The sequence below is a fragment of the Cryobacterium sp. N19 genome, from assembly GCF_002929595.1.
GTDB lineage: Bacteria > Actinomycetota > Actinomycetes > Actinomycetales > Microbacteriaceae > Cryobacterium > Cryobacterium flavum.
This window is the reverse complement of the sequence record NZ_PJJR01000052.1, coordinates 287,203-343,144: the sequence shown is the minus strand read 5'-3', so window position 1 is coordinate 343,144 and position 55,942 is coordinate 287,203. Positions and strand designations below refer to the sequence as shown.

Sequence of the window (55,942 nt, the reverse complement as noted above, 5' to 3'; positions counted from 1 at the left end):
GGCTGAAAGGGCAGCACGGCCATGACCGCGTCGCCGGCCGAACCGATGTCGGAGAAGCCGAGCACGACCATCCGCTTGTGAGCGGCGTCGGCGACCAGGCTGACGCCGGCTTCCAAGACGATCGCCAGGCTGCCCTCACTGCCGACCAGCGCGCGCCGCAGATCGAAATCGCGCTCGGGCAGCAGATGTTCGAGGGCATAGCCGGAGACCTGGCGGCCGAAACGGCCCAGTTCGGTGCGGATGGTGCCGAGCTCACCGCGCACGAGTTCGCGGAGGGCGTCGGTTTGGGGCGAGGCGGGGGTGCCGTCGCCCCCGAGAAAGAGCCGTTCGCCGGTTCCGGTCAGCACGTCAAGGTGGGTCACGTTGTCGGCGGTTCGGCCGTAGGCCAGGGTGCGCGAACCGCAGGCATTGTTGCCGATCATGCCGCCAATGGTGCAGCGGGTGTGCGTCGACGGGTCGGGGCCGAAGCGCAGACCGAGCTTGAGCGCCGCCTGCTGCAGGGTGGCGTGCACCGTTCCCGGCTGCACCACCGCCGTGCGGGCCTCGGCGTCAATCGACACGACCTGGTTCAGGTACCGGCTGAAATCCAGGATGACGCCGGCACCGATGGCGTTTCCGGCCACCGACGTGCCGGCGCCGCGCGAGGTGAGGGGAATGCCCCGGTCTAGGCAGAGCGCCAACGTCGTGGCCACGTCATCGACGTCGCGCGGCAGCACGACGGCCGACGGAACGACGCGGTAGAGCGAAGCGTCCGAGGAATACGCCGCCCTCGTCGTGTCGTCGTCGCGCACATGCCGCACCCCCCGGGAGCGCAGAGCGGTGGCCAGAGATTGCGGCTGTGCGACGACGGTGTGCATGGGTAGCAATGCTACCGGCGTCGTATTGTGCACAATGCGCTCCGAAAGTTCTTAGGCCCGAGTCTTTGACTCCCGCCTCAAATTGGATACAGTATCCAAATGAGTCTTTGCAACGATGCAATCCAACCGACACTCGCTCCGGCGCACGTTCCGGCACCCTGTGGCCGGAGCACGCGATGACCGGCACGACGAATGACTGGCTCGGCCTCGCCACCCAGCGCGTTCTCGTGGCGGGTGCCGGGGGAATCGGCACCGCCTGCGCTCTCGCATTTCTGGAGGTTGGTGCCCAGGTTGTCGTGGCCGATCTCAGCCCAGAGCGTCTCGCCGAGCTGGATCCCCGTATCATCGGCGTACAGGCAGACCTGACGACCACGGCCGGATGCGAGAGTGTGGTCGCCACGGTGGTGGAACGCCTCGGCGGCCTCGATGTGCTCGTGCACGCCGTGGGGATCAACCATCGGGTTCCCGTGCTCGACCTGAACGACGACGACTGGCAACGCATCCTCGACGTCAACCTCTCCAGCGCATTCCGTCTCGGCAAGGCTGCCGGCCGAATCATGATCGATGCCGGCTACGGGCGTCAGGTATTCTGCTCCTCGGTTTCGAGCACCCTCGCCCACGCCGACCACGCGCCGTACGCGGCGAGCAAGGGCGGCCTCAACCAACTCGTGCGGGTGATGGCGCGCGAATGGGCCGCCTCCGGCGTCACGGTCAACGCCATCGCGCCGGGTTACACCGAGACCGAGCTGACCCGCGCACACCTGGACCGGCCCGGAATGCGGGACCACTACACCGAGCTGGTGCCGGCCGGCCGGCTCGGCACCGTGGATGACCTCACCGGTTCCATGCTCTTTCTGGCCTCACGCCAGGCGGCCTTCGTCACCGGTCAGGTGCTGTTCATCGACGGCGGGCGGACCCTTGTCTGATCGGGCCGTGATCGAACACGCACAGGGCGGGCGTCTTCCGCTGCTGTCCCCGTCCGACCTCGACCCCGCCGGGCGACGCCTCTACGACGAGATCATCGCTCCCCCGCGCGGCGACGGGCCGTTCCTCGTGGTCGACGATGACGGGCTGCTGGCCGGCCCGTTCAACGCGCTGCTGTACTCCCCCGCCCTGGGTCAGGCCGTTTCGGCCCTCGGTGCCTCGCTGCGTTTTGCCGGCACGCTCGAGAACCGCACCCGCGAACTGCTGGTGTGCTTGATCGCCGCCGTATATGGCTGTGAGTACGAGTGGTACGCCCACAGCCGAGTGGCGGCCACGGTCGGAATCACGCCGCTTGAATTGCGGGCGCTTGCCCAGGGGGTGACGCCCGAGACGGCCACCGAGGCGGAGGCATCCGCTCTCGCCTTCGCGCTGGCGCTCGTGCGAGACCGCGCCGTCGATGCGGCCACCCACGCTCGGGCGGAACAGCATCACGGCCACGCCGGCCTGGTCGAGATCACCATCTTGGCCGGGTATTACCAGCTGCTGGCCGGTCTATTGATCGCGTTCGACGTTCCCGCTCCGTCTGGCGTCACGGAGGTCTCCTCATGATCGACACCGATACCGGGTCGCCGCTCGGCGGCATCAAGGTCGCCGATTTCTCCCGGGTATTGGCCGGTCCGTTCGCCTCCATGATGCTCGCCGACTTTGGAGCCGACGTCATCAAGATCGAGCACCCGGCCGGGGACGACACCCGGGCCTGGGTTCCGCCGGTCGACGCGAACGGCATGGGCTCCTACTTTGCCAGCGTGAACCGCAACAAGAGATCCGTCGTTTGCGACCTGCGCACCGAAGCCGGGTTGGCCGAAGCCCGCAGCATCGCCCTCGCCGCCGACGTGGTGATCGAGAATTTTCGTCCGGGCGTGATGGAAAAGTACGGACTTGACGATGCTTCGCTCCGACTGGAGCGACCGGATCTGGTCTACTGTTCGATCACCGGTTTCGGTACGGATGCCGGGGCTCACCTTCCCGGGTATGACCTGCTGGTGCAGGCCGTCGGTGGTCTCATGAGTGTGACCGGATCCCCCGATTCCGAGCCCAGCAAGGTGGGCGTCGCGCTCGTCGATGTGATCACCGGCCAAAACGCCGTCGTGGGAATCCTCGCCTCACTGCGGGTGCGCGATCGCACCGGGCAGGGGCAACGCGTGGAGGTGAACCTGCTCTCCTCGCTGCTGGCCGGCATGGTCAACCAGTCGTCGAGCACGCTCGCCACCGGAACGGCGCCGCGCCGAATGGGAAACGCACACCCGAGCATTGCGCCCTACGAAACCTTCAGCACCCAGGATGGCCCGATCGCCGTAGCGGTCGGCACCGACAAACAATTCGTCAACCTGGTGCGCGTACTCGGTCTGCCCGAGCTGGCCGACGACGACCGTTTCGGCAGCAATACCGAGCGTCTGGCCCACCGGGCTGCGCTCAAGGAACTGCTCGAGGAGCGCTTGCAGCATCGGCCTGGCGCAGAGTGGTCGGCCGCTCTGCTCTTGGCCGGAGTACCGGCCGGCAAGGTGAACTCGATTCTCGAAGCGCTCGAGCTTGCCACGACGCTCGGCCTTGCTCCCGTCGTGGACGTGACAGACGGCTCCCGTACCAGTCGGCAGATCGCTAACCCGATTCGCCTCTCCCAGACCCCCGCGCGCTATCTGCGACCGCCACCGTTGCTCGGCGAACACGCCGGAGCCACGTTCAACACCACAGCACTGAATACCACAGCAACCACCACGACCAGAAGGACAGCCCATGCTTGACACCTCAGATCTCATCGGCATTGAATCCCTGCTCACCGACACCGAGATCGCCCTGCGCGGAGAAGTTCGTTCCTTCGTCGACTCGTCGATCAAACCAAACATTGCGAATTGGTACGAGAAGGCGATTTTTCCGCTCGAAATTGTGCCGGAAATGGCCAAGCTCGGTCTTCTCGGCATGCACCTCAAGGGCTACGGCTGCCCCGGGCGCACGTCGGTGGAGTATGGCCTCGCGGCGATGGAACTGGAGGCAGGCGATTCCGGGCTGCGCACCTTCGTGAGCGTGCAGGGCTCCCTCGCCATGAGCGCGATTCACAAGCACGGCTCCGAGGAGCAGAAGAACGAGTGGCTGCCCCGCATGGCCGCCGGTGAGATCATCGGCTGCTTCGGCCTGACCGAGCCGACGGCCGGGTCTGACCCGGGAAGCATGACCACCTTCGCCCATCGTGATGGCTCCGACTGGGTGCTGAACGGCACGAAACGGTGGATCGGACTCGCCTCGGTGGCCCAGGTGGCCATCATTTGGGCGATGACCGGAGACGGTATCCGCGGGTTCATCGTGCCCACCGACACTCCCGGCTTCGTCGCGACCCCGATCGAGCCGAAGCTGTCGATGCGGGCGTCGATCCAGTGCGAAATCCAGCTCACCGACCTGCGACTGCCGGAGTCAGCGATGCTGCCGAAGGCTCGCGGTCTGCGCGGACCATTCGAGTGCCTCAACGAGGCGCGCTACGGCATCATCTGGGGCGCGATGGGCGCTGCCCGAGACAGCTACCTGACCGTTCTCGACTTCTCTCGCGAGCGGATGCAGTTCGGCAAGCCGCTCGCCGGCTACCAGCTGACCCAGCAGAAACTCGTCAACATGGCACTCGAAATCAACAAGGGAACCCTTCTGGCCCTGCAGATCGGGCGGCTCAAGGACCTCGGAACGCTGTCGACCCACCAAATCTCGGTGGGCAAGTTGAACAACTGCCGGGAGGCCATCGAAGTCTGCCGGGAAGCGCGGGCCATGCTCGGCGGGAACGGCATCACCCTGGACTATTCCCCGATGCGCCACGCGAACAACCTGGAAAGCGTGCGCACCTATGAAGGTACCGATGAGGTGCACACCCTCATTCTCGGGCAGCACATCACCGGCATCGCGGCCTTCCGCTGAGTAAGTGTGAGTGAGGGGTGGGTTAGAGTCATGACCGTGACACGACTAACTCCCCCCTCGGTGACCGGCCCCCGGCCATCGACGGCCCCGGAATTCGTCCTCAAGGAGCTGCGGCGGCTGATCGTCGTCGGCGAGCTGGTTCCCGACCAGCCGCTTCGCCAGGACACGCTCGCCGAACGCCTCGGGGTGAGCCGGGTGCCGGTTCGCGAGGCACTGAACACGCTGGCAGCCGAGGGTCGGGTGGTGCACGAGCCGCACCGTGGCTACCGGGTGGCGCGGTTGTCGTTGGGCGACCTGCTGGAGGTCTACCGACTTCGGCAGCTGCTCGAGACCGAAGCCGTGCGCACGACCATGGCCAATCCGCCGGCCGGCGTGCTGAGCGATTTTCGCGACGCTGCCCGCGCGGTCGAAATCGCCAGCGACGGTGGCGACCTCCTGGCGATGACCGAAGCCAATCGACGGTTTCACTTCGTGCTGGTGGCGGCAGCCGGGCTGCCGCGGCTGGAACGTATTGTCGGAGCCCTGTGGGACTCGACCGAGGCCTATCGGCTGCTGTACTACGAAACCCCCAGCAACCGGGAGCGCGTGGAGAGTGAACACTCGCAAATGGTGGAGGCTTTCGCCGCCGGCGACACCGACCGGCTGATCCAGCTCCTGGACGATCACCGGCGACACGCCACGAACGCGCTCCGTGCCCTGCTGACTTAGAGCACCAAACTCGTCCAAACTATAGCCGGTAGGATTTTACTATGGCACGAGACGACGCACCGGAACGCACAACGCACGCTGACAAGGTCTACGCCCTCTTGTTCGGCCAGTTGATGAACGGCACGTTCGATCCGGGTGCCGCGCTGAACATTCCCACGCTGTCGCGCGAGTTCGAGGTGAGCCAGACTCCGATCCGCGAGGCGCTCGCCCGTCTCGAACACACCGGGCTCGTGCATCGCGAAGCTCTTCGGGGCTACTTCGTGGCACCGCTGTTCAGCGAAGTCGAGCTGGATAAGCTGATGGAAGCCCGGCTCGTGCTCGAGCCGGCCCTGGCTCTGGAGGCTGGCCGGCGGGTGACGCCGGAGTTCCTCGCGAAACTCCTGGTGCCGATCGATGACCTGCTGCGCCTCTCGGAGTCCCAGGTGGTGCGTTCCTTTCGGGAGTACTGGTCGGCTGACGAGGATTTTCACTCTCTCATCGCCGAGCAGTCGGCGAACCCCTTTCTCGAGGGGGCCTATCGGTCCCTCGGCGGTCAGGTGCAGCGCTTTCGCCTGTTCGTGAAACTCGGTTCAGCGGATGCCCGGTTCGCTGCTGCAGAACACCGGCAGATCTACGATGCTTTCGTGGCGCGTGCGCCCGAAGCCGCTGCCGACCTGATGCGCCACCACATCGAGAGCGCCCGGTTGCGCGCTCTCAGTGATCGCAAAACCATCCTCGCGAACGAATAGCGGCGATTCGCCGGGTCAGACGACGCGAAAGCTCAGCTCGCCGATTCCGTCGACACCACCACGAACCTCGTTGCCGGCCACGATGGCGCCCACTCCGGCCGGAGTGCCGGTGAAGATCAGATCGCCCGGCCGGAGGGTGACGAAGCGCGACAGCGACGCGACCACTTCCGGAACGGACCAGATCTGGTCGGCGAGATCGCCGTGCTGGCGACTGTCGCCATCCACGCTCAGCCACACGGTTCCGGCAGCCGGATGGCCGATTCGGGCTGCTGCCACAAGCGGGGTGCAGGGGCCCGAGAAGTCGAACCCCTTGGAGAGATCCCACGGCCGCTTCAGCGCCTTGGCCTCGTCCTGGAGGTCGCGGCGCGTCAGGTCGATCCCGGCGCCGTAGCCCCAGACGTGGCTGAGGGCATCCGCTACCGTGATATCGCTGCCGCCGGCGCCGATCGCCACGACGAGTTCCATCTCGTAGTGCAGATTGGCGGTCTGCGGCGGGTAGGGCACCTTGTGCGGGGCGATCCCGAACTCCGGAACACCCTCGTCGACGGCGAACACGGCATCGGCCGGCTTGGCGAAGAAGAAGGGGGGCTCCCGATCGGGGTCGTTACCCAGTTCGCGCGCGTGATCGGCATAGTTGCGCCCCACGCAGAACACCCGGCGCAGGTAGTAGCGATCATCCGAGTCGATGATCGGAAGGCTGGGCGCGGTCGGCGGCGAAGAGACGGCAGACAGTGGATTGATCGGGTGCATTATTTCACTATAGTATGCTCTCAGTAAGCAAACTATAGGCGGGATCGAATCAATGAAGACTCACGTCATCGTCGCCGGAGCGGGCATCGTCGGACTTTCCACCGCGTACGAGCTCACGCGCCGAGGCCACCGCGTGACCGTGCTGGAGAAGGAACGCGGCGTTGCGGCGCACCAGACCGGCAACAATTCCGGCGTCATCCACTCCGGCCTGTACTACACCCCCGGAAGCCTGAAGGCGACGCTGGGCCAGGCCGGGGCCATTTCAATGGAGCGCTTCGCGAAAGACAACGGAGTCGCCATTGATATCTGCGGAAAACTCGTTGTCGCCACGAGTTCGTCTCAGATACCAGCGTTGGAACGACTCTACGAACGCGGCCAGGCCAACGGAGTGGGCTGCAGCATCGTCAGCGCGTCCGAGGCGCGCGAGGTTGAGCCTCACGTCAACGCCGTGGCCGCGTTGAAGGTGCCATCCACCGGCATCGTGGACTATCGCGGCGTGTGCGCCGCACTGCGTCGGCTGATCGAGCAGGGCGGCGGTGAAGTTCTCTTCGACCAGAAAATCGTCGGCGTGACGACCCATCCGGACGCGGTGACGGTCACCACGAAAGTGGCGGAATATCGCGCCGACGAGTTCGTGAACTGCGCCGGACTGCACAGCGACCGGGTCGCCAGTCTGGCCGGCCTGAAACCCGACGTGCGGATCATTCCGTTTCGGGGCGAATACTTTGAGCTCACGCCCGAGTCGACGCACCTGGTGAACGGCCTCATCTATCCGGTGCCGAACCCGGCGTTTCCGTTCCTCGGAGTGCACCTGACCAAAATGGTCAAGGGGGGCGTTCACGCCGGACCCAATGCCGTCTTCGCCCTCGCCCGCGAAGGCTATACCTGGCTTCAGATCAACCCCCGGGATACCTGGGAAAGCGCCAGATGGCCAGGTTTGTGGAAGTTGGGCAAGAAGTTCTGGCGAAACGGACTCGATGAGGTCGCCCGTTCCCTGTCGCAGAAGCGCTTTCTGGCGAGCCTGCGCGAGCTCGTTCCCGCACTGGCCGACGACAGTCTGGTGCCCACCCACGCCGGAGTACGCGCTCAGGCCATGCGACGAGACGGCAGCCTGGTCGACGATTTCTACTTTGAACGCGCCCCCCGGCAAATTCACGTGCTGAATGCGCCATCCCCCGCCGCGACGGCCGGGCTGGAAATCGGCCGGGCTGTTGCCGATGAATTGGCAGCCCTACGATGACCGAGCCGACGCGCGTGGTGCTGCCGCGCATTCTGGTTCCGGCCGCCCTGCCGGCGCGGGATCGCGGCAACGGCGCATCCACTGTTGCTCTCGTCACCAAAGCGATTGGCGCAGACACTTTTCTCAATGGCCTGACGACCTTCGAACCTGGGGCAGCGATCGGCCACCACAGCCACAACTGTATCGAGAGCGTGGTCGTCGTTCAGGGTGAAGCAGTCGTGAACATCGACGGCGTTGACACACGGTTGTCGACCTTCGACACCACCTTTGTTCCCGCCGATATTCCGCATCACTTTCGCAATGCGTCGCTGGTCAACCCCATGCGCATCCTCTGGACCTACGGGTCAGCCGATGCGACCCGCACAATGGTGGACACCGGCGTCACGGGCCGGATCGACGGCGAAGACCACGGTTAGCCCCTTCCCGTTGAACGGCGCTAGGCGCGCGCGTCGCCGAATCTGCGGTCGACGAAAGCGTGATGGGCGATGCCGAGGTGGGCAGCCATGAGCGCGGCCGCCACCTCGGGGTGCTGTTTCAGGATGGCGACGGCGAGATCACGGTGAAACGCCACGCTGCGGGCGATATCCTCGTCGGAGTAGTAATAGAAGGTACCCAGCGACAGTGACGACGCCGTGAGCGTGCGCACGATCTGAACCAGTCGGGGGGCTCTGGCCGCCGCCAGAATGAGATCGTGGAACTCCTGGTTGTTCGTCAGGAGTTCCGCGCGATAGCTCGGCGACCGCGCTTCAATGATCGCCTCCATCGCCCGCACCGATTCAAACAACGCATCGGCTTCATCGTCCGAGCGGATGAGCGCGGCCAGCCCCGCCGCTTTGGACTCCAAATTTTGTCGCAGGTCAAAGACTTCGTCGATGTCCGAGCGGGTCAGCTGCGCCACGAAAGCACCCCGATGGGGTTCCGTGATGACCAGACTTTCCTCGGTCAACCGGCGCAAGGCCGCACGCACGGGAGAACGGCTGACGCCGAGCTCAGCGGTGAGAACGGACTCGAGCAGGTGCTGGCCTGGTGGATAGGCACCCGACACGATGCGGCCCCGCACCACCGCGTAAACGCTGTCGTCTGCACCTGCCATTGTTCTTCCCGTTCTCAGTTGACTCGGCTGCTGTACAGCAGCTGTAGCTTAGCGTCAGTGTTCTCGCGACATTTTCGCCCGGGGGTCATGGTGCGACAAACGTTCCAGCAGGTAATCAACCTCGGCCTTGGTTGTTTCTGTCATTCGGCCGGACGGTGACCGTTGGGCTGCGGAAGCGAGAACACCACGGCGCGCGAAGACGTACTTGCGAACCGCCAGACCGATTCCCGGCTGCTGCTCGTAACGAATTAGCGGCAGGTGGGCGTCGAACAGGTCGTGGGCCGCGTCGCGGTTCCCCGCAGCGGCCAACGCCACCGTGTCGACGAGCATTTCCGGAAAGCAATAGCCGGTCATGGCGCCGTCGGCACCACGTTCCGTTTCGAAGTCCAGAAAGAGGCCGCCATTGCCGCAGAGGATCGACAGCCGAGGCATGCTGCCGTCAGCTTCATAGCCGCGCAGGGTGGTGATCTTCTCGAGCCCCGGCCAATCCTCGTGCTTGAGCATGAGGGCGTTGTCGTTCTCGAGGGCAATCCGTCGAATCACCTGGGGCGTCATCACCACCGAGAAGGTCAGCGGGTAATCCTGGATAACGAACGGTGTTTCGGCGCCGATGGCCGCACTGGCACCCGCGTAGTAACCCACGATTTGATCGTCGGTGCGCAGCGAAACGGGTGGGGCAATCATGACGCCCGCCGCTCCGGCATCCATCACGGCCGCCGTTAGGGCCTGCATCGCCGCAAAGCCCGGTGCGGACGCTCCGACGATGATGGGAAAGGTCGTGCGTTCCACGAACCGCGTGGCGATCCGCACGGCTTCCTCGGCCGAGAGCTTCGGTGCTTCGCCGAGCTGTCCCAGAACGGTCAGCCCATCGACACCAGACTCGTTGTAGAACTCGATCAGGCGGTCGAGCGAGACGTAGTCCACCGCCCCGTCCTCGAGGAAGGGGGTGGGGGCGATGGCGTAGACCCCGGCGGTAGAACGCGAAAATGCTCCCACCTTCGCCATCGTGCTAGCCGTGTGCGCAGTCATCCGCTCAGACACTGGCGATCAATCCTCCATCAATACGAATGGTCGACCCGGTGATGTAGGAAGCCGCCTCGCTGGCCAGGAACGCGACCGTTTTGCCGTACTCATCGGGGGTGCCGTAGCGGCCGAGCGGAATAGCGGCTTCGCTCTCGGCGGTCACGTCGGCCACCGCACGATTCTCGCGTGTCGCCTTCGCTTCGTCGAGAAAGGCGATGCGGCCAGTAAGGATGCGGCCGGGCAGCACGGTGTTCGCGGTGATGCCATCGCCACCGACTTCGCGTGCCAGGGTCTTTGACCACCCGACCAGGGTCGACCGCAGGGCATTCGACAATCCCAGATTCGGGATGGGGGCGATCACTCCCGAACTCGTGTTCGTGATGATGCGACCCCACTGTCGTTCGCGCATTCCGGGAAGCACTCGATCGGTCAGTGCGATCACCGGAAGGACCATCGATTGGAAGTAGCTGGTCCACTCTGCGGCGGGTACTCCGCTGACCGGCGTTGGTTTGGGTCCGCCGGTCATATTGATGAGGATGTCGATTCCGCCCAGGCGCTGTTCAATCAGGCTGACCTGTCGGTCCATCTCGACCAGATCGGCGAGGTCCCAGGCGAAGGCTTCGGCTCGGCCTCCGGCGTCGGTGATGGCGCTGACGGTGGCAGCGGCCCCCGCCAGGGTTCTGCTGGCGACAGCGACAGAAACGCCCTCGGCGGCCAGGGCGCGGGCGATGGCTCCTCCCAGGCCACCGCCGGCACCCAGCACGAGTGCCGTTTTCGTTCCGATTCCTAGGTCCATGGTGATCCTTTCGTTGACGTGCCGGCGGTCAGTTCTCGTTGCGCGCGAGCGTGGATTCGAGCAGCCAAGCTACCGCTGAGTCAATGTGATCTGCCGTGCCCGGAGGTGCCGGGTTCTCGCGCAGGGAACGAATCGTTTGCTCGTAACGCCCTGAGGTGCCGGCGAGTACCGTTCCCGGCAGGCCGATGTCATTCAGCTGGTCGATGGCCCGATGAACCTCATGGGATCGCCGCTCGGCGTGCATCACGTGCGTGCGCACGATGGCGTTGAGAAATTGCGTGAATCCGGCCTGGTTGATGTCTTCGAGAACCAGGTACAGCTCGTCCCGAACACCCTGGCTCTCGGCCGCGATCAGGCATTCCACTCCGAGTGCTTCCAGCCCCTTGGTGAGCACCGTGCGCAAAAGCTTCAACGTCATGGCATCGCCCGGCTCACCATCGGCGAGTGCACGGGCCGGGGCCTGAATCGTCGCGAAATCGGCCAGCGCGGTTTCCGCTCGAGGCCCGGCGAGCAGGATCGGGGTCTGCAACCCGGTGAGTGCGATGGCGCCCATGATCGCGGCGTCGACATACGCGACGTTCCTGGCGGACATCCGCTGGCCCATTTCTTTCTTGCCCGCGGTGGTCGCGGTACTCAGATCGACGTAGACCGTGTCGGCACGAAGAAAAGGCAGGGCGGCTTCGGCCGCGCTGTCTGCGACATCGCCGGGCACGCAGGCCCAGACCCGATCTACCTCGCCGAGCCACTCGCCAATGGTTTCCTTCAACTCGACGTCGAGGTGCCGGGCGCATTCCCGGGCTTGCGATGAGGGGAACGAATCGCACAGCACCACGTCGAATGCCGCTGCCGCGGCGGCAGCATAGAGCCGTCCGACCTCGCCACAACCGATGATGGCCAGCTTCATTGGGTTCCTGTCCATCGAATTGATTGGGTTCGCACTAACTGCATTGATCCCGACTGTACGAAATTTAGACAATCCTGTCAATGTTGAGGAATTACATGCCGATAATTCGGGTTTGTTGACGTAGATGGTACGACGAATGTATAAATGTACAGAGGGATGATCACATTCCCAAGCCCGCTCGAACCAATGAAGTTTGGAGCACACAGCTCATGACCATCCGCTCTCGTTCAATCCCGCAACGACGCACAGTACGCATTGCCATTGCCGCTCTCGCGGTACCGGCCCTCTTTCTCACCGCCTGCAGTGACGGCGGCGGCGCGGCCGGCGGCTCCACCGCCCTGTCCATTGCGGCCGGGGGCACCGGCGGTGTGTACTACCCGCTGGGTGGCGGTATCGCCACAATGATCGGCAACGACATCGAGGGGTATAGCGCCACCGTCCAGGAAACGAACGCATCCGTCGACAATCTGCTTCTGATCCAGACAGGCGCGGCCGACTTGGCCCTCGTGGTGGGCGATGTGGTCTCCGATGCCGTGGATGGTGTCGGTTCCTTCGCGGACAATCCTGCCGACATCTGCTCGCTCGGTAACCTCTACAACAACTACATGCAGCTGGTCACCTCGTCCGGCACCGGCATTGAAAGCGTTGAAGACATGAAGGGCTTGCGCGTCTCCGTCGGATCCCCGTCCTCGGCCACCGAAGTCGGCGCCGTCCGCATTCTCGAAGCCGCCGGCATTAACGTAGAGACCGACATCGACCGCCGCCAGCTCGGCGCCGCCGAGACCGCCGACGCACTGCGCGACGGCACGATTGACGCCGGCTTCTGGTCTGGCGGCCTCCCCACCGGTGCGCTGGTCGACTATGCCAGCACCGGCGACATGGTGCTGGTGAACTTCGGCGAATACGCCGATGCTCTCGCCACCGAATTCGGTGCCTACTACGTCGAACAGGACATCCCGGCCAACACTTACGAGGGCCAGACCGAAGCCGTGTCGGTGATCGTCTCGCCGAACCTGCTGGTCGCCAGCAATGACATGGACGAGACCCTGCAGGAGCAGATCACGGCAGCCATCTTCGACAATAAGGAAGCCTTGATTCAGGTGCATCCGGCAGCCGAGGAACTGGACGCCGCGACGGCCGGTAACGTTCCCTACATCACCACCTGCGCGGGCGCCCAGACGTACTTCGACCAGGCCAGCTAAACCGCGATGCGCAAGCCAGCCGTTGCCATCGCGGCGGCGCTCGTCACACTCACCGTCGGCGCTTTCGGCCTCGTCACCGCCTTCGGGCCGGTCGGCGCCAGCGCCGACGGGGGCGGCGAACGGATGATCGTGGTCCGTGACCAGGACGGCGACGTGCTGGCCAGCCTTCCGCTGAACGGAGACTCGTTCTCCGTCAGCTATCGCAATTCGATCTACCAGACCATGGCTGAGGAACGCTACGTCGTTGCCGCCGACGGAAAATACGAACTGGTCGAAATAGCGGCCGATCAGCTGGCCGTGATCGAAGAGTATTACGCCGTGCCCGACGCTCCGCGCCGCGCATCGCCCGGCGACCGACGCGCCTATGTCGTCGAGCCGGACCCCAGGCATCCGGCCGTGTTCGAGGCGCTCTCGATCGCGGCAACCGACCTCGGCGAACGAACCATTCACATTCCCGGGTCGTCGCCCTACGCACTCTGGCAGCTTGTCGACGATGCCGCCCCCTACCTAGTACTTGAGATCGAGGAGACACCATGACCCAGGAAACGGGCGGCAGCGCAGCCGTCAACACCAAATCACCGCCGAGCGCACCGGGCGGCACCGCATCGGACCTGCTCGACGAGGCCGATCCCAAAATCGATGAGGAAGCGCTACTCGCGGAGTTCGATGCTGAAATACCCGCGCGCAAGCTCAGCGGTGTTCCCCAGCTCGTGGTCAAGATCATGGGGGTCGCTCTTTCCCTGTTCGGTCTGTACTGGGTTTTCAACCCGATGGCCTCGCAGTTCTACCTCCCCGCATTCCTGATGCTCGCCCTGTCGGCCACCTTTCTCGCCTACCGTGGTTGGGGCAGCAAGAACAAGGCCAAGGCCCCGGGCGCGAAAGACAACCCCCGCGTCGCGGACTGGTTACTCGCCGTGGTCGCGGTTGTGCCCTTTGCGTACATCATCTCCGACTGGGACGCATTCTTTCGTCGGGCGATCATTCCCACCGACCTCGACGTCATCATGGGCACGCTCGCCATTCTGGTGACTCTCGAAGCCGCGCGCCGCACCGTGGGTCTGATGATCCCCATTGCCGTCATTGTCTTCTTCGCCTACGCCCATTGGGGTTCCTATATTCCGGGCGTGTTCGGCACCTCATCGTTCGACTGGTCCCGCCTCGTCGGTCACAACATTATGGGCACCCAGGGATTGTTCGGCGTTCCCACCAATGTGGCGGCCACCTTCGTGATTCTGTTCACCCTGTACGGCGCCGTCCTGACCGGTTCCGGGGCGAGCAAATTTTTCATCGATCTCTCGTTCGCAGCCTTCGGACGATCCGCTGCAGGCCCTGGTCGCACTGTCACCCTGGCCGGCTTCCTGCTCGGCACAGTTTCCGGTTCCGGCGTTGCCACCACGGTGACCCTCGGTGGAATCTCCTGGCCACTGCTGCGCCGTGCCGGCTACCCGCGCGAGCACGGCGGCGCCCTACTCGCGGCTGCCGGTATCGGCGCGATCATGGCTCCGCCGATGATGGGTGCTGCGGCCTTCATCATCGCTGCTCTGCTCGGCGTCTCTTACCTGCAGGTGCTGATCTGGGCCATCATTCCGACGATCCTGTACTACTTCGGACTCATCCTCTCCATTGAAATGGACTCGCGCCGCTTCAAGACGACCGACGTGAAGATGGAGGTGAAGCCGATCGGCAAGCTCCTGCTGCGGTTCGGCTACCACTTCAGTTCGCTCGCTGCGATCGTGGTGTTCATGTCGTTCGGGATGACGCCGTTCCGCGCCGTTGTCTACGCCACGGTGCTTGCCCTCGTGCTGAGCTTCTTTGATCGCTCGTCGTGGATGACGCCACGTCGAATCTGGGACGCCTTGGCCACGGGAGCCGCCGGCGCCATGTCGATCATCCCCGTGATGGCCGCGGCCGGCCTCATCGTCGGCGTGCTCACTCTCACCGGCCTCGGGCTGAAGCTGGCGGGCATCATCGTGTCCGCCGCCGGCGGCAACCTGCTGCTGACGGCCATCCTCTCCGCTGTCGCGGTCACCCTGCTCGGCCTGGCCGTTCCGGTCACGGCGAGCTTCATCATCTCCTGGGTCATCATCGGTCCGGCCCTGCAGGACGTCGGTGTGCCGGCATTCGCCGCGGCCATGTTCATCTTCTACTACTCGGTGCTCAGCGAGGTGTCCCCGCCGACGGCGCTGTCGCCGTTCGCAGCATCCGCTATTACCGGTGGCAAACCCATCACGACGATGTGGCTGACCTGGAAGTACACCCTCACGGCCTTCCTGGTGCCATTCGTATTCGTGCTGTCCGAGGCCGGGATCGGCCTGCTCCTGCAGGGTGGGGTCTGGTCAATCGTGCTGGCGACTGTGACTTCCCTGCTGGCTGTCGCCGCTCTCGCTGTCGCAACCGGCGGCTGGCTCTGGGGCCCGGCGAAGTTGCCGGAGCGGCTCCTGATCGGTGGCGGTGCCTTGCCGCTCGTCACCCTGTCCCTCCTCCCCATGGCCATCGGGGTCGGCATGATCGTGCTGGGAATCGTCGTGCACCTGATCGGGCGTCGGCGTCGGGCCGCCGAGACAGCCGAACCGGCAGTCTCACACAGCGCCACGGCCTGATCCGCGGGGTGACCAAGCGTGTTGGTCGCCCCCCGCTTCACCCTGTAGACCACATTTCGCGCTACGTGAAAGGCTGCCCATGCGTCTCTGTACTGTTCGTGAAGGTTCGTTTGAAATCGCCGCCGTCATCCTTCCTGACCGCGGAGCAGCGCTGATTCGCGATCTCCTGCCGGGCTTCACGGGCGACGTGCTTGAGGTCCTGACTGCGGGCACAGCGGATGCGATCGAGGCGGCAGCTCTCGCCGCTGACGCTTCGATCTTTCGCCCGACGGATTCCGTGACGTTCGGTGCGCCGTATCGGCACCCCCGCATGTTGTGGGGCATCGGATTGAACTATGTGGAACATGCGTCGGATCTCGCCGAGGGCGTACCGGACGAGCCAGCCTCGTTCATCAAGGGCGACCACACCATCATCGGTCCGGGCGAGAACATCCCGATCCCCTGGCAAAGCATCCGCACCACCGCTGAGGCCGAACTGGGCATCGTGATCGGACGATACTGCCGCAACGTTGAACCGGACGATGCGTTGGGCTATGTGGCCGGCGTGGTTCCGCTCCTCGACCAGACGGCCGAAGATATCCTGCAGAGAAATCCCCGGTTTCTGACGCGGTCGAAGAACTTTCCCGGGTTCTTCTCCTTCGGGCCGGGCATCGTTCCGTTGTCAGAAGTGTTTGAGTCCTACGATTCTTTGGCCGACGTCACGGTGTCAACGGTCATCAACGGTGCCGTTCATCGCAGTAACACCGTTTCAAACATGCGCTACGACCCGGCTTTCCTCATCAGCTTTCACAGCAAGGTCATGCCGCTCTATCCCGGCGATATCATTTCGACCGGAACGCCCGGTGCGGTGCAGGTTCGGCCGGGGGATGTCGCGGAGTGTCGCATCCCGGGGATCGGTGTTCTGCAGAATCCCGTTGTGGACCAGTCGCGCTAAAGCGCAGTCACGCCAGCAGGGCCGCGACGACGATCAATGCCGGCATTGAGAGGATCGTCGTGAGTAACACGGTGTCGCGGGTGACGACGATCGCCCGGTCGTAACGCGAGGCGAAGTTAAAAATGTTCTGCGCGGTCGGCAGGGCCGACACGGCGACGACCGCGAACAGCTGGGCGCCGTCGAGATCGAACACGAAATGACCGAACAGGTACGCGATGATCGGTGCCAGTACGACCTTGATCACCGTGGCCACGACGACCTGTTTGCGGCCGGTGCCTGCCTGCAGCAGGCGCTGGCCGTGCAGGGACATGCCGAACGAGAGCAAGACCATGGGAATGGCTGCTCCGCCGATGAGCTCGAACGGTGCCAGTACCGGGTCCGGCAGGGTGATGCCGGACACCGCAACGACCACACCGGCGAGTGAGGCGAGAATCATCGGATTGCGAAACGGTTGGGTGAGGATCGATCGCAGGGATGCCCGGCCGTGGGTGGCCAGGTCGAGAATCGCCAGAATGGTCGGGGCCAGAATCACCAGCTGCAGCAGCACCACTGGCGCCACATACTGGGCACTGCCGAGCACATAGATGGCCACCGGCAATCCGATGTTGTTGACATTGATGTAGGTCGCGCTCGACGCACCCAGCACCGTCTCGGCCAACGGAGTGCGAAAGAACAAGCGGGACGCCACCACATAGAGCAAAGCGCCCACGAGGACCGTGCAGACGATGGCGGCCAGAAACTCGGAGAACAGCACCGAGACGTCAGCGTGCGAGAGCACGGTGAACAGCAGCGCGGGGGTCGCGACGAAGTACGCCATGCGGTTGAGCACCCGGCCGGCGCCCGCCCCGACCAGACTGAATCGCTCGGCGAAGTACCCGATCAGGATCACAAATCCGATAATCGAAAACCCGACCAGAACACCGCCCATTTAGTTGAGCCTACGGGTTCACTCAGCTGATCTCCCGCGCGGCCCTTTCGGTCGTGCGATCGACGTTGCTACGATCCAAGCATGCCCCGACTCGACGTTCCTGGCGCTTCCCTCTACTACGAGACTCAGGGAGACCCCGCCTCGCCAGCCCTGCTGCTGATTCACGCGGGCATCGCGACCCTGCGCATGTGGGATCCGCAGGTAGCCGCCCTCGCAGCGCACCACTACGTCATCCGCTTCGACACCCGTGGTTTCGGTCAGACCACGGCCGAGAATGTGGAATTCTCCAACCGAGCGGATGCCACGGCGCTGCTCGATCATCTCGGCGTCGCTCGCGCCACCCTGATCGGCTGCTCACGCGGAGGCACGATCGCGATCGACTTCGCCGTGGCGACGCCCGAGCGAGTCGCGGGCATCGTGACGATCGGGTCAGGGCCCAGCGGGTTTCCCGATGTGGAACTCACCGAGAAGGAAGATGCCCTGTTCGACAAGCTGGATGCGGCCTTCGAAGCCCGCCAGTGGCCGCGGCTGGCGCGGCTCGAGGTTGCGCTGTGGGCGGTTGGACCCACGCGCAAGGCGGCCGACGTAGATCCCGCTTTTCTGGCCCTCGCGCAGGAACTGAATCTGCGCAACGTCATCCACGCCACGGAAGCGCCGATCCTGATTCCGTTGGAGCCGCCGGCGCTCGACCGGGTGAGTGACATCGACGTTCCCGCGCTGGTCACTGTGGGTGAGCTCGACGTCACGTCATCGCTGGCGCAGTACGAGTTCTTGTTGGAGATGCTGCCGCAGGCCAGCGGATGCACGTTCCGCGACACCGCGCACCTGCCGAGCGTCGAGCATCCGCTGGAGTTTCAGCGCGTACTGATCAGCTGGCTCGCGACCAACAGTCTCTGATCCCTCTTCCTCTCCTGCTCCGGGCAGAAACAAACCGCTGCCCGGTTCTCCCACACCCGAACCGGGCGACCCGAGTCAGGAGCGGCGCGCGCCCAGGCGCTCCAGCAGGCGCTCCTCGGCGTCGTGACCGGGCGCGATTCCGGCCGGAATGCGCAGGTAGAAGAAGACGCCGCCGACCCACCACAGCCCGAATAACACCCAAGGCTCGAACGACAGCGCCGCCGGCATCCCGGGCATATACAGGCTGAGCAGGCCCAAGCACAGGGCGGCAGCGGCGACGCCGATCACGACTCCGCCATTACCCTTGCCGCCCACGCGCAGCGGGCGGTCCATTTTCGGTTCGCAGCGGCGCAGCACCACGAAGGCGACGGCCACCAGAATGTAGGCCATGACGATGCTCGGGGCACCGGAATCCACGAGCCAGCCGAGCATCTGCGTGCCGAAGAACGGCGCCACAAACGACAGGGCACCGATGAAGGAGAGCGCGTTGGTGGGGGTACGAAACTTGGGGTGCAGCCTGCCAAACCAGGCCGGCAGCATGCCCGAACGCGCCATGGAGAACATCAGGCGTGAAGCGCCGAGCAGCAGGGAGTTCCACGAAGTGAGAATTCCGGCGATTCCGCCGGCGATGAGCACCTTCGCCATGACATCGCTGCCGAACAAGGCGCCCATAGCATCCGCTGTGGCGATATCGGCCTGGCCGATGGCGGCAGCCGGCATCGACGACGAGGTGGTGAGTACGATCATGACGTACCAGATAGTCGCAAGAATCACAGCGACGACGACAAGCTTGCCGATCTGTCGCGGCGCCACATTGACCTCTTCGGCCGACTGCGGAATGACATCGAAACCCACGAAGAGAAACGGCACCACGACGAGCACGGCGAAGAATCCGCCCATGCCGCCCGTGAAAAACGGTTCCATGTGCACGGTCGAACCACCGGTGAACGACCCGAGCACGAGCATCGCGCCGACGATCAGCAGGAACAATACGACGAAGGTCTGCACGACACCGGCCAGTTTCACACCACGGATGTTGATGCCCGTGATCACGACGGCGGCCACCGCTCCCACCAGCGCCCAGGTCAAATACACCTGCTCGCCGGCGATCTGCCAGAGCGGAATCTGACTCAGGTCGGGAAAGAGGTACCCGGCCGTGCGTGGCAGTGCCACGGCTTCGAACGCCACGATGGTGACGTAGCCGCCGGTGATTGCCCAGGATCCGACGAACGACCAGCGCGGCCCCATGGCTCGCAGCAAAAAGTTGTGTTCGCCGCCGGCCTTGGGCATGGCCGCGGTCAGCTCGGCGTAGGTGAGGCCGACGATGCCCATGATGATGCCGCCGGCGATCATGGCCGTGACGGCACCCAGCGTGCCGGCGTCGTTGATCCAGCCGCCGGTCAGCACGACCCAGCCGAAGCCGATCATGGCTCCGAAGCCGAGAGCGAGCGCATCTCGATTTCCAAGGACTTTGAGCAGAGAATCCGGCGTGTGGTGATGGTGCGTGGTAGTGATGGTGTCCCCGATTGTTTCGGCTCACGTCAACGCTGATGCGACGTCGGATGGTGTGCTGGCCGCGAACCGGTCGGCCCGCCGCGAGCGCTTGTCTGCCTTGATTCTGTCACCCCGGCGGCGCCGCAGAACGTTATCCGTGGCCGACCCAGCGATCCATTGACCGGTAAACGCCGAAAACACGGCCGGCGACGGCGTCCCACGCGGTCAGCGGCAACACGCCGCGGAGCACCTTCGACAGATTCACCGTCCACGGCAGTAACAGCTGCGGCTTGCCGGCGAGCATCGCCCGCCAGACCCGATCCACCACGTATCCCGGCGTCATCAGTGGGGTGAGCAACGGCCCGCGCGCCCCCGTGAACATGCCGGTGTCGATGTAGCTCGGGCACACCGTGGTCACCTTGACCTGCCCGTGGCCCTGCTGCACTAGTTCGAGCCGCAGCGAATCGCTCCAGCCGATCAGGGCCGCTTTCGAGGCGGCATAGACACTCATGCGGGGGGTGCTGAGGGTGCCGGCGGCCGACGCGATGTTTACAATGCGTGATTCGCGGTATCCGCTCGCAATCATCGCCGGCAGAAACTCGCGGGCGATGTACATGGGCGCGAGCGCATTGATCTGCATCGTCGGGCGGGTGTCGGCGCCGTTGTCGTGCTCCCAGAAATACTTGCCGCGCACGATGCCGGCGTTGTTGATGACCACGTCGGGGTCGCCGACCTCGGTGCGCACCCGCTGCGCCGTCTGCGCGATGGCCCCCAGATCGGCGATATCGACAACGTAGGGCGCGATCGTCGTGCGCCCGTTAGACCGATCGTTCAGGATGGCGGTGGTCGCCGCGAGCGCGGCACCGTCGCGATCCCAGAGAATGAGCGCTTTCGCCCCCTCGGCGACAGCGCGCTCGGCATACAGGCGGCCCATTCCCATGGCTGCTCCGGTAATCAGCACGCGGGCTCCGGCGACGGTTCGACTCATACTCCCATCATGCCGCCTGCGGCGGCTTGGCGGGACTACGCTCGATGCAGCGCGCGATTGCGGCAGACCGTGGGGAGGTGCGTATGGACTTTCGGACCCTCGCGATCATCTCCGTGGTCGCCCTGCTCGGGCCGCTTTTGGCTACACCGCGCCGCTGGAACATTCCCGTCGTGATCGGCCAGCTCGCCGCCGGCGTGATCGTCGGCCGCACGGGTTTCGGCCTCATCGACGCGACCGACCCTACGCTGACTCTTCTAGCGGATGTCGGATTCGCGTTAATCATGTTCGTGGCCGGCACGCACGTGCCCGTTCGCGCCGGTGCGATTCGCGCCGCCCTCGCCACCGGCCTGGTAAGGGCAATTCTCGTGACCGTCTCGGCGACCGCCCTCGGCGTGGCGATCGCGATGGTCTTCGGAACCCAGCATGCACCCCTTTATATAGTGTTGCTCGCCTCCTCGTCCGCCGCGCTCGTGCTGCCGCTCATTCACTCGCTGGGGCTGCGCGGCCGATCGATGCTCGAGCTGACCGCGCAAGTCGCGATCGCCGACATCGCAGCGATCGTGGCCCTGCCGCTGGCCATCGACCCGCCCAATGCCGGCCGCGCCGCCCTCGGCGCTGCCGCTGTCGCGCTTCTGGCCGTGGTCATCTACATTGTGTTGGCCAGGCTCGAACGCAACGGCTCTCGCGTAAAGCTGCACAAGCTGTCGGCCAATCGCAAGTTCGCTCTCGAGCTGCGCATCCAGCTGGCCATTCTGTTCGCCCTGTCGGCCGTGGCCGTGTTCAGCCACGTCTCGGTCATGCTCGCCGGCTTCGCTTTCGGCCTCGCCGTCGCTGCGGTCGGCGAACCGCGCCGACTGGCCCGCCAGCTGTTCGCCCTCGCCGACGGATTCTTCGGGCCGCTGTTCTTCGTCTGGCTCGGCGCCTCGCTCGCGCTGCGCGACCTCGCGGACCACCCGGAGATGATCGTGCTCGGCCTCGTGCTCGGTGTCGCCACCCTGCTCACCCACGCGACCACCCGCGTGCTCGGACTCCCCCTGTCGTTCGGACTGCTGTCGGCGGCCCAGCTCGGCATTCCGATCGCAGCGGCAACGATCGGCACCCAGTTGCGCGTGCTCGCCCCCGGGGAGGCAGCGGCCCTGCTGCTGGGCGCGCTCGTGACCATCGCGGTGACCGCGGTGGCGAGCGGATGGGCCAAGCCGCGCGCGGCATCCGTTTCGCCGGTCTGACCGGCAGCCGGCGATCGCCGCCTGCGCCCGCTCCGCGGACTCGGCCGGGTCACGATCGCTGGCCCATTCCTGACGGAATCGCGGGGGTAACCGCAGGGTGGGCACGTGGTCCTGCACGAGGTGCAACTCGTCAGCGGTCAACAGGAACCGAGGCATTGCCGCCCCCGCCCCCAATGATTCCATCACGCGTCCCCGTATAGTCCTTCACCGCCTACCGAGAATGCGCGCGCATCTCGGGCCAGCATCCGCTTTGCTGCACACGATCGTCCTGGGCGTAGTTAGCAGCCCTGGGAAACGCCCATTCGCGTTTGTGGGCCTCAGACGAACATCAGCACGATGCCGGCCACACCGGCGAGAACACCGATGCCGAGCAGCACCAGGCCGATCAGGCGCAGACCCTTGCCGTCGAGGTCGGGGTCGTGCGTGCGGCACTTCTCGGGCTGGCGATTGCGAAACCAAACGCGTACGTCATCTCCGGGCGCCAGGTGGTGCGTCTCCTGGGTGTCGGCTGAACGCTCGTGCACATCGCCGTCGTTATCAAACCAGCGGATGACCGTGGCCGGCCCCGCCTGTGCTGTTCCCGACGCTGTTGTTCCCCACGCTGCGATCACGGCGGTCGTGCGCGTCCAGCGGCCACTGATGCCGCGCACAGACAGCCCGACGATATAGAGGACTGCACCGATGATGAGGCCGACGAGTGTGAGAATCTCGCTCATGATGCCGGCGAAGTCGAGCGCGTGCACTGCCACCGCCATCCGTTGTCACGTGGGTCGTATATATCGAGGTTCCCTGGCGGCGCAAGCACCACTGGCTAAATCGTATCGTTTCACGTCAGGCCAGCAGGCCCGTCTAGGCTGAATCCATGCGATTTGGACTCTTTGTACCCCAGGGCTGGCGACACGATCTGGTCGGAATCGAACCGGCGGCGCAGTGGGCCACCATGAGCGGCCTGGCCGCGCACGCTGATGCGGGCGCCTGGGAGTCGATCTGGGTGTACGACCACTTTCACACCGTTCCGGTGCCGAGCGAGCAGGCCACCCACGAGGCCTGGTCGCTCATCTCCGCTTTCGCTGCGACCACGAAACGGGTGCGCCTCGGGCAGATGTGCACCTGCATGAGCTACCGCAACCCCGGCTACCTGGCCAAGGTCGCCTCGACCGCCGACATCATCTCCGGCGGCCGCATCGAGATGGGCATTGGGGCCGGCTGGTATGAGCATGAGTGGCGCGCCTACGGCTACGGGTTTCCCGGTCCAGGCGAGCGCCTCGCTCGGCTCGACGAGGGTGTGCAGATCATGAAGCAGGCCTGGACCACGGGCACGGCGACCCTCGACGGTGTGCACTATCAAATGGATGGCGCGATCTTTCGGCCGCTTCCGTTGCAAGCCGGTGGTCTTCCCATCTGGATCGCCGGCGGCGGCGAAAAAGTCACCCTTCGCATCGCCGCGCAGTACGCCGATTACACCAACTTCGACGGCTCACCGGACGGCTTTTCGCAGAAGAGCGCGCTCCTGGCCGAGCACTGCGTGGCTCAGGGAACCGACTTTGGGCGCATCGTGCGCTCGGCGAACTACAACACCGTGATCGGCGCGACCGAGGCCGAAGTTGCCGAACGGCTGAACGCGATCGAGGCCCGGGTGGCCCCCTATCTCGGTGCCGAGGGAGCCGAGAAGTTCATGGCCGAGTATCGAAGCGGCAAGGCGCAGGGCGTTGGCACGCCGGAACAGGTCGTTGAGCGTCTGACCGCCATGAAGAAGCGCGGCCTCGGCTACGCAATCCACTATTTTCCCGAGGCGGCCTACGACCGTTCCGGCATCGAACTGTTCGAGCGCGAGGTCATGCCCGCCCTGAAGCAATGATGCTCACCGACAACGAGGTACCGGCCTGGTGGCGCGGCCTCGGCCTGCCCGGACTGGTCGACCTGCACACCCATTTTCTGCCAGAGCGGATGCTGCGGCGCGTCTGGGCGCACTTCGACGAGATCGAACCGCTGATCGGCCACGAGTGGCCGATCCACTACCGCGACGATCAGGATTCGCGCCTGGCGACGATGCGGCGCCTGGGCGTGCGGCGCTTCACCGCGCTGTCCTACGCGCATCGCCCGGGAATGGCGGCTTCCCTGACCGATTTCTCCCTCGAACTGGCAGCGGAGCACGCTGATTGCGTGCCGAGCGCCACGTTCTACCCGGAGGAGGGCGTGCTCGAGCAGGTGCAGTCCGCCCTCGATCGCGGCGCTCGGGTGTTCAAGATTCACGCCCAGATCGGGGGATTCGACCTGCGCGAGCCCCGGCTCGACCCGGTCTGGGGGCTGCTCGCCGATGCCGGGATTCCGGTCGTGATCCACGTCGGCAGCGGGCCGGTGTCCCGGCCGGGGATCACCGGGCCGGACAAGCTTGCGGGAGTTTTGGCGCGGCATCCGCTGTTGACGGCCGTCGTCGCCCATCTCGGCGCCCCGGAATACGGCGAGTTTCTCGATCTCGCCGAACGCTACCCGTGGGTGCACCTGGACACCACCATGGTCTTCACCGATTTCTTCGAGCAGTTCGCACCGTTCGACCCGGCCCTGCTTCCACGGCTGGCCGACCTGCCCGACCGGGTGGTGCTCGGCAGCGACTTTCCCAACATTCCGTACCCGTATGCGCACCAGCTCGAGTCCCTCGAACGCCTGCGCGACCGGGAACCGCGGCTCGACGACGACTGGCTGCGCGCCGTCTGCTGGTACAACGGCCTGCGGCTGATCGGCGAATAGCCTCTATCGGGCGGCGCGGTAGGCGGCGCGCTGCTCGGGGCGGAGGTGCTCGGTGGCGTAACTCAGGGCCGTGCGCGGCATCTGCGCGGTGTGCTGGTCGAGAAATGCGAGCAGCAGGTTTCGGTCGATGCGCTTGCCGACCTCGCGCAGCATCCAGCCGACGGCTTTGTGCATCAGCGGCTGCTTGTCGTTCAGCGGGAGCGCGGCGAGCTCGAGCGTGGTGCTCGCGTCGCCACGCATGATCAGGCCGAGCGTGCCGACCATCGCCACGCGGCGCTCCCACAGAATGTCGCTCTGTGCCAGCTCGGTGAACACGTCGCGCGAGAGATCAAACCGGTACTCACCGAGCAGGGTCGGAGCTGAGCAGTCGACCAGATCCCAGTTGTTGACCCGGCCGCGGCCAAGGGCCCTGAGGTAGGCCTCGGCCAAACGCGTGCGGGCCGCATCGTCGCGGGAGGCGGGCTTGCTCGCCCGCTTGAATTGGGCAACCAGAATCAGCAGTCCAGTCATGCGGTGCTCGTGAATAGGGCTGTCGAGCAGCAGATCGACCTCGTTCAACGGCAGGTCGACGAAACGCTTCACAACGGTGCGCAACACCGGAACTTTCATACCGATAAATACGTCACCCTCGCCGTACTGGCCGGGACCGGTCTGAAAGAAACGAGCAACGCCGACGGCAAGCTCGGGGTCGGCGAGCACGGCGAGATCTTCGGTGACAGCGGAGGCCGTCGGGGAACAGGGCATCAACGCAGACCATCGCGGTCGCATTTCTCAGGTGCTCGTGCAGAACTGCGGAGATTCTCGATCGGTGCGGGCGTGCCTGCTACACAGAGCGCGTATCGAAGGGTGCGGTGCACGACGACGGCGAGCAATCTCCGCAGTTGTGTACCGCCACTCCGGTAAGAAGTGCGCGAACGGGGCCAATGCGGCGATTCTCAGCGCGAAAACCCGGCCAGGCACGTTGTTCGTTGCAAGAAATCGCAAGAAAACGCCGCGCGGCGCCCGATATTCTGAAGGTGTGTCTTTTTGGCGCGCACGCCCGCCGCAACCGCGGCACACACTCGAATCGGAGGTTCCCATGTCGATATCTGTTGAAAAAACACACGTAGCTAACGCTCTGGTCGGAGAGCCCGAGGTTCTCGAAGACACCCTCGCCAAGCACCCCTCCTGGCTCAGCCTCAAGGCAGCCGCGACGGCACTGCAGGGTGTGCAGTCGCAGAACGGGTCGATCACCGACGCCGAACGGCACACGGATGCCGCAGCATCCGTTTCGCGCATCACCGCAGCCATCACCGACCTCGCGCCGCACTTTGCGCACGACGCCGCGTACCTGGCAGCCCTGGTCACCGACTTCGATCGCTGGGTGTCGGAGGAATTCGGCGTGCCCGACTTCTACGACTCCCTGATGGCCTTTCAACCGCAGCAGCACCGCGTGAACGGGCTGCGCCACCTCGTGGTGTTCCCGATGTACACGCAGAACGGCAGCGCCAACCGCCTGGTTGAAGCCGTGCTGATCGAGGTCATCTGGCCGGAATTCGTCGGCGAACTCGAAGCCGGCTACACGAACAAGCTGTTCGTGCCGATTCGTTTTCTCGACTTCACCCCTGGCTATGACACCAACTCAGCCGTGCTGTTTCCCGAGACGGTCGCCATGCGCGAAATTCCGACGTTCACCTGGGGGGCGATCTTCGCCGACCGTGAAGCCGCCCGTTTTCGCCGGGTTGTGCGTGCGGCCGCCGAAATCACCCGGCTCGAGCTACCCGCCGACGCCGCCGCGCTACTGGGCGACCAGCACCTTACTGAAGAAACCTTCGTGATGTGGGACCTCATCCACGACCGCACGCACATGCGCGGGGATCTGCCGTTCGACCCGTTCATGATCAAGCAGCGCATGCCGTTCTTTTTGTATTCGCTCGAGGAGTTGCGCTGCGACCTGACCGCGTTTCGTGAATCGGTCACGATCGAAGGCAGTGAGCTGGCAAGCCCCGAGGCGCGTCGGCACGCGAAGCTGGTGCAGTACGCGGTCATCTTCGACCGCATCTTTCGGTTCGCCATCACCGGTAACCGGGTGCGCAACTATGACGGCCTCGGCGGTCAGTTATTGTTCGCTTGGATGCACCAGCACGGTGTGCTGCACTGGACCGACACCCGCCTCAGCTTTGACTGGGATGCCGTGCCCGAGGTGGTCATTGCACTCGGAGCGCAGATCGACGAACTGTACTGGGCGTCGATCGACCGGCCGAAGAAGGCACACTGGCTCGCGGCCTACGAGATGATCTCGAAGACCCTCACGCCCAACCCCGCGTCGACCTGGGCCCGCGGACTGCCGCTCGACGTACTCGCCGGCGCACCGAAGGGCTACACCGACCAGGTTCTCGACGACGAATTTCCGCTGTCGATGTTCTTCGAAGCGCTCGAGAAGAAGATGCGCACGGTCATCGAATCCACGGCCGGCATCACCGGCAGCGCGGTCGGCTGATGAGCGCCAGCTCGGCCGTCGCTGGTCGCACCGTGCTGATCGCCGGTGCGACCAGCACGGCCGGGCTGGCCGTCGCGCGCTCACTAGCGGATGCCGGCGCGCACGTGATTGCCGTCGGCTCCGCTCGAGCACGACTCCAGTCGGTGCTCGACGTCGCGCCGGACGCCGCGTTGTATGAGTGCGACCTGACGGATTTTGCCGCAGTGACCGCTCTGGCGGCCCAGGTCTCCCCCATCGACGGTCTCATCCACCTCGTCGGCGGCTGGCGCGGCGGCGGCGGGCTCGCTGGCCAGACCGATGAGGACTGGGATTTTCTGCACTCGCACGTGGTCACCACGCTGCGCAATACCACGCGGGCTTTCAATGCCGACCTGCTGGCCTCGTCGGCCGGGCGGCTCGCCATTGTCTCGAGCGTGTCCGTCGACCGGCCTCTAGCTGGCGGCGCAAACTATGCGGCCGCGAAGTCCGCGGCCGAGACCTGGGTGCGCGCGGTCGGTCAAGGATTTACGAAAGCCGGCGACACGGCCGCGGCCGTGATTTTCGTCGTGCGTTCGCTGGACGGGCTCGAGACCGAGCTGGCTACCCGCGTGAGCGGTTTGTGGGACGAGGCGGCGGCATCCGCTAATGGCAGCCGGGTGCTGCTTGCGTCGGAGGATCCCGCTAGCGTGTAGTCATGAGCACCACAGACTCCCCCCTCAGCGACGAGTGGCGGAGGCCCACCCCCAGCGGGCCGAGCCTGCGTAAGGACCTGTGGGTCGCGCTGGTTCTGGCCGCCGCGACCGCCGTGAGCGTGTCGCTCACCCGTACCTCCGGCGTCTTCAGTGACTCCCCGGTGTGGATCGTGGCGTTGTGGGTCGCACTCATCACCCTGCCGCTCGCGCTGCGTCGTCGCTGGCCCGAAGTCGTGGCTCTGACGGCCTCGGTGGTTTTCGCCGCCGGCGCCATGCTCGAAGCCAGCGACATGCTGTTCTCCAATATCTGCCTCTATATTGCTCTCTATTCGGTCGGTGCCTGGGGCCGCCACCGCATCGCCGCCAAGTGGGTGCGGGTCGCGATCGTGGCCGGCATGTTCATCTGGCTGTTCGCGCAACTGATCGTGCAGGCCAACCAGCTCACCATGATGCCCGACCTCTCGCGCGACGGCTTCTTCTCCCCCTACGCGGCGTTCGGCGTTCTGCAGGTCTTGATCAATCTGGTCTATTTCGGTGCGGCCTGGTATTTCGGCGAATCCGCGTGGATTTCCGCGCGCAACGGCGCCGCCCTGAAAAGCAGCACCGCGGAGCTCGTAGCCGAGCGCGAGCGCACGGCCGCCCAGGCCATCACCCTGGAACGGGTGCGCATAGCCCGCGAGTTGCACGACGTCGTCGCCCACCACGTGTCGGTCATGGGCGTGCAGGCCGGCGCGGCCCGGCGCATCCTCTCGAGTGACCCCGGGCAGGCGGCCGACGCGCTCACCATCATCGAACAGAGCGCGCGCAGCGCGGTCGATGAACTGCACACCATGCTCGGAGCCCTGCGTGGCGACGATGCGCCGGGTAGTGAACCCACCAGCCAGAGCAGCAGCACGCGCGGCATCGCCCAGCTCGGCGAACTTGCCGACGAGAGCCGCACCGCCGGCGTTCCCGTGCGCTTGTCGATCGTGGGCGATGAACGTGCGATTCCCGCCACGATCGGCCTGAGCATCTATCGCATCGCCCAGGAAGCGCTGACCAACACCCGCAAACACGGCGGCCCCGGCGTCAGCACCGACCTCCGCTTGCGCTACGAAACGGATGCCGTCGAGCTCGAGATCACCGACGACGGCGTCGGCCCGCGGCGACAATTCGCCGCGGCGCTGCCCGGCGGCGCGAGCGCCGAGACCACCGGGCTCGGACAGCGGGGCATGCGCGAACGGGTCGCTGCCGTCGGCGGCGAACTGCACCTCGGGGGACGACCGCGCGGCGGCTACCTCGTGCGTGCCCGGTTTCCGCTCATGAAACGAGAGAACGCATGAGCGAGCCGGCCGGCATCCGCGTGCTGCTCGTCGACGACCAGGCTCTCGTACGCGCTGGGTTTCGTATCATTCTGCAGTCCGAGCCGGGCATTCTCGTCGTGGGCGAGGCCGCCGACGGCGCCGCCGCTCTCGTTTTGGCCCGAACGTTTCAGCCCGACGTCATCTGCATGGACGTGCAGATGCCCGGCGTCGACGGCCTCACCGCCACCCGGTCCATCGTCGACGACCCGTCGATCCACGCCGCGGTGCTCATGCTCACGACCTTCGACCGCGAGGAATACCTTTTTGCCGCACTGCAACACGGCGCGAGCGGTTTCATCCTGAAGAATTCCACGCCCGAGGCGCTGATCGAGGCCGTTCAGGTGCTCGCCCGCGGCGATGCCCTGCTGGCCCCGGATGTGACCCGGCGCGTGATTGAGCGATGCGTGAACCCGGGTGGGGCATCCGTTTCACCGGTTGCAGCGGTGCCGAGCGAGCTGCAGGAGCTGACCGAGCGCGAGTCCGAGGTCTTCGCGCTGCTGGCCCAGGGCCTGGCCAACGCCGAAATTGCCGCGCAGCTCTTTCTCGGCGAGGCCACGGTGAAATCACACGTCTCCAAGGTGCTGATGAAGCTCGGGCTGCGCGACCGCATCCAAGCCGTTGTCTACGCCTACGAGCACCGCGTGATCGTGCCCGGAGGCGCGCTCGAGGCGTAGCTCCGCCGCCCGGTGGAGACCGGTTCACCCGCCAGGCGGATGCGTCGCCTGAACGCCCCGCGCTACCGTGAAGGCACACGCAACGAGAGGGCGAGCATGCTCGACATCAGGGGAGTCACCAAGAGCTATGGCATCAGAGAGGTACTCACCGACGTGAGCTTCACTGTCGGGGACGGCCGCATGACCGGCTTCGTCGGCGCCAACGGCGCCGGTAAAACCACGACAATGCGAATCATTCTCGGCGTACTCTCGCCGGATACGGGCACCGTTTTCATCGACGGCGTGCCGGTCACCGCGAGCGACCGCCGCCGGTTCGGCTACATGCCCGAAGAGCGCGGCCTCTACCCGAAGATGAAGGTCGCCGAACAGCTGGTGTACCTGGCGCGCCTGCACGGGCTGACGCCGGCATCCGCTCGCCGCAATACTGCCGACCTGCTCGAGCGTCTCGGGCTCACCGAACGCGCCGGCGACACCGTTGAGTCACTCTCGCTCGGCAACCAGCAACGCGCGCAGATCGCCGCCGCGCTCGTGCACGATCCCGAGTTTCTCGTGCTCGATGAGCCATTCTCCGGCCTCGACCCACTCGCGGTGGAGGTCGTGATGAGCGTGCTCGCCGGCTACGCCGCCCAGGGCGCGCCCGTGCTGTTCTCCTCGCACCAGTTGGACATCGTCGAACGGCTCTGCGACGACCTCGTCATCATCGCCGACGGCGAGATTCGCGCGAACGGTTCCCGCGAGGCGCTGCGCGAGCAGCACAGCAGCCCCCGCTTCGAAATTCGCACGCAAGGCGACACTGGCTGGGTCCGCTCGCAGCCGGGCATTACCGTGATCGACTTCGACGGCGACTTCGCCGTTTTTGAAGCCGAAACGGATGCCGCCAGCCAGGCCGTTCTGCAGCACGCGATCACGCTCGGCGCCGTTCACAGTTTCAGCCAGCAGAGGCCCACCCTCGCCACCATCTTCAAGGAGGTCATCGCATGAGCAACGCTACCCGCCCGGTGCACACCGCGCCCACCTTCGCCCAGAGCGTTTGGCTGGTCTCCAACCGGGAGATCACGGCCCGCCTGCGCAGCAAGTCCTTTCTGATCGCGACCGGCATTCTGCTGCTCATCTCCGTGGCGTCGGTCGTCGTCGGCAGTCTTCTCAGCCAGAACACGACTCTGACCAAGGTCGCCGTCGTCGGCACGGCCATCAGCGTCGTCGAACAGACCGAAGCCTTCGACATCGTCGAATCCGACACGGTCAAGGAAGCCGAAGCGCTCGTGCGCGACGGCTCGGTCGACGCGGCCGTTGTGCCCTCTGGCAGTGCCGATTCGCTGCTCGGAATCACGGTGATCGCCCTGGATTCAGCGCCGATCGATGTTCTCGGCACGCTCAGCGTGAGCCCCGATCTGAAGATTCTCGAGCCGGCCTCGCAGAACGGTTTTCTCGCCTACCTCGTTGCCATTGGCTTCGGCATCATCTTTCTCATGTCGGCGACCACATTCGGTGCCACTATCGCCCAGAGCGTCGTCGAAGAAAAGCAGACCCGCATCGTCGAAATTCTCATGTCGACCATCTCGGTGCGGGCCCTGCTCGCCGGCAAGGTGCTCGGCAACAGCCTGATGGCGTTCGGGCAGATCGTGGCCATCGGATTGCTGGTCTCCGTGGGCTTGGCAGTGACTGGGCAACGGGTGCTGCTGGCCGATGTGGGCCCGGCCATCATCTGGTTCGCCGTGTTCTTCGCCTTCGGATTCGTGCTGCTCGCCTCACTCTACGCGGCCACCGCCTCGATGGTGTCACGGCAGGAAGACGTCGGCTCGGCGACCTCGCCGGTGCTGTTCCTCGTCATGATCCCGTACTTTCTGGTGGTCTTCTTCAACGACAACCCGCTCGTGCTGGCGATCATGTCGTACGTTCCGTTCTCCGCGCCGGTCGGCATGCCGGTGCGAATCTTCCTCGGTGACGCCGAGTGGTGGGAGCCCGTGGTCTCCCTTGTCGTGCTGGCCCTGTCGACGATCGTGGTGATTCTGATCGGGTCGCGCATCTACTCCAACGCGCTGCTGCGCATGGGCGCCCGGGTGTCGCTGCGCGAAGCCTTGCACAAGTAGGGCGGACAGCCAGCCGAATGCGGGAGGATGGAGGGGTGACCCAACTCCATGATCTGTCCTCCCGCGGTTTCGCCTCCGATAACTACTCCGGCATTCATCCGGAAATTCTGGAGGCGATGAGCCAGGCCAACGGCGCCCACCAGATCGCCTACGGCGAAGACGTCTATACGGCGCGGCTGCAGGAGGTCTTCGCCGACCAGTTCGGCGCCGGCGTCGAAGCTTTTCCGGTGTTCAACGGGACCGGCGCCAACGTCACCGGGCTGCAGTCGATGCTGCCGCGCTGGGGCGCCGTGATCTGCTCGGCCACGGCGCACATCCACAACGACGAGGGCGGAGCCCCCGAACACGTCGGCGGGTTCAAACTGCTGCCGGTGGTCACCCCCGACGGCAAGCTCACCCCCGAACTCATCGATCAGGAAGCCTGGGGCTGGGGCGATGAACACCGCGCCCAGCCGCTCGTCGTGGCCATCACGCAGACCACGGAGCTCGGCACCGCGTACACCGTTGACGAAGTGCGCGCCATCGCCGATCACACCCATTCCAAGGGAATGACGCTGCACATGGACGGTGCCCGCATCTCCAACGCCGCCGCGAGCCTCGGGGTGCCGCTCCGCGCCTTCACCCGTGACGCCGGCGTCGACGTGCTCAGCTTCGGCGGCACGAAGAACGGCATGATGCTGGGTGAGTGCATCGTGGTACTGAACCCGGCGACATCCACTGGCTTGAAGTTTCTGCGCAAGTCGAACATGCAGCTCTCCAGCAAGATGCGCTTCGTCTCGGCGCAACTGATCGCGCTGCTCGAGCGCGACCTGTGGCTGCGAAACGCCTCCCATTCCAACGCAATGGCGGCCCGGCTGCGCGGCGCTCTCGAAGGCGCCCTTGCCGATGGCACCATCACCGGCCTGGCCTTCAGCCAGGCCACCCAGGCCAACGCCATCTTCGCTACCCTGCCGGCCGGCGTCGCCGACCGGTTGCGCGAGTCGTTCAGGTTCTATGACTGGGATGCGTCGAAGAATGAGGTGCGCTGGATGTGCGGCTTCGACACCACCGAGGACGACATCGACCAGTTCGTCGCCGCGATCACCCGGGAGTTGTCATGACCTTCAGGGACCAGCCCTGGCTCGCCTCGTACGCGCCGGGCGTTCCCGGCACGATCGAGGAGACCACCGAAACCCTCACCGACATGATGGAGACCTCGGCCGAACGGTTCGCACCGTGCATCGCCCTGGACTTCTTCGGCGAGACCACCACCTACGCCGAGCTGGGCGAGCAGATCTCCCGCGCCGCCAACGGCCTGCGCAAACTCGGAGTGAGCCCCGGCGACCGCGTTGCCATCGTGCTGCCGAACTGCCCGCAGCACGTCGTTGCGTTCTACGCGGTGCTGCGCCTCGGCGCCATCGTGGTCGAGCACAATCCGCTCTACACCGACCGGGAGCTGCGCCACCAGTTTGAAGACCACGGCGCGAAGGTCGCCATCGTCTGGGACAAGGTCTACGAGTCAGTGCGCACTTTTCCGGGTGATATGGGGGTAGCGGATGTCGTTACCGTCGACCTCACCCGCGCGATGCCGTTCTCGAAACGGCTGGCTCTCAAACTGCCGATCAAGAAAGCCCGGGATGCCCGCGCCTCGCTCACCGCCGCACCCGGAAAGGGCGCAATCACCTGGGAGTCGATCGCGGGCGCTCGCAAGCTGCACCCCTCGCACCAGCGCCCGCTGCTGACCGACACCGCCGTGCTGCAGTATACCAGCGGCACGACCGGCACCCCGAAGGGCGCCATTTTGAGCCACTACAACCTGCGCGCCAACGCCGCGCAGGGCTCCGCCTGGGTGGCGGGCCTCCGCCCCGGCGATGAAACCGTCTACGGCGTATTGCCGATGTTTCACGCCTACGGCCTCACCCTGTGCCTCACCTTCGCGATGAGCATCGGCGCCCGCCTCGTGCTGTTTCCGAAGTTCGATGAGAAGCTCGTGCTCGACGCCGCCAAGCATGCGCCGCCCACCTTTCTTCCGGCAGTGCCCCCGATCTACGACCGCCTGGTCACGGCCGCAGCAAAGAAAAGGGTGAGCCTCGCCGGCATCCGCTTTGCGATTTCGGGCGCCATGAACCTGCCGGTGTCGATCGTGGAACGCTGGGAGAAGGCCACCGGCGGACTGCTGGTCGAGGGCTACGGCATGACCGAGGCGTCACCGATCGTGGCCGGCAACCCGATCGGCCCGAGCCGCCGCCCCGGAACGGTGGGCGTGCCGTTTCCGAGCACCGACATTCGCGTCGTCGACCCCGACGACCCCACGGTTGAGCTCGGCTTCGAAGAAGAGGGCGAGCTGCTCGTTCACGGCCCCCAGGTCTTCTCGGGCTATTGGGACCGGCCCACCGAGAGCGCCCAGGCGCTGCTGCCCGGCGGCTGGCTGCGCACTGGCGATATCGTGCGGGTCTCCGCCGACGGCTTCATCACCGTTGTCGATCGCATGAAAGAGCTCATCATCACCGGCGGTTTCAACGTGTCGCCGTCCGAGGTGGAAGAAGCGCTGCTGTCGCACCCCGACATCACCGATGCGGCCGCGGTCGGCCTTCCGAGCGCGAACGGCGGCGAAGACGTCGTGGCTGTGGTGGTACTGCGGTCCGGTACGGAACTCGACGTGGCCGCGGTGCGCGAGTACTGCCGCACCCGCCTGTCGGCCTATAAGGTGCCGCGCCGCATCGTGGAGGTCGACGACCTGCCGCGCAGCCTGCTCGGCAAGGTGCTGCGCCGCGAGGTGCGAAACCGTCTGCAGGGCAAGTAGCCGGCGCAGCTAACCGTGGTTGGGGCAGTAGGACCGTAGCTGCTTTTGGTACAGGGTCTCCGGAAGGAAGTCCTGCACCTCCCCCATGGTCGGCGCCGGCGTCGGCTGCCCACACGCGAGCATGGTGGCGATGAGGCCGTTCGTGGTTGTCGTGAGCAGTCCGGAGCCCACCTCGCTGCCGGAGCAGCTCAGGTCGAAGGCAACCTGAATCTGATTGGTTTGAAAACCCATGATGGTTGTCCCCACGAGTGGAACGGACGGTTTCGCCGCCTCGAAGTCAACCTGCGGATGCCCGAGGTCCGTCGTCTCCGTCTGCCCGGTGACCGAGCGTGGCCGGCTCCGCATCCTGCATTGGGTGCCAGGTCAGTTGCGCATCGTGCTGGCTGCAGGCAACCGGTTCCGGGCTCGAAACGGATGCCGTCGGCGTCACGTCCGCAGGGAAGAAAGCGCTGCAGCCGGCCAGCGCGACCACGATCGTGGTCGCCACTGCCAGTACTCCGACGGAACGAGACCTGGCCTGATTCATCACGGTCCCACCCCTTGTCGTCACATCGCGTAATGACACCCTAGACGGAATAGTGCGCAGTCTGCAGCGTTATAGATCGTGGGTCAACGCAGCCCCGCCTACGTTCCTCGATCAAAGGATTCGCCCATGACCCTCATTGCAGACACGAACCGTCGCGCCGACACCGCATCTCCTCTCATCGAGATCCTGGCCGAGCGCTGGAGCCCGCGCGCCTACGACAAGAGCGCTGTCATCGACGAGGCCACCCTCACGACCGTGCTCGAAGCGGCCCGTTGGGCTCCCTCGGGCAGCAACCGGCAGCCGGCCCGGTTCATCGTGGCTCGGCGCGGTTCGGCGAGTTTTGTCAAGATCCACGATGCCCTCAAGGGGTTTAACCAGGTGTGGGCCGATTCGGCATCCGTTTTGATCGTCAATGTGGCGCAGCTGCCGGCGGAGGGCGAACGCCAGAACCCGTGGGCGCGCTACGACCTCGGCCAGTCCGTTGCGCACCTGTCGATTCAGGCCCAGCACGAGGGACTGCACACGCACCAGATGGGCGGATTCGACGGTGCTGCCATCGCGGCGGCCTTCGACCTCACCCCCGAGCAGGACGTCGTCACCGTCACGGCGCTGGGAGTGCTTGGCAATGCCGACGATCTCACCGCCGAGCTGCGCGAGCGCGAGGTTGCTCCCCGCACCCGCCTCCCCCTCAGCGAGTTGCTCCTCAGCAACGACTAGTTCTGCCCGTTTTGCGAGAGCGCAAAAAGTGCCCGTTTGAACACGTCAAACGGGCACTTTTTGCGCTCTCGAGGGGCGGCTAGGGGCGGAGGAGCACCTTGATGGCCCGGCGCTCGTCCATCGCGGCGTAGGCCTCGGCCACCTCAGCCAGCGGCAGCTGCAGGTCGAAGACCCGGCCAGGGTTGATCTGGCCGGAGAGAACCTCCGGCAACAACTCCTCGACATAGCTCCGAACGGATGCGACGCCTCCGTTCACCCCCACGTTGTTTCCGAAGAGGGTGCGGATCGGCAGTTCGGCGCCGCCGTTGGGAACGCCGACGTAGCCGACCATTCCGCCGGGGCGAGCCGAACGAATGGCCTGGTCCATGGATTCCTGGGTTCCGACGCACTCGAGCACATAGTCGGCGCCGATACCGTCGAACAGGGCCTTGACGGCGGCAACACCCTCATCGCCGCGCGCTTCGACAATGTCGGTCGCGCCGAATTCGCGGGCCACAGCCTGGCGGTCGGCGTGGCGGGACATGGCCACGATGCGGCTCGCACCGAGGCGCTTGCTGGCAAGGATGGCGCAGAGTCCGACGGCTCCGTCACCAACGACGACCACGGTTGAGCCCGGCTCCACGCCAGCCGAGACGGCCGCGTGGTGCCCGGTGCCCATGACGTCGGCGAGGGTGAGCAGGCTTGGAACGAGGTCATCGCTCGGAACGGTGGGCGTGGCAACGAGCGAACCATCGGCGTGGGGAACACGCACGCGCTCGCCCTGGGCTCCGTCGGCGAATCCGCCGAGCTGGTCTTCGGCGCCCCACCAGCCGCCGTTGAGGCAGGAGGTGCTCACGCCGTTCTGGCAGTTGACGCAGGTGCCGTCACAGTCGTAGAAGGGGGCAATGACGAAGTCTCCCACCTTGATCGTCGAAACACCGGCACCAATGGCTTCGACGATGCCGACGAATTCATGGCCGATACGGTGCGGCTCTTTGGTGGGGGCGATCCCCCGGTACGGCCACAGGTCGGACCCGCAGACGCAGGCGGCGACCACCCGAACGATGGCATCGCCACCGGTCGAGAGGACGGGTTCGGGAACTTCTTCGAGGCGAACATCCCGTTCGCCATAAATCACAGTTGCGAGCATTGTTCGAGCCTATCCGGGCGAACCTGTGCCTCGCCTCCGTGTTCGTTGTTCGCGCGAGAGCGGGAAATGTGCTGCTTCAGTGCTGCTGAAGCGACGAATTTCCCGCTCTCGCGTCACGGGTTAGAGCAGGTCTTCTTCGAGGGGAACATCGAGCAGCGCGGGAGCGGATCCCACGGTGAGCGCATCACCGTCTTCCGCGAGCGCCACCAGCACCGTGTCGCCGTCCCGAATATCGCCGGCGAGCAAGGCCCGCGCCAGGCGGTCGTCGATCTCGCGCTGCATCAGGCGCCGCAGTGGACGAGCACCGTAGATAGGGTCGTAACCACGCTCGGCCAGCCAGCGGCGGGCATCCGGTGTCACGGCCAGCTCGAGGCGGCGCTCGGCGAGCCGCTTCTGCAACCGGTCGACGTCGAGTTCGACGATCTCACCGAGCTCTTCGGTCGTGAGCGAGGAAAACACCACGATGTCGTCGAGCCGGTTGACGAACTCGGGCTTGAAGGCCTGCCGCACCAGGCCCAGCACGGCCTCCTCCTTCTGCTCCAACGACAGGGTCGGATCGACCAGAAACTGCGAACCGAGGTTTGAGGTGAGCACGAGGATGGTGTTGCGAAAGTCCACCGTGCGACCCTGGCCGTCGGTGAGGCGACCGTCGTCGAGCACCTGCAGCAGCACGTCGAACACCTCGGGGTGCGCCTTCTCCACCTCGTCGAACAGAATCACCGAGTACGGGCGACGCCGCACGGCCTCGGTGAGCTGCCCTCCCTGCTCGTAACCGACATACCCCGGAGGCGCTCCGACCAGGCGGCTCACCGAGAACTTCTCGCCGTACTCACTCATGTCAATGCGCACCATGGCTTTTTCATCGTCAAACAAAAACTCGGCGAGCGCCTTGGCCAGCTCGGTCTTGCCGACGCCGGTCGGGCCTAGGAACAGGAACGATCCGGTCGGCCGGTCGGGGTCGGAGATGCCGGCGCGCGAACGTCGCACGGCATCGGCCACCGCCCGCACGGCGCGCTTCTGGCCGATCAGGCGGTGGCCGAGCTCATTTTCGAGGTTCAACAGCTTGTCGGTTTCACCCTGCAGCAGCCGGCCGACCGGAATTCCGGTCCAGGCGGCGACCACGGCGGCAATGTCCTCGCTCGTGACCTGGTCGTTGACCATGCGCGGGCCGACGGATTCTTCCTTCTCGGCGTCGGCGAGCGCACGTTCCATCACCGGGATATCGCCGTAGAGCAGCCGGGAGGCCTTTTCGAGGTTGCCCTCACGCTGGGCCCGGTCGGACTCGATGCGCGCGGTGTCGAGCCGCTCGCGCAGTTCGCCGACCCGGTTGAGCGAGGCCCGCTCGTTGTCCCAGCGCGCCTGCAATTCTTTGAGGCTGGCCTGGCGTTCGGTCAGATCATCGCGCAGCTTGACCAGCCTCGCCTTCGAGGCGTCGTCCTTCTCCTTCTTCAAGGCGAGCTCTTCGAGCTTCAGGCGGTCGACGCTGCGCCGCAGCTCGTCGATCTCCACCGGCGAGGAGTCGATCTCCATGCGCAGCCGGCTCGCGGCCTCGTCGATCAAGTCGATGGCCTTGTCGGGCAGCTGGCGCGCGGTGATGTACCGATTCGAGAGGGATGCCGCGGCCACGAGAGCAGAATCGGCGATCGTCACCTTGTGGTGGGCTTCATAACGTTCCTTGAGTCCGCGGAGAATGGCGACGGTGTCTTCCACCGACGGTTCGTCGACGAGCACGGGCTGGAAGCGGCGCTCGAGCGCGGCGTCCTTTTCGATGAATTCGCGGTACTCGTTGAGTGTGGTGGCGCCGATCAGGCGCAGCTCGCCACGGGCCAGCATGGGCTTGAGCATATTGCTGGCCGCGACGGAACCTTCGCCGCCGCCGGCCCCCATGAGGGTGTGCAGTTCGTCGACGAAGGTGATGATCTGCCCGTCGGCGTCGTTGATCTCCTTGAGTACGGCCTTGAGCCGCTCCTCGAACTCACCGCGATACTTGGCGCCGGCCACGAGGGCGGCCAGGTCGAGGGAGACCAGCTGCTTGTCTTTGAGCGAGTCAGCCACGTCACCGGCCACGATGCGCTGGGCCAGCCCTTCGACCACGGCGGTCTTGCCGACGCCGGGCTCCCCGATGAGGACCGGGTTGTTCTTGGTGCGCCGGGTGAGCACCTGGCTGATCCGGCGAATCTCGGCGTCGCGCCCGATCACCGGGTCGAGCTTGCCACTGCGGGCGATGTCGGTGAGGTTCACCCCGTACAGTTCGAGGGCCGTCTTGGCGTCTTGCTGCGGTGGTTGCTGACCGGCTTGCATGAGCTGTCTCCTCTAAAGTTGAGCCTTGCTGACTCAAGTTTAGTACCAGACGGCTGGCCACCGAAATAGGCAGCCCAGGACTAAATAATTGAGCAGTTTGTTCGGCAAATCGCCCCTGGAACCAGTCAAATAATGCAGTTTGTGTCGTTCATATTGGTCGAATTGTCAAACTTCTGCCCGTTCACTACGCTCTGAATCAACCCGTCATTGCCGACGTCCTACTCGACGCGCATGTCTGGCACGCCCGTCACGAGTGAGGTTGAGAGATTATGGTGCAGCAACGCGAAGCCATCAGCAGGCTGCCCGCCTACAAGCAGGGCACCGCGGCCGGCGACTCGGGGGCGTATAATCTCTCCAGTAACGAGAATCCGTACCCACCGCTCGCCTCGGTAACGCAGGCCATCGCATCCGCTCTCGGGGAGATTCACCTGTACCCGAGCATGGCCGTCGCCGAGGTCACCGAGCGCATCGCGGAGCGGTTCAACGTATCGAGCGACAATGTGGCCTTCGGAGCCGGGTCGGTCGAGGTGTTGTCACAGATCATCCACGCGAGCGCGGGGGCCGGCGACGAGGTCATCTTCGCCTGGCGTTCGTTCGAGGCCTACCCAATTCTGGTGCAGGTTGCCGGAGCGACGCCCGTCGCGGTCGCCCTCACCGCCGATGAGTGCCACGACCTGCCAGCCATGGCCGACGCCATCACGAGCCAGACCCGGCTGATTTTGGTCTGCAACCCCAACAACCCCACCGGTGCGTTCGTCACGGCCGACGAACTGCACGCCTTCATGGCGCGGGTGCCCGAGAACGTGCTGGTCGTCGTCGACGAGGCCTACGTGCACTTCAACCGGGACACCGCCTCGGCCGTTGGCATCGACTTTTTTCGCCGCTACCCGAACGTGGCCGTGCTGCACACTTTCTCCAAGGCCTACGGCCTGGCCGGTCTGCGCATCGGCTACGCGATCGCGCCCACCGCGGTCGCGGCCAACCTGCGCCGCGTTGCCCTGCCGTTCGGCGTGACCGCCCTCGCCCAGCGCGCCGCCCTCGCCTCCCTCGACGCCGAAGCCGAGCTCACCCTGCGCATCGACGAGATCGTCGCCGAACGCACCAGGGTGCTCGCCGCACTACGGGCGAGCGGATGGCGCGGCGCCTCCTCGCAGGGAAACTTCGTTTGGCTGCGCACCTTCAACGACACCGACCGGGTAAACGCGGTGTTCATTGCCGAAGGTATCCTGGCTCGGGCTTTTCCCGGCGAAGGCCTGCGCGTGACGATCGGCACGGCAAAGCAGAACGACCGTTTCCTGGTCGCCGCGAGCGCCGCTCTCACTCCCGCCGCCGTCTAACCACCCTCAACGTTCGGCCGCAGGTTCCCGCGCGCCGTGTCAGCATGAATTCAAAGGAGAATTTTCCAGCATGAAGCACACCAAATCCTTGTCCGGCCTGGCCCTGGTGGCCGCGAGCGCCTTCGCACTGAGCGGCTGCGCGGCCAGCGAGCCGGCAGCATCCACTGCAGATGACATGATCACGATCGGCATCAGCCAGATCGTGCAGCACCAAGCACTCGACGACGCCCGCGAGGGCTTCAAGAAGGCCTTTGCCGACGCCGGCTACGTCGAGGGCACCGACATCGAGTTCGACGAGCAGAACGCGCAGGGCGAGCAGGCCACCGCGAGCACCATCGCAGCCAAGTTCGCCGCCGACAAGGTCGACCTCGTGCTCGCCATCGCCACGCCCACCGCGCAGGCCGCCGCTCAGACCATCATCGACATCCCCGTACTGTTCACCGCGGTGACCGAGCCCGAAGAAGCCGGACTGGTCGCAAGCTGGGAGAAGCCGGGCAGCAACATCACCGGAACCAGTGACCTGAACCCGGTCAAGGAGCAGCTCGAGCTGATTCAGGAGATTCTGCCTGACGCCAAGTCGGTCGGCGTGATCTACAGCTCGGGCGAGGTCAACTCCGATGTGCAGGTTGAGCTCGCCAAGCAAGCAGCGAAGGACCTCGGCCTGACCATCAAGGAAGCCACCGTCACCAACTCGAGCGAGGTCGCCCAAGCCACCGAGTCGCTCGGCGACGTCGACGCCATCTACATCCCCACCGACAACCGCGTCACCGAGGGCCTTGAAGCCGTCATCCAGTACTCCGAGGCGAACCAGATTCCGCTGTTCGGCGCCGAAAACGGGCAGGTCGAGCGTGGCGCCATCGCGACCTACGGCATCAGCTACACCGACCTCGGCTACCAGACCGGCCAGATGGCCATCCGCATCCTCGAAGACGGCGAGAACCCGGCCGACATGCCGGTGGAGACCCTCGACACGATCGAATTCATTCTCAACCCGGTCGCTGCCGAGCGCATGGGCGTGACCCTCTCCGAGGAACTCATCGCCAAGGCCGACCGAATCATCGAATAACAGCCACTCCTCTACCGAAGGAATAACCAGATGAACGCGGCTCTCGAACTCGGCCTGCTCTACGGAATCATGGCGTTGGGTGTCTACCTGACCTTTCGAATCCTCAACTTTCCCGACCTCACCGTCGATGGAAGTTTCACGACCGGGGCCGCCGTAGCCGCGTCGCTCATCATCAACGGCGTGCCCGCTCCCCTCGCCACCCTTGCCGGGGCGGCGTCGGGGGCGGTGGCCGGCCTGGTCACCGGCGTTCTGTACACCAAAGGCCGCATCGACGGCCTGCTCGCGGGCATCCTGACGATGATCGCCCTGTGGTCGATCAACCTGCGCATCATGGGCAAATCTAATTTGCCCCTGTTGCGGGAGGATACCCTGATGACCCCGCTGCGTGACGCCGGTCTGCTTGGCGGGGCCTGGAGCATCCTGATTTTCGCCGTCGCCGCCCTCGTTATCAAGTTCGCGATCGACTGGTTTCTCAGCACCGACCTCGGCCTGTCGATTCAGGCGACCGGCAACAACGAGCAGATGATCCGCAGCCTCGGCGTCAACACCCACCGCACGACCATTCTCACCCTGGCGATCTCGAACGGACTCGTCGCCCTGTGCGGCGCGCTCATCGCGCAGTACCAGGGCTTCGCCGACGTCAGCATGGGCATCGGCCTCATTCTGGTCGGGCTCGCCTCGGTCATCGTCGGCCAGGCCGTCTTTGGGCGTCGCAACATCTTCCTCGCGTCGCTGGCTGTCATCGGCGGCGCCGTCATCTACCGCCTGGTGATCTTCTTCGCCCTCGGCGCCGGCCTCAACCCCAACGACATGAAGCTCATCTCGGCGCTCCTCGTCGTCGCCGCGCTGCTGCTGCCGCGCTGGGGCTTCTTGAAACGCATCCCCTCGCTGCGCCAGATGCGTTCCGCCGCCGCCGTGAAACCTAACTACGTGAAAGCCAACTAGGAGTCTCATGCTGCTCATCGAGAACATCACCAAGACTTTCTTTCCCGGCACGGTCAACGAACGCGTCGCGCTGAACGACGTGTCCCTGCAGCTGAACACCGGCGATTTCGTCACGGTCATCGGCAGCAACGGCGCCGGCAAATCCACCCTGCTCAACATGATCAGCGGCAAGCTTCCGATCGATTCCGGCGACCTGTCAATCGATGGCAGTTCCGTCAAGCGGATGCCCGACTACGCACGCGCCGCGTACGTCGGCCGCGTCTTTCAGGACCCGATGGCCGGCACAGCGCCCGACCTGAGCATCGAGCAGAACCTGGCGCTCGCGCTTCGCCGTGGCAAGCGTCGCGGGCTGGCCTGGGGCGTCACCCACAAGCGCCGCGAGTTCTTTCGCGAAGAGCTTCTCTCGCTCGAGCTCGGCCTCGAAAACCGGCTCAAGGCCCGGGTCGGGCTGCTCTCCGGCGGCCAGCGTCAGGCGCTGTCACTGCTCATGGCGAGCTTCACCCAGCCGCGCATCCTGCTGCTCGACGAGCACACCGCAGCGCTTGACCCCCAGCGGGCCGAACTGGTCACGACGCTCACCGAGAGCATCGTCGCCAAGCACCACCTGACCACCCTCATGGTCACGCACAACATGGAACAGGCGCTTCGCCTCGGCAACCGGCTCATCATGATGCACGAGGGGCAGATCATTCTCGACGTCGACGCCGAGCGCAAGGCCACCATGACCGTGCCCGACCTGCTCGCCGAGTTCGCCAAGATCAAGGGCGCGTCCCTCGACGACCGGGCGTTGCTCGGGTAGTTGGAGACGACGAGAAACGCCGACTCGGCGCTGCGTTGGTGCGCGGGCCGAGTCAGCGGCTTTTGCGGTTCAGCTGCTTAGCGGGCGAGAAACTCGATCGCGGCCTGCTTGAAGGCGCGGGAGCTCACCGCGTTCATGTGGGTGCGGGCGGGCAGCCAGAGCACCTCGGAGTCGGCGGCCAGCGCCGCGAGCTCGGCGGTTCCGGTCGCGAGCACGTCGCGGTCGCCCGTGACGAACAGCAGAGGCCGCACAGGAACGGATGCGCCGGGCTCGAAACGTTCCTTCTTAATCGCAGCGACCAGCCGCAACAGCGCGGGGGTGTTAGCACCCGGCGCAAGCTGCATCAGTGTCATCAACGAGGCGGTCGACTCGTGGGCGATCTCCTCGGAGTCGGATAGAAATATTAGAGCCGCATCGAGATCGAAGTCGGCGAGTGGATCCTCGGCGCTCATGCCGCCGAGGACCGCGCGATTGACCAGGTCGGGCCGCTCGGCGGCGAGTTCCCAAACCAGGCGCGACCCGAGGGAATAGCCGACCAGGTCGACTCCGGAGGCTGGATCGCCCGCCTCGCGTGGCCTGGCACCGGCGAGGGCGAGCACCTCGAGAACGGCGGCGCGCAGGCGGCTGGGGGCGTAGGCATCCATTTCGAGCGGTGCGGCGCTCTCGCCGTGGCCGAGCAGGTCGACAGTAAATACGCGCCGGCCGGCGGCTGTGAGGTCGCGCAGCCAGCCGGTCGCCTCCCAGTTGAGGGCGGTCGACGAGGCGAAACCGTGCACGAGCAGCACCGGGGCAAGGCCAGCGTCGACGGCGGGTTCGTGCTGCTGCCAACTGGTGAGCATTTTCTAGTCCTCGTCGAGCACGGCCGAGAGGCGTACGCGGCGTTTCGGCGCGGCCTCGGCCGGCACGGTTCCCACGATGCCGGCAGAATCGTCGGCGACCGTGAACGTGATCAGCGGAGTGTCAACGAGCACCACGTCGCCGGGCTCGCCGTGCAGCGTGAGCACGATGCCGGCGATTGGTGACGGCAATTCGACCGACGACTTCGTCGTTTCCACCTCGACGAACGGCTGGTTGCGTTCGACCTGGTCGCCGACCTTGACGAGCCATTCGAGCACGGTCGCTTCGAGCAGTCCCTCACCGAGGTCGGGCAGGGGAAAAGAGATTTCAGCCACGGCGGTACTCCAATACGCGTTGAACTCCGAACAGAATTCGGTCAATGTTGGGAATGTACTCGTCCTCCAGGTCGCCGGACGGGTACGGCACGTCGAAGCCGGTCACCCGCTCGACCGGCGCGCGCAGCGTGTCGAAGCAGCTCTGCGAGACGAGCGCGGCCACCTCGGCGCCGAGGCCAGCGGTGTGCGGCCCCTCGTGCACGACGATGGCGCGACGGGTGCGCGAAACGGATGCCGCCAGCCCCGCTTCGTCGATCGGCTTCAGCCAGCGCAGGTCGAGCACCTCGAGTTCGATGCCGTCTTCCGCGGCCAGCTCCGCCACCTGGAGGCAGCGGGAGACCATGGCGCCCCAGGCGATGAGGGTCGCATGCTTGCCCGGGCGGGCGATCACCGAGCCCTCGAGGGCGGAAGTGTCTTCGTCAGCAGCCAGGTCGACCCCGGCCTTGTTCCAGTAGCGCGCCTTCGGTTCCATGAAGATGACCGGGTCGGGCATCGAGGCGGCGTGCTTGAGCAGGTGATAGGCCTGCTGCGGGTTGGCGGGCGACACGACCTTGAGTCCTGGTACGTGCGCGAACAGCGATTCGAGGCTTTCGCCGTGATGTTCGGGGGCGCGAATTCCGCCGAAGCTGGGCACGCGCAGCGTCACCTGCATCGGCAGGGTGCCACGGCTGCGATAGTTCATGCGAGCCAGCTGGGTGATGATCTGATTCACGGCCGGGTAGGCGAAGCCGTCGAACTGCACCTCGGGAATCGGGTGAAAACCCGCCATGGCCAGACCGATCGCGGTACCGAGAATGCCGGACTCTGCCAGCGGGGTGTCAAAGACCCGGTTCGCGCCGAAGCGCTGCCGCAGGCCGTCTGTCACCCGAAAGACACCGCCGAGCACGCCGACGTCTTCGCCGAAGATGAGGGCGCGGTCGTCGGTGTCGAGAATCTCGCCGAGCGCGCGGTTGATGGCCTGCTGCATGGAGAGCTGCAGGAGCGGCGTCTCCCGCACGAGTTCTAACGTGTCAGACATGCTCGGATTCCTCTCTCCACTGGCGCGCCTGGGCGCCGAGCGTCGGGGTTGATTCTTGAAAAACGAAGTTGAACATTTCGCTTCCGGGGCGGCTTTCGAGGGCCACCACGCCGTCGCGAATCTCGTCGGCCCGCGTTTGGGCATCAGCGTCGGTTTTGTCGAAGAAGGCCGCATCGGCCACGCCCTGCTCGACCAGCACCGAACGAAACCGCCTGAGAGGATCTTCGCCGCCGTCGATTTTCTCGTCATCGAGGGTGCGGTAGCGGCCGGGGTCGTCGCTCGTGGAGTGCGGGCCGCGCCGATAGGTCATGGCCTCGACCACGACCGGGCCGAGTCCGGCGCGGGCGTGGGCGACCGCGCGCTGAGTGGCGTCCAGCACGGCGAGCACGTCGTTGCCGTCGATCCGCAGGGCCGGCATGCCGTAGCCAGCAGCGCGAGCGGCGACCGAGCCGCCGGCCACCTGCTGCTCGGTGGGCACCGAAATGGCCCAGCCGTTATTCTGCACGAAGAACACCACCGGCGCCTTCAGAATGGCGGCGAAGTTCATGGCCTCGTGCACGTCACCCTGCGAGCTCGCGCCGTCGCCGAGAAACGCCAGACCAACGCCGAGACCGTCCGGCGAGGCCCCGTTCAAAGTCTGACCGTGCGCCCAGCCGACCGCGTGCAGCACGGATCCGCCGACAACCGCCTGAAATGGCGCGAAGTGGCTGGCGACCGGGTCGTAGAGCCCGCCGTGCCAGATGGCCTTGTGGGTCGACATGTACTCGACCATGTTCAGGCCGAGCGTGTACGCCACGCCCATCTCGCGGTAGGTCGGGAAGACGAAGTCTCGGGTCGTGTCGACGGCGAAGCCAGCGCCGACCTGGGCTGCTTCCTGGCCGAGCATCGGCGCGTAGCCCGGAATGAGACCCTGCCGCTGCCAGGCCACGGCCGAGGTATCGAGCTGGCGCACGTTCGCGAGCATTCGGTACAGGTCGCGGAGGCGGGCCGGGCCTGGAGCTGCGGCATCCGCTTGAGAAGGGGGCAGGGTGTCGAGCGTGGCAGCGAGTGCGCGAGGCGCCATGCTGGCTCCTTCCATCGATGGGCGGGTCACAGTAAAGTTAGTGACTTTGCCCAGCGTTCGCCACAGTGACTAATTGGAGTGCACAATCTGCGAATAATTGTGCGTATTTGAGTCAAATCACCGTACAGTTAGTACATTCATCACCACAGCATTACCGGCACGCGAAAGGTCACCTCATGGACATCGATTCCTTGGATTCCCGCCTCGTCACCCTGTTCTGCGAGCGCCCCAAGCTCTCGGTGCTCGAGGCCTCGCGCCGGCTCAAGGTGGCCAGGGCAACGGTGCAAGCCCGACTCGACCGGCTGATGAGCCGCGGGGTGATCAAGTCGTGGGCTCCGGCGCTCAACCCGAGCGAGTTCGGATTTCCGGTCACCGCCTACTGCTCGCTCACCGTGCGGCAGGATGCCGGCCACGCCGTCGTCGTCGCGGCCCTCGCCAAGATTCCGGAGATTCTCGAACTGCACACGGTCTCCGGCGACAGCGACATGCTCGCTCGGGTCGTCGCCCGGTCGAACGCCGACGTGCAACGGGTGCTCGACCTGATCGTCGCGACGCAGACGGTCGTGCGCTCCTCGAGCGTGATCGTGCTCCAGACCCACATCGAGGCGCAGGCTCTCGCCCTGTTGCAAGCCACGGCCGCTCCCACCAGCGCCCCCGGACCGGCCGATTTTCGTGGCTAATTCAGGAAATTTGGCGACCTCCGGCTCGCGGCGCCCAGACGAGTGCGGCGAAACCATCCCGCCCAGGAGGATCTCCTGAATTAGCCACCGCGCAGCCCCGTGAGACACCAGGTTGAGCGCGGGCGGGCAGCCTCCCGTGAGATAATAAGGGTTGGTCCCTTTTTCTTACGGAGCTCCCACACCTATGGCCCATTCCCTCAGCACGCACGAGATCGCCCGCATCGTCGGCAGCCAGTCGTTCTCGCGCGGTGAACGATACGCCCGCAACGGACACGTCACCGAACAGTCCTGGGCCGCGTCGGGAACACACCTCACCGGTCGCGTCAGCGGCACCAGCCCGCAGCCATACACCGTGCTCGTGTCTTTCACGCTGAATGCCGCCGGCCAGGCCGTTCGAGCCAGCGGTACCTGCACCTGCCCGATGGGGAGCAACTGCAAGCACGTCGCCGCTCTGCTTCTGGCCAGCCGCAGCACGCCCGCCGAGCTGAACGCCGAGCGCACCGCCTCCAACGTGCGGGCCATCGGCGACCGCCGCACCCCCGTCTTCGAATCGACCTTCGTGCCGGCCGCCTACCAGCCACCCGCCCCGGCCCCCGTTGTTCCCATTCGCCCGCCGGTCCCCGCCTGGCGCGCCGCCCTGGCTCCTTTGGCCAAGCCGACCGGCGAGGCCTCCATCAGCACGGCCCTCGCGCTGCAATTCGACCTGCTCGACCCCGCTTACAGTCCCAACCGGCGCCCTGGACCCCGTCGCCTCGGCGCCCGCCCCATGGTCATGGGCAAGAAGGGCAAGTGGATTCGGGGCAACCTCACCTGGGACAACCTGTCTTGGACCCCGGGTACCTACAACCGCGGTCACCGCAAGATTCTTAACGCCCTCTACGCCCTCTCGGCCACCGGTCAGCGCTATTACAGCTACACCGACCACTGGCTCTACCTCGACAACTTCGAGAACAAGGCCCTCTGGGACCTTCTGCACGAAGCCCGGTTGAGCGGTCTGCCCATGGTCTGCGCGACGGATGCCCAGAATCCCGTTCTGCTCTCCCCGACGCCGGCGACGCTCGAGATCGACATTCGCCGCGACGACGAGGGGCTGCTGTTGACCCCACTGCTCGTACTGAACGAGCAACTGCATCGCGGTGCCGAATTCGGATTTATCGGGGACCCTGCGCACGGTGCGTACACCTTCATGAGCCCGGCCGACCCGCTCGCGACCGGCAAGCAGCTCACGCTCGCCCCGTTGAATGCGCAGGTCAGCTCCGAGATTCGGGCCCTCGCGGTCACCGGCGGCTTCGACATCCCGGCCGACGATGAGGCCGCGTTCCTCACCGACTACTACCCATTTCTCCAGCAAAAACTGAGCCTGACCAGCCACGACGCCTCATTTGAGCTGCCCAAGACAGCCCGTCCGCAGCTCGCACTCACCATCACCCACCAAACGGATGCCCGCATCACCCTCGCCTGGGAGTGGCAGTACGTCGCGCCCACCGACACAGCCAAGCCCGCCGCGGCAACCACTGCTGCGACCGGCGGCTTGGGCGGAGCTACTGCGACCGGCCCGGCGGAGGCATCCTCTTTTGTTGCCGCTGCCGACCACGCCGACACCACGACTGCCGCGGTCGCCATTGAAGCCGTGCTGTACCGCCACCCCCTGCGCCCCACGCCGGGCGACACCCGCTTTCGCGATGCGACCCGCGAGAGCGACATCCTGCATGAGGTCGAACGCACGATTGCGTCGTTCGTCGCCATCTGGCAGCCCGCCACCCCGATCAGCCAGGCGCGATTGCTCGAGCACTCCGAGCTGCGCGGTGCCGTCATGATCAGCTTTCTCGGTGAGACCGTGCCGAAGCTCGAAGCGGCCGGCATCGTCGTGCAGGTCTCGGCCGACGCCCCGAGCTACCGCGAAGCCGACGAAGCGCCCGTGATCAGCCTCGCCACCTCCGAAAGTACCGATACCCGTGACTGGTTCGACCTCGCCGTCACCGTGACGATCGAGGGCGAAGACATTCCCTTCGACGACCTCTTTCGCGCGCTGGCCACCGACCAGGACCTGATGATCCTCGACAGCGGCACCTATTTCAGCCTCGACCGGCCCGAGCTGCAGCAGCTCCGACGCCTGATCGAAGAGGCGCGCGGTCTGCAAGAGAGCAACGCCGGTACGCTCGGCCTCAGCCGTTTTCAGGCCGACCTCTGGGACGAACTACAGCTGCTCGGTGTCGTCGCCGAACAGGCCGCCACCTGGCGCAGCGCTGTCGAGGGATTGTCTGAGGCCGCACCGATCGCCGAACGTCCGCTTCCGCCGGCCGTGCACGCCACCCTGCGCGCCTACCAGCAGACCGGGTTCGACTGGCTCAGTTTTCTCTACGACCACCAGCTCGGCGGCGTGCTCGCCGACGACATGGGGCTCGGAAAGACCTTGCAGGCCATCGCCCTCATCGCCCACGCTCGCGACACGCAGCGCGCCTCGGAAGGCACCGCCCGCAAGCCGTTCCTCGTCGTCGCCCCGACAAGCGTCGTGTCGAACTGGGCCGCCGAGTGCGCCAGATTCGCGCCCGACCTCGCCACGGTCGCCATCACGCAGACCGCTGGTAAGCGCGGCTCCAGCCTGCAAGACGAAATGGGCCAAGCGGATGTCGTGATCACCTCCTACACGCTCTTTCGCCTCGATTTCGAGGAGTACAACGCCCAAGACTGGGCCGGCCTGCTGCTCGACGAAGCCCAGTTCGTGAAGAACCACCAGAGCAAGGCGCACGTCTGCGCGCGCCGCCTGCGCACCCCGTTCAAGCTGGCCATCACCGGCACCCCGATGGAAAACAACCTGATGGAACTGTGGTCGCTGCTTTCCATCACCGCGCCCGGCCTGTTCCCGAGCCCCAGCCGCTTCGCCGACTACTACCGCAAACCCATTGAAACGGATGCCGACGCCGACCGGCTTGCGCAGCTGCGCCGCCGCATCCGCCCATTCATGCTGCGGCGCACCAAGGCCGAGGTTGCCAGCGATCTGCCCGAGAAGCAGGAACAGGTGCTCGAACTCGACCTGCACCCGCGGCACCGCAAGGTCTACGACATGCACCTCGCCCGCGAGCGCCAAAAGGTACTCGGCCTGATCGAGGACATGAACGCGAACCGGTTCGAGATCTTTCGCTCGCTCACCATGCTGCGCCAGCTCAGCCTCGACGCAAGCCTGTACGACGCGAAGTATGACGCGATCCCGTCGACCAAACTCGATGCCCTTCTCGAACTGCTGGAGGATACCGTCGCTGAGGGCCACCGCACGCTCATCTTCAGCCAGTTCACCCAATACCTCGGCAAGGCGCGCGACCGACTCGACGCCGCTGGCATCAGCTACTCCTATCTCGACGGCAAGACCCGCAACCGGGCCAAGGCCATCAGCGACTTCAAAGAGGGCACCAGCTCGGTCTTCCTGATCAGCCTCAAGGCCGGCGGATTCGGCCTCAACCTCACCGAGGCCGACTACGTTATTCTGCTCGACCCGTGGTGGAACCCGGCGACCGAGGCCCAGGCCGTCGACCGAGTGCACCGCATCGGCCAGACCAAGAACGTCATGGTCTACCGCCTCGTCTCCAAAGACACCATCGAGGAGAAGGTCATGGCCCTCAAAGCCACCAAGGCCCGCCTGTTCGAGAGTGTCATGACCGACGGCGCCCCAGCCGGCACCGCCCTGACGGCCGCCGACATCCGCGAGCTCCTGGCCTGACTCGCCCTGCCCGCCTTCCCGGCGCACCTATATGGACGGGGCCCGGGCCCTGGGCCCAGTTTATAAACTGGGCCCAGGGCCGCAAGGTGGGCCGGCAACCGCCGAACGCCCCGCTGGCGTATACAGGCTGAGCAGCCAGAGCTGACACCCAGCGTTCACCCAGCACCCCTAGACTGCACGCGACGGCCCCACCTCGCACCCTGCAGAAACGGTCCTATGTCCAACATCTTCGATCGGATCGACGCCCGACTCGCGACGACGCTCACCCCGAGCCGCCGCCTGATGCTGCAGCGGCCGCGCACCCTCGTGCTCGGTTTTCTCGGTCTCCACACGGTGTTCCTGTTCGCGCTGCTGCCGACCATCCTCACCGGCGGGGTTCTGGGAGACCTGCCGCTGTACCGTACCTGGGCTGAACTCGGCCTGGAGCACGGCGTGTGGCAGGGTATCGACACCGAGTGGGTGTACCCGATCGGCGCCATGCTGCCGATCGCCTTGGCGGGCATCGCCGGCCCCCTGCTCTACCAACTGCTCTGGTTTCTGATGACGGCCGCGTTGAACGCCATCGCGGTCGGGGCGCTCACCGACTGGGGTCGGCGCCGTAGCGGCTTCAAATCGGCCTGGTACTGGCTGTTCGCGTCGTTTCTGCTGAGTCCGGTGGGATTGCTGCGGCTGGAAGGAATCACGGCGCCACTGGTCATCGTCTCTCTCCTGCTGCTCGCGAAACGGCCGGTTGTCGCCGCAGCCGTGCTGACCCTCGCCACCTGGATCAAGGTCTGGCCGGCCGCCGTCGTGCTCGCGGTGGTCACCGTCTCGCCCCGCCGTCGCACGGTGGTGCTCACCGGCGCGGCCGTGTCGGCGGGGGTGGCGACATCCGTTTGGCTTCTGGGTGGCTGGCAATTTCTCACCGGATTCGTCACCGAACAGTCCGACCGTGCCCTGCAATTGGAAGCGCCCATCACGACTCCGTGGGTGTGGCTGGCCACACTTGGCCACCATGGCACGGTCATCTACGAGAATTTCGCCATCGCCACCCGCGAGGTGAGTGGTCCAGGCACCACCCTCGTCGCCTCACTGATGACGCCGGTCATGTTCGGTACCATCGCGGCGATCTTCGTACTGATGCTCATTGCTCAGCACCGCCGAGCGGATGCCGCCCAGCTGTTGCTGGTCGGCGCCCTTGCCCTGGTCAGCGCCTTCATCGTCTTCAACAAGGTGGGGTCACCGCAGTACATGCTGTGGCTGGTGCCGGTGGTTGCGGTGGGTGTGGGCACCAGCTGGGCCGAGTGGCGGGTGCCCGCCGTGCTGATGCTGGCTATCTCGGGACTGACAACACTGATCTTCCCGATCTTCTACCTGCCGCTCATCGACGGCGACCTGTTCTCACTGCTGCTGCTCACCGCGCGCAACGCTCTACTGGTCGTACTGTTCGGCTGGTCGGTCAAGCATCTGGCGCGACTGGCCTGGGCTGCGCCGGGTCGAGAGATCTTGACCCGTCGCACACTCCCAGTCGGCCAAGGCAGAATAGACGGGTGACCACGACGACGACCTTCGCCCTCATCCGCCACGGCCAGACCGATTGGAACGCCGCCGCGCGAATCCAGGGCGCCACCGACATTCCGCTCAACGACGTGGGGCGCGGCCAGGCAGCGGATGCCGTCGCCCCCCTGAAACGCTATGACTGGGACTTCATCGTCTCGTCGCCGTTGTCACGTGCGGCCGAAACCGCCGACCTCATCGGCGAACAACTCGGACTCGACGAGGCCCGGCGCATTCCGGGTCTGATCGAGCGCAACTACGGGCCAGCCGAGGGGCTCAGCGCCGGCTCGGAACTCGACGCGCTGCGTTTCCCCGGCGGATTCCACGGCGCCGAGACCGAGGAAGCTGTCGCTGCTCGGGGTATCGACGCCCTGCGCGAGCTGGCCAGCGAGCACCCTGGAGCCCGCATCATCGTCGTCGCGCACGGCACGCTCATTCGTTTGAGCCTCGCGCAGGCTCTCGATGCGCGCATCGAGAGCATCAGCAACGCCTCGCTCAACCTCGTGCACCATCACCACGCGCACGGCGACGACACTATCGTCTGGCAGCTCGACGTGTTGAACGGTGAGCCGCTCGTGCACGCCTGACCTGGTCAATCCCCTAGCGGCCGGTCGACACCGTTACGGTGAACTTGGTGTTGCGGCCAACCTGGCGGGTCGAACCGACGATGCGGGTGAGCATCGGGCGGTAACCGAGGTGCGTGTTCCACACTGTCCACAGCTCGCCGCCGGGCGCGAGCACCCGGGCCGCGTCGTTGAACAGCTTCTCGGCGAGGCCGGCATGCACCGACGCTCCAATATGAAACGGCGGGTTGAGCAGAATCAGGTCGGCGGAGTCATCGGCTTGGCCGGACAGGCCGTCGGCGCGCACCACGGTGACCCGATCGGCCAGCGCGTTGGCATCGACGGTTGCGCGAGCGGATGCGACGGCCACGGCCGACTGATCCGTCGCCAGCACTCGCAACAGCGGTCGCTGCGCGGCCAGTGCCGCGGCGAGCACACCGGTACCGCAGCCGAGGTCGATGGCACGTTCGGCGTCGGGCTTCATGCGGTCGAGCACCTCGAGCAGCGCCCGGGTGCCGATGTCGATGCTGGTTCCGGCAAAAACGCCGCCGTGGCCTCGTACTGTCAGGTCGAAGTCGTCGTGCTTCTCACTGTGCGGCCAGTCGGTCGTTGACGTGGCCAGGGGCGACGAGGCAATCAGCACGCGGGACTTCTGGCGGGCCGGGCGCACGTTGAGGGCGCCGAAGTGGCGGCGCAGCACCTCGTTCATGCTCACGGTCATGTGCTTGATGCGGCCGCCGGCGAAGACGATCACATCGGGCGCGGCGTACTTCGCGATGGCGCCGGCGATCTCGTCCAGCTCATCGAGGCTTTTTGGCAGCTGCAGCAGCACGACGTGGGCGTCCTTCAGCAGTTCTTCGCCGAGCGGAAGGGAGCGGTAGGCATCCGTCAGGTTGACGCCGGAGGCGTTGCTGTCGAGCGCGTATTCGCCCGAGAGCGCGTCCTGGTAGACGCGAATACCGCGCGCGTTGTGCAGCGCTGCGGCACCGAGGGTGAGGGCGCCGTAGCGGTCCTCGAGCACGACGACTCCGCCGGAACGGTAGGCGGCGAGCGCGCCGGCAGCTTCATCGAGAATGAGCCGGTCGCTGGCATCGACGGCGAAGAGGTTCTCGGCCTCGATGTCAGGCCTGCGGCGCAGTCGGTCGAAATCGAATTCGTTCACGTTGTCTACTGTGCCTTTCAACGGCGTAAACGTGTTGGCGTTCCGCGGCGCGGACTGGTCGTGCGTGCCCGATTCGGACATGGTTCCCCCTGAAAGTGGTGCTGGTGCAACCAGTTCGTGCTGTGAAACAAAAACGTGGAGCTGACTATGGTCTGGGCTGCCGCCAGATGACAATCTGGTTGCTGCGCCTGGTGCGAGTGCCCGCCTTCATTGAAATGACGTCGCCGGCCGAGCCAGCCGCGAAAACGCGGCGGCCCGGACGGTTCAGTAGTTCATCGGCGAGCGTCGATTCCAACTCGCGCACACGGTTTTCGAGACCGCGCACGTGATCCTCGAGTTCGAGGATACGACGGATGCCTTCCAAACTCACGCCCTCCGAGCCCAGTTCCGCAATTTCACGGAGCTTTGCCACGTCGAGCATCGAGTACCGTCGGCTCTTGCCGGGGGTGCGTTCCGGGCTGACGAGGCCCAGGCGATCGTATTGGCGCAGGGTTTGCGGGTGCATTCCCGCAAGCTCAGCGGCCGTGGAAATCACGAAAACCCGGGTGGTCTCGTCCATGATCAGCCCTTCGCCCGCGCGATCAATTCATCGCGCGGGTTTTCCTTGGGCAGCGCTTCGGCGAACGCGGCAAGTTTCTCTTCCGCATCCTTCGAGAGGTGCGAGGGAACCGCGACCTGCACAACAGCAAGCAAGTCGCCCGTGCCCTTGGCCGTGGTGACGCCGCGGCCCTTGACCCGCAGCACGCGGCCACCGGGAGTGCCAGGGGCAACGCGCAGCTTGACCGGGCTGCCACCGAGCGTTGGCACCTCGATCGTCGCGCCGAGGCTGGCCTCGACGAAAGTCACCGGCACGGTCACGCGCAAGTTGAGGCCATCACGTTCGAACACCGGATGCTTGCGCACGGTGATCGTGAGCACGATATCGCCGGTCTCGCCGCCATCGGGGCTGGGCTGGCCCTTGCCGCGCAGACGAATCTTCTGCCCGTCGGCGACACCGGCCGGAACCTTAACCTTGATCGGTCGACCATCCTGCGTTTGCAGGCTGATCTGGTCGCCCTGCGTCGCCGTGATGAAGTCGATGGTCGTCGAAGCGATCACGTCTCGACCGCGGGTGGGCGCGCCCGACCCGCGGTAGCCGCCGGTGGGGTTGCCGAAGCCGCCCCCACCGCCACCACCGCG

At 65.5% G+C, this 55,942-nt stretch carries 55 protein-coding genes (2 of these 55 running past the window's edge); 33 read left to right on the top strand and 22 right to left on the bottom strand.

The annotated features are described in order from the left end of the window. Positions 1-857, bottom strand: partial view of an FAD-binding and (Fe-S)-binding domain-containing protein gene (locus CXY78_RS15220; protein ID WP_104090064.1) — the 5' end (the start) only. Its footprint begins 1,960 nt before the window's first position; only the first 857 of its 2,817 coding nucleotides appear in the window; it begins with the start codon at positions 855-857; its stop codon lies beyond the left edge, outside the window. Between the two features lie 176 nt (positions 858-1,033). On the opposite strand from CXY78_RS15220, the gene CXY78_RS15215 reads away from it, so the two are divergent. The 6 genes from CXY78_RS15215 to CXY78_RS15190 are packed head-to-tail and all read left to right on the top strand — an operon-like array spanning position 1,034 to position 6,172. Beyond that, on the top strand, positions 1,034-1,783 hold the full coding sequence (locus CXY78_RS15215; RefSeq protein WP_104090062.1) for an SDR family NAD(P)-dependent oxidoreductase: 750 nt from the start codon (positions 1,034-1,036) through the stop codon (positions 1,781-1,783). Between the two features lie 7 nt (positions 1,784-1,790). After that, positions 1,791-2,390 carry a carboxymuconolactone decarboxylase family protein gene (locus CXY78_RS15210; RefSeq protein WP_233206205.1) on the top strand — a complete coding sequence of 200 codons (600 nt, stop codon included), beginning with the start codon at positions 1,791-1,793 and terminating at the stop codon, positions 2,388-2,390. After that, positions 2,387-3,583, top strand: a complete 1,197-nt coding sequence (locus tag CXY78_RS15205) for a CaiB/BaiF CoA-transferase family protein (RefSeq protein ID WP_104090061.1) — start codon at positions 2,387-2,389, stop codon at positions 3,581-3,583. The genes CXY78_RS15210 and CXY78_RS15205 overlap by 4 nt, the downstream gene beginning before the upstream one ends. Beyond that, entirely contained in the window at positions 3,576-4,736 is a 1,161-nt protein-coding gene (locus CXY78_RS15200; RefSeq protein ID WP_104090059.1) for an acyl-CoA dehydrogenase family protein, read from the top strand. The genes CXY78_RS15205 and CXY78_RS15200 overlap by 8 nt, the downstream gene beginning before the upstream one ends. A gap of 36 nt (positions 4,737-4,772) precedes the next feature. Next, entirely contained in the window at positions 4,773-5,444 is a 672-nt protein-coding gene (locus CXY78_RS15195; protein ID WP_233206204.1) for a GntR family transcriptional regulator, read from the top strand. Between the two features lie 41 nt (positions 5,445-5,485). Next, positions 5,486-6,172 (top strand): GntR family transcriptional regulator, encoded by a 687-nt coding sequence (locus CXY78_RS15190; protein ID WP_104090057.1) that lies wholly within the window; start codon positions 5,486-5,488, stop codon positions 6,170-6,172. 15 nt (positions 6,173-6,187) lie between these two features. Here the strand turns inward: CXY78_RS15190 and CXY78_RS15185 are convergent, their stop codons facing one another. Further along, positions 6,188-6,922 (bottom strand): fumarylacetoacetate hydrolase family protein, encoded by a 735-nt coding sequence (locus tag CXY78_RS15185; RefSeq protein WP_092338197.1) that lies wholly within the window; start codon positions 6,920-6,922, stop codon positions 6,188-6,190. Positions 6,923-6,974: 52 nt separating this feature from the next. On the opposite strand from CXY78_RS15185, the gene lhgO reads away from it, so the two are divergent. Both lhgO and CXY78_RS15175 read left to right on the top strand, forming a co-directional pair. Beyond that, positions 6,975-8,162: an L-2-hydroxyglutarate oxidase gene (gene lhgO, locus CXY78_RS15180; protein ID WP_104090055.1), complete on the top strand. Its 1,188-nt coding sequence runs from the start codon at positions 6,975-6,977 to the stop codon at positions 8,160-8,162. Beyond that, entirely contained in the window at positions 8,159-8,578 is a 420-nt protein-coding gene (locus tag CXY78_RS15175) for a cupin domain-containing protein (protein ID WP_104090053.1), read from the top strand. The genes lhgO and CXY78_RS15175 overlap by 4 nt, the downstream gene beginning before the upstream one ends. Positions 8,579-8,598: 20 nt before the next feature. Here the strand turns inward: CXY78_RS15175 and CXY78_RS15170 are convergent, their stop codons facing one another. Genes CXY78_RS15170 through CXY78_RS15155 form a run of 4 tightly spaced genes read right to left on the bottom strand, consistent with a single transcriptional unit; the run spans position 8,599 to position 11,978 of the window. Then, a complete protein-coding gene (locus tag CXY78_RS15170) occupies positions 8,599-9,255 on the bottom strand; it encodes a GntR family transcriptional regulator (protein WP_092338203.1) in 657 nt (218 codons plus the stop codon). Positions 9,256-9,309: 54 nt separating this feature from the next. Continuing rightward, positions 9,310-10,284 (bottom strand): dihydrodipicolinate synthase family protein, encoded by a 975-nt coding sequence (locus tag CXY78_RS15165; protein ID WP_199181896.1) that lies wholly within the window; start codon positions 10,282-10,284, stop codon positions 9,310-9,312. Between the two features lie 4 nt (positions 10,285-10,288). Continuing rightward, entirely contained in the window at positions 10,289-11,074 is a 786-nt protein-coding gene (locus CXY78_RS15160) for an SDR family oxidoreductase (RefSeq protein WP_104090049.1), read from the bottom strand. 28 nt (positions 11,075-11,102) lie between these two features. Further along, complete coding sequence (locus CXY78_RS15155) at positions 11,103-11,978, bottom strand: NAD(P)-binding domain-containing protein (RefSeq protein ID WP_104090047.1); 876 nt, start codon at positions 11,976-11,978, stop codon at positions 11,103-11,105. Between the two features lie 209 nt (positions 11,979-12,187). On the opposite strand from CXY78_RS15155, the gene CXY78_RS15150 reads away from it, so the two are divergent. The 4 genes from CXY78_RS15150 to CXY78_RS15135 all read left to right on the top strand — a co-directional run bounded on the left by CXY78_RS15150 (position 12,188) and on the right by CXY78_RS15135 (position 16,714). Next, positions 12,188-13,180: a TAXI family TRAP transporter solute-binding subunit gene (locus CXY78_RS15150; RefSeq protein WP_092338209.1), complete on the top strand. Its 993-nt coding sequence runs from the start codon at positions 12,188-12,190 to the stop codon at positions 13,178-13,180. A gap of 6 nt (positions 13,181-13,186) precedes the next feature. Beyond that, the gene (locus CXY78_RS15145) at positions 13,187-13,717 is read left to right on the top strand and encodes a hypothetical protein (protein ID WP_092338211.1); all 531 of its coding nucleotides are present in this window, start codon (positions 13,187-13,189) and stop codon (positions 13,715-13,717) included. Beyond that, a complete protein-coding gene (locus CXY78_RS15140; protein ID WP_104090045.1) occupies positions 13,714-15,780 on the top strand; it encodes a TRAP transporter fused permease subunit in 2,067 nt (688 codons plus the stop codon). The genes CXY78_RS15145 and CXY78_RS15140 overlap by 4 nt, the downstream gene beginning before the upstream one ends. Before the next feature lie 79 nt (positions 15,781-15,859). Then, positions 15,860-16,714, top strand: a complete 855-nt coding sequence (locus CXY78_RS15135) for a fumarylacetoacetate hydrolase family protein (protein WP_104090044.1) — start codon at positions 15,860-15,862, stop codon at positions 16,712-16,714. 7 nt (positions 16,715-16,721) lie between these two features. On the opposite strand, the gene CXY78_RS15130 is transcribed toward CXY78_RS15135, so the two are convergent. After that, positions 16,722-17,642, bottom strand: a complete 921-nt coding sequence (locus CXY78_RS15130) for an AEC family transporter (RefSeq protein WP_092338217.1) — start codon at positions 17,640-17,642, stop codon at positions 16,722-16,724. 81 nt (positions 17,643-17,723) lie between these two features. Here CXY78_RS15130 and CXY78_RS15125 point away from each other — a divergent pair, with 81 nt between their 5' ends. Next, the gene (locus tag CXY78_RS15125) at positions 17,724-18,539 is read left to right on the top strand and encodes an alpha/beta fold hydrolase (RefSeq protein WP_092338219.1); all 816 of its coding nucleotides are present in this window, start codon (positions 17,724-17,726) and stop codon (positions 18,537-18,539) included. Between the two features lie 75 nt (positions 18,540-18,614). Here CXY78_RS15125 and CXY78_RS15120 read toward each other — a convergent pair whose 3' ends face one another. Both CXY78_RS15120 and CXY78_RS15115 read right to left on the bottom strand, forming a co-directional pair. Further along, positions 18,615-20,018 carry an APC family permease gene (locus CXY78_RS15120; RefSeq protein ID WP_255409993.1) on the bottom strand — a complete coding sequence of 468 codons (1,404 nt, stop codon included), beginning with the start codon at positions 20,016-20,018 and terminating at the stop codon, positions 18,615-18,617. A 166-nt stretch (positions 20,019-20,184) separates the two neighbouring features. Further along, positions 20,185-21,021, bottom strand: a complete 837-nt coding sequence (locus CXY78_RS15115; protein WP_104090040.1) for an SDR family NAD(P)-dependent oxidoreductase — start codon at positions 21,019-21,021, stop codon at positions 20,185-20,187. An 83-nt stretch (positions 21,022-21,104) separates the two neighbouring features. Between CXY78_RS15115 and CXY78_RS15110 the strand changes: the two genes are divergently transcribed. After that, positions 21,105-22,247, top strand: a complete 1,143-nt coding sequence (locus tag CXY78_RS15110; protein WP_092338223.1) for a cation:proton antiporter — start codon at positions 21,105-21,107, stop codon at positions 22,245-22,247. Between the two features lie 317 nt (positions 22,248-22,564). On the opposite strand, the gene CXY78_RS15105 is transcribed toward CXY78_RS15110, so the two are convergent. After that, positions 22,565-22,996 carry a DUF3592 domain-containing protein gene (locus tag CXY78_RS15105; protein ID WP_233197275.1) on the bottom strand — a complete coding sequence of 144 codons (432 nt, stop codon included), beginning with the start codon at positions 22,994-22,996 and terminating at the stop codon, positions 22,565-22,567. 113 nt (positions 22,997-23,109) lie between these two features. On the opposite strand from CXY78_RS15105, the gene CXY78_RS15100 reads away from it, so the two are divergent. Next, on the top strand, positions 23,110-24,105 hold the full coding sequence (locus CXY78_RS15100; protein ID WP_092338227.1) for an LLM class F420-dependent oxidoreductase: 996 nt from the start codon (positions 23,110-23,112) through the stop codon (positions 24,103-24,105). Next, the gene (locus tag CXY78_RS15095; protein WP_233197274.1) at positions 24,102-24,995 is read left to right on the top strand and encodes an amidohydrolase family protein; all 894 of its coding nucleotides are present in this window, start codon (positions 24,102-24,104) and stop codon (positions 24,993-24,995) included. Before CXY78_RS15100 ends, CXY78_RS15095 begins: the two co-directional genes overlap by 4 nt. 3 nt (positions 24,996-24,998) lie before the next feature. Here CXY78_RS15095 and CXY78_RS15090 read toward each other — a convergent pair whose 3' ends face one another. Continuing rightward, complete coding sequence (locus CXY78_RS15090) at positions 24,999-25,739, bottom strand: DNA alkylation repair protein (RefSeq protein WP_104090037.1); 741 nt, start codon at positions 25,737-25,739, stop codon at positions 24,999-25,001. A gap of 334 nt (positions 25,740-26,073) precedes the next feature. On the opposite strand from CXY78_RS15090, the gene CXY78_RS15085 reads away from it, so the two are divergent. From CXY78_RS15085 to CXY78_RS15050, 8 genes are all read left to right on the top strand, one after another. Further along, entirely contained in the window at positions 26,074-27,474 is a 1,401-nt protein-coding gene (locus CXY78_RS15085; RefSeq protein ID WP_092338229.1) for a DUF6421 family protein, read from the top strand. Then, entirely contained in the window at positions 27,474-28,145 is a 672-nt protein-coding gene (locus tag CXY78_RS15080; RefSeq protein WP_092338231.1) for an SDR family NAD(P)-dependent oxidoreductase, read from the top strand. The genes CXY78_RS15085 and CXY78_RS15080 overlap by 1 nt, the downstream gene beginning before the upstream one ends. A gap of 2 nt (positions 28,146-28,147) precedes the next feature. Continuing rightward, a complete protein-coding gene (locus tag CXY78_RS15075; RefSeq protein WP_104090035.1) occupies positions 28,148-29,467 on the top strand; it encodes a sensor histidine kinase in 1,320 nt (439 codons plus the stop codon). Next, positions 29,464-30,162, top strand: coding sequence for a response regulator transcription factor (locus tag CXY78_RS15070; protein WP_092338234.1), 699 nt, complete (start codon positions 29,464-29,466; stop codon positions 30,160-30,162). The genes CXY78_RS15075 and CXY78_RS15070 overlap by 4 nt, the downstream gene beginning before the upstream one ends. Positions 30,163-30,258: 96 nt before the next feature. Next, positions 30,259-31,143, top strand: a complete 885-nt coding sequence (locus CXY78_RS15065; RefSeq protein ID WP_092338769.1) for an ABC transporter ATP-binding protein — start codon at positions 30,259-30,261, stop codon at positions 31,141-31,143. Beyond that, positions 31,140-32,252 (top strand): ABC transporter permease, encoded by a 1,113-nt coding sequence (locus CXY78_RS15060; RefSeq protein ID WP_104090034.1) that lies wholly within the window; start codon positions 31,140-31,142, stop codon positions 32,250-32,252. The genes CXY78_RS15065 and CXY78_RS15060 overlap by 4 nt, the downstream gene beginning before the upstream one ends. Before the next feature lie 17 nt (positions 32,253-32,269). Then, positions 32,270-33,352, top strand: coding sequence for a low specificity L-threonine aldolase (locus CXY78_RS15055; RefSeq protein ID WP_104090032.1), 1,083 nt, complete (start codon positions 32,270-32,272; stop codon positions 33,350-33,352). Further along, complete coding sequence (locus CXY78_RS15050) at positions 33,349-35,034, top strand: long-chain-fatty-acid--CoA ligase (RefSeq protein WP_104090031.1); 1,686 nt, start codon at positions 33,349-33,351, stop codon at positions 35,032-35,034. The genes CXY78_RS15055 and CXY78_RS15050 overlap by 4 nt, the downstream gene beginning before the upstream one ends. Positions 35,035-35,043: 9 nt before the next feature. On the opposite strand, the gene CXY78_RS15045 is transcribed toward CXY78_RS15050, so the two are convergent. Together CXY78_RS15045 and CXY78_RS20810 are read right to left on the bottom strand one after the other, a co-directional pair. Next, positions 35,044-35,265 carry a hypothetical protein gene (locus tag CXY78_RS15045; protein ID WP_140425721.1) on the bottom strand — a complete coding sequence of 74 codons (222 nt, stop codon included), beginning with the start codon at positions 35,263-35,265 and terminating at the stop codon, positions 35,044-35,046. Between the two features lie 46 nt (positions 35,266-35,311). Next, complete coding sequence (locus CXY78_RS20810; protein ID WP_158253327.1) at positions 35,312-35,563, bottom strand: hypothetical protein; 252 nt, start codon at positions 35,561-35,563, stop codon at positions 35,312-35,314. A gap of 123 nt (positions 35,564-35,686) precedes the next feature. On the opposite strand from CXY78_RS20810, the gene CXY78_RS15040 reads away from it, so the two are divergent. Next, positions 35,687-36,277 (top strand): nitroreductase family protein, encoded by a 591-nt coding sequence (locus tag CXY78_RS15040; RefSeq protein ID WP_092338243.1) that lies wholly within the window; start codon positions 35,687-35,689, stop codon positions 36,275-36,277. 79 nt (positions 36,278-36,356) lie between these two features. Here CXY78_RS15040 and CXY78_RS15035 read toward each other — a convergent pair whose 3' ends face one another. Both CXY78_RS15035 and CXY78_RS15030 read right to left on the bottom strand, forming a co-directional pair. Further along, on the bottom strand, positions 36,357-37,406 hold the full coding sequence (locus CXY78_RS15035; RefSeq protein ID WP_092338245.1) for a zinc-dependent alcohol dehydrogenase family protein: 1,050 nt from the start codon (positions 37,404-37,406) through the stop codon (positions 36,357-36,359). A 120-nt stretch (positions 37,407-37,526) separates the two neighbouring features. Next, positions 37,527-39,707: an ATP-dependent Clp protease ATP-binding subunit gene (locus CXY78_RS15030; RefSeq protein ID WP_092338247.1), complete on the bottom strand. Its 2,181-nt coding sequence runs from the start codon at positions 39,705-39,707 to the stop codon at positions 37,527-37,529. 269 nt (positions 39,708-39,976) lie between these two features. Here CXY78_RS15030 and hisC point away from each other — a divergent pair, with 269 nt between their 5' ends. From hisC to CXY78_RS15010, 4 genes are all read left to right on the top strand, one after another. Next, positions 39,977-41,044 carry a histidinol-phosphate transaminase gene (hisC, locus tag CXY78_RS15025; protein WP_199182625.1) on the top strand — a complete coding sequence of 356 codons (1,068 nt, stop codon included), beginning with the start codon at positions 39,977-39,979 and terminating at the stop codon, positions 41,042-41,044. A gap of 70 nt (positions 41,045-41,114) precedes the next feature. After that, on the top strand, positions 41,115-42,110 hold the full coding sequence (locus CXY78_RS15020) for an ABC transporter substrate-binding protein (RefSeq protein ID WP_092338250.1): 996 nt from the start codon (positions 41,115-41,117) through the stop codon (positions 42,108-42,110). Between the two features lie 30 nt (positions 42,111-42,140). Beyond that, positions 42,141-43,055 (top strand): ABC transporter permease, encoded by a 915-nt coding sequence (locus tag CXY78_RS15015; protein ID WP_104090026.1) that lies wholly within the window; start codon positions 42,141-42,143, stop codon positions 43,053-43,055. 7 nt (positions 43,056-43,062) lie between these two features. Then, positions 43,063-43,854, top strand: a complete 792-nt coding sequence (locus CXY78_RS15010; protein WP_092338254.1) for an ABC transporter ATP-binding protein — start codon at positions 43,063-43,065, stop codon at positions 43,852-43,854. A 77-nt stretch (positions 43,855-43,931) separates the two neighbouring features. Here CXY78_RS15010 and CXY78_RS15005 read toward each other — a convergent pair whose 3' ends face one another. Genes CXY78_RS15005 through CXY78_RS14990 form a run of 4 tightly spaced genes read right to left on the bottom strand, consistent with a single transcriptional unit; the run spans position 43,932 to position 47,107 of the window. Beyond that, positions 43,932-44,693, bottom strand: a complete 762-nt coding sequence (locus tag CXY78_RS15005) for an alpha/beta fold hydrolase (protein WP_092338256.1) — start codon at positions 44,691-44,693, stop codon at positions 43,932-43,934. 3 nt (positions 44,694-44,696) lie between these two features. Further along, positions 44,697-45,026 carry a biotin/lipoyl-containing protein gene (locus tag CXY78_RS15000; protein ID WP_092338258.1) on the bottom strand — a complete coding sequence of 110 codons (330 nt, stop codon included), beginning with the start codon at positions 45,024-45,026 and terminating at the stop codon, positions 44,697-44,699. After that, positions 45,019-46,044: an alpha-ketoacid dehydrogenase subunit beta gene (locus CXY78_RS14995; protein ID WP_104090025.1), complete on the bottom strand. Its 1,026-nt coding sequence runs from the start codon at positions 46,042-46,044 to the stop codon at positions 45,019-45,021. The genes CXY78_RS15000 and CXY78_RS14995 overlap by 8 nt, the downstream gene beginning before the upstream one ends. Continuing rightward, positions 46,037-47,107: a thiamine pyrophosphate-dependent enzyme gene (locus tag CXY78_RS14990; RefSeq protein ID WP_104090023.1), complete on the bottom strand. Its 1,071-nt coding sequence runs from the start codon at positions 47,105-47,107 to the stop codon at positions 46,037-46,039. Before CXY78_RS14990 ends, CXY78_RS14995 begins: the two co-directional genes overlap by 8 nt. A gap of 176 nt (positions 47,108-47,283) precedes the next feature. Here CXY78_RS14990 and CXY78_RS14985 point away from each other — a divergent pair, with 176 nt between their 5' ends. From CXY78_RS14985 to CXY78_RS14970, 4 genes are all read left to right on the top strand, one after another. Further along, on the top strand, positions 47,284-47,787 hold the full coding sequence (locus CXY78_RS14985) for an Lrp/AsnC family transcriptional regulator (protein WP_092338263.1): 504 nt from the start codon (positions 47,284-47,286) through the stop codon (positions 47,785-47,787). A 184-nt stretch (positions 47,788-47,971) separates the two neighbouring features. Further along, positions 47,972-51,502: a DEAD/DEAH box helicase gene (locus CXY78_RS14980; RefSeq protein WP_140425719.1), complete on the top strand. Its 3,531-nt coding sequence runs from the start codon at positions 47,972-47,974 to the stop codon at positions 51,500-51,502. A gap of 216 nt (positions 51,503-51,718) precedes the next feature. Then, positions 51,719-53,035 (top strand): glycosyltransferase 87 family protein, encoded by a 1,317-nt coding sequence (locus CXY78_RS14975; RefSeq protein WP_092338265.1) that lies wholly within the window; start codon positions 51,719-51,721, stop codon positions 53,033-53,035. Then, entirely contained in the window at positions 53,032-53,625 is a 594-nt protein-coding gene (locus tag CXY78_RS14970; protein WP_092338267.1) for a histidine phosphatase family protein, read from the top strand. Before CXY78_RS14975 ends, CXY78_RS14970 begins: the two co-directional genes overlap by 4 nt. A gap of 13 nt (positions 53,626-53,638) precedes the next feature. Here the strand turns inward: CXY78_RS14970 and CXY78_RS14965 are convergent, their stop codons facing one another. The 3 genes from CXY78_RS14965 to CXY78_RS14955 all read right to left on the bottom strand — a co-directional run. Further along, positions 53,639-54,763, bottom strand: a complete 1,125-nt coding sequence (locus CXY78_RS14965; protein WP_233206203.1) for a class I SAM-dependent methyltransferase — start codon at positions 54,761-54,763, stop codon at positions 53,639-53,641. Positions 54,764-54,908: 145 nt separating this feature from the next. Continuing rightward, positions 54,909-55,322, bottom strand: coding sequence for a heat shock protein transcriptional repressor HspR (locus CXY78_RS14960; RefSeq protein ID WP_092338270.1), 414 nt, complete (start codon positions 55,320-55,322; stop codon positions 54,909-54,911). A gap of 2 nt (positions 55,323-55,324) precedes the next feature. Beyond that, a protein-coding gene (locus CXY78_RS14955) for a DnaJ C-terminal domain-containing protein (RefSeq protein WP_092338272.1) crosses the window boundary here: on the bottom strand, positions 55,325-55,942 show its 3' portion. The gene runs 384 nt beyond the window's last position; only the last 618 of its 1,002 coding nucleotides appear in the window; the start codon falls outside the window, past its right edge; it ends in the stop codon at positions 55,325-55,327.

Bases quoted from the DNA above. Each gene is read 5' to 3' on its own strand.
- CXY78_RS15035 (WP_092338245.1), bottom strand. From the start codon at position 37,406: ATGCTCGCAACTGTGATTTATGGCGAACGGGATGTTCGCCTCGAAGAA.
- CXY78_RS15070 (WP_092338234.1), top strand. From the start codon at position 29,464: ATGAGCGAGCCGGCCGGCATCCGCGTGCTGCTCGTCGACGACCAGGCT.
- CXY78_RS15090 (WP_104090037.1), bottom strand. From the start codon at position 25,739: ATGCCCTGTTCCCCGACGGCCTCCGCTGTCACCGAAGATCTCGCCGTG.
- lhgO (WP_104090055.1), top strand. From the start codon at position 6,975: ATGAAGACTCACGTCATCGTCGCCGGAGCGGGCATCGTCGGACTTTCC.
- CXY78_RS15215 (WP_104090062.1), top strand. From the start codon at position 1,034: ATGACCGGCACGACGAATGACTGGCTCGGCCTCGCCACCCAGCGCGTT.
- CXY78_RS15040 (WP_092338243.1), top strand. From the start codon at position 35,687: ATGACCCTCATTGCAGACACGAACCGTCGCGCCGACACCGCATCTCCT.
- CXY78_RS15055 (WP_104090032.1), top strand. From the start codon at position 32,270: ATGCGGGAGGATGGAGGGGTGACCCAACTCCATGATCTGTCCTCCCGC.
- CXY78_RS15060 (WP_104090034.1), top strand. From the start codon at position 31,140: ATGAGCAACGCTACCCGCCCGGTGCACACCGCGCCCACCTTCGCCCAG.
- CXY78_RS15115 (WP_104090040.1), bottom strand. From the start codon at position 21,021: ATGAGTCGAACCGTCGCCGGAGCCCGCGTGCTGATTACCGGAGCAGCC.
- CXY78_RS15170 (WP_092338203.1), bottom strand. From the start codon at position 9,255: ATGGCAGGTGCAGACGACAGCGTTTACGCGGTGGTGCGGGGCCGCATC.
- CXY78_RS15045 (WP_140425721.1), bottom strand. From the start codon at position 35,265: ATGGGTTTTCAAACCAATCAGATTCAGGTTGCCTTCGACCTGAGCTGC.
- CXY78_RS15015 (WP_104090026.1), top strand. From the start codon at position 42,141: ATGAACGCGGCTCTCGAACTCGGCCTGCTCTACGGAATCATGGCGTTG.
- CXY78_RS15125 (WP_092338219.1), top strand. From the start codon at position 17,724: ATGCCCCGACTCGACGTTCCTGGCGCTTCCCTCTACTACGAGACTCAG.
- CXY78_RS15145 (WP_092338211.1), top strand. From the start codon at position 13,187: ATGCGCAAGCCAGCCGTTGCCATCGCGGCGGCGCTCGTCACACTCACC.
- hisC (WP_199182625.1), top strand. From the start codon at position 39,977: ATGGTGCAGCAACGCGAAGCCATCAGCAGGCTGCCCGCCTACAAGCAG.
- CXY78_RS15085 (WP_092338229.1), top strand. From the start codon at position 26,074: ATGTCGATATCTGTTGAAAAAACACACGTAGCTAACGCTCTGGTCGGA.
- CXY78_RS15005 (WP_092338256.1), bottom strand. From the start codon at position 44,693: ATGCTCACCAGTTGGCAGCAGCACGAACCCGCCGTCGACGCTGGCCTT.
- CXY78_RS14985 (WP_092338263.1), top strand. From the start codon at position 47,284: ATGGACATCGATTCCTTGGATTCCCGCCTCGTCACCCTGTTCTGCGAG.
- CXY78_RS15185 (WP_092338197.1), bottom strand. From the start codon at position 6,922: ATGCACCCGATCAATCCACTGTCTGCCGTCTCTTCGCCGCCGACCGCG.
- CXY78_RS15135 (WP_104090044.1), top strand. From the start codon at position 15,860: ATGCGTCTCTGTACTGTTCGTGAAGGTTCGTTTGAAATCGCCGCCGTC.
- CXY78_RS15200 (WP_104090059.1), top strand. From the start codon at position 3,576: ATGCTTGACACCTCAGATCTCATCGGCATTGAATCCCTGCTCACCGAC.
- CXY78_RS15165 (WP_199181896.1), bottom strand. From the start codon at position 10,284: ATGACTGCGCACACGGCTAGCACGATGGCGAAGGTGGGAGCATTTTCG.
- CXY78_RS15030 (WP_092338247.1), bottom strand. From the start codon at position 39,707: ATGCAAGCCGGTCAGCAACCACCGCAGCAAGACGCCAAGACGGCCCTC.
- CXY78_RS15075 (WP_104090035.1), top strand. From the start codon at position 28,148: ATGAGCACCACAGACTCCCCCCTCAGCGACGAGTGGCGGAGGCCCACC.
- CXY78_RS15150 (WP_092338209.1), top strand. From the start codon at position 12,188: ATGACCATCCGCTCTCGTTCAATCCCGCAACGACGCACAGTACGCATT.
- CXY78_RS15020 (WP_092338250.1), top strand. From the start codon at position 41,115: ATGAAGCACACCAAATCCTTGTCCGGCCTGGCCCTGGTGGCCGCGAGC.
- CXY78_RS14975 (WP_092338265.1), top strand. From the start codon at position 51,719: ATGTCCAACATCTTCGATCGGATCGACGCCCGACTCGCGACGACGCTC.
- CXY78_RS15175 (WP_104090053.1), top strand. From the start codon at position 8,159: ATGACCGAGCCGACGCGCGTGGTGCTGCCGCGCATTCTGGTTCCGGCC.
- CXY78_RS15140 (WP_104090045.1), top strand. From the start codon at position 13,714: ATGACCCAGGAAACGGGCGGCAGCGCAGCCGTCAACACCAAATCACCG.
- CXY78_RS15155 (WP_104090047.1), bottom strand. From the start codon at position 11,978: ATGAAGCTGGCCATCATCGGTTGTGGCGAGGTCGGACGGCTCTATGCT.
- CXY78_RS15010 (WP_092338254.1), top strand. From the start codon at position 43,063: ATGCTGCTCATCGAGAACATCACCAAGACTTTCTTTCCCGGCACGGTC.
- CXY78_RS15190 (WP_104090057.1), top strand. From the start codon at position 5,486: ATGGCACGAGACGACGCACCGGAACGCACAACGCACGCTGACAAGGTC.
- CXY78_RS14990 (WP_104090023.1), bottom strand. From the start codon at position 47,107: ATGGCGCCTCGCGCACTCGCTGCCACGCTCGACACCCTGCCCCCTTCT.
- CXY78_RS15080 (WP_092338231.1), top strand. From the start codon at position 27,474: ATGAGCGCCAGCTCGGCCGTCGCTGGTCGCACCGTGCTGATCGCCGGT.
- CXY78_RS15050 (WP_104090031.1), top strand. From the start codon at position 33,349: ATGACCTTCAGGGACCAGCCCTGGCTCGCCTCGTACGCGCCGGGCGTT.
- CXY78_RS15095 (WP_233197274.1), top strand. From the start codon at position 24,102: ATGATGCTCACCGACAACGAGGTACCGGCCTGGTGGCGCGGCCTCGGC.
- CXY78_RS15065 (WP_092338769.1), top strand. From the start codon at position 30,259: ATGCTCGACATCAGGGGAGTCACCAAGAGCTATGGCATCAGAGAGGTA.
- CXY78_RS14980 (WP_140425719.1), top strand. From the start codon at position 47,972: ATGGCCCATTCCCTCAGCACGCACGAGATCGCCCGCATCGTCGGCAGC.
- CXY78_RS15130 (WP_092338217.1), bottom strand. From the start codon at position 17,642: ATGGGCGGTGTTCTGGTCGGGTTTTCGATTATCGGATTTGTGATCCTG.
- CXY78_RS15160 (WP_104090049.1), bottom strand. From the start codon at position 11,074: ATGGACCTAGGAATCGGAACGAAAACGGCACTCGTGCTGGGTGCCGGC.
- CXY78_RS15100 (WP_092338227.1), top strand. From the start codon at position 23,110: ATGCGATTTGGACTCTTTGTACCCCAGGGCTGGCGACACGATCTGGTC.
- CXY78_RS14960 (WP_092338270.1), bottom strand. From the start codon at position 55,322: ATGGACGAGACCACCCGGGTTTTCGTGATTTCCACGGCCGCTGAGCTT.
- CXY78_RS14995 (WP_104090025.1), bottom strand. From the start codon at position 46,044: ATGTCTGACACGTTAGAACTCGTGCGGGAGACGCCGCTCCTGCAGCTC.
- CXY78_RS15205 (WP_104090061.1), top strand. From the start codon at position 2,387: ATGATCGACACCGATACCGGGTCGCCGCTCGGCGGCATCAAGGTCGCC.
- CXY78_RS15110 (WP_092338223.1), top strand. From the start codon at position 21,105: ATGGACTTTCGGACCCTCGCGATCATCTCCGTGGTCGCCCTGCTCGGG.